This is a genomic window from Cryobacterium sp. Hh7, assembly GCF_004403155.1.
Taxonomy (GTDB): Bacteria; Actinomycetota; Actinomycetes; order Actinomycetales; family Microbacteriaceae; genus Cryobacterium; species Cryobacterium levicorallinum.
In genome coordinates, this window is record NZ_SOHG01000024.1 from 1 (window position 1) to 56934 (window position 56934).

49 protein-coding genes and 1 rRNA gene (1 of these 50 only partly in view) are annotated in these 56934 nt (G+C 66.4%); 26 read left to right on the forward strand and 24 right to left on the reverse strand.

Annotated features, from left to right (window positions below; translation table 11 throughout):
- Positions 1-131 precede the first annotated feature (131 nt).
- Positions 132-248, forward strand: a 5S ribosomal RNA gene (gene rrf / locus E3T43_RS08710).
- A 182-nt stretch (positions 249-430) separates the two neighbouring features.
- On the opposite strand, the gene E3T43_RS08715 is transcribed toward rrf, so the two are convergent.
- Complete coding sequence (locus tag E3T43_RS08715; protein ID WP_134472158.1) at positions 431-622, reverse strand: hypothetical protein; 192 nt, start codon at positions 620-622, stop codon at positions 431-433.
- Positions 623-796: 174 nt separating this feature from the next.
- Complete coding sequence (locus E3T43_RS08720; protein WP_134472160.1) at positions 797-1657, reverse strand: RDD family protein; 861 nt, start codon at positions 1655-1657, stop codon at positions 797-799.
- A gap of 17 nt (positions 1658-1674) precedes the next feature.
- On the opposite strand from E3T43_RS08720, the gene E3T43_RS08725 reads away from it, so the two are divergent.
- The gene (locus E3T43_RS08725; protein ID WP_134472162.1) at positions 1675-2670 is read left to right on the forward strand and encodes a stage II sporulation protein M; all 996 of its coding nucleotides are present in this window, start codon (positions 1675-1677) and stop codon (positions 2668-2670) included.
- 1 nt (position 2671) lies between these two features.
- On the opposite strand, the gene E3T43_RS08730 is transcribed toward E3T43_RS08725, so the two are convergent.
- Genes E3T43_RS08730 through E3T43_RS08750 form a run of 5 tightly spaced genes read right to left on the reverse strand, consistent with a single transcriptional unit; the run spans position 2672 to position 7986 of the window.
- Positions 2672-3979: a DUF58 domain-containing protein gene (locus tag E3T43_RS08730; protein WP_134472164.1), complete on the reverse strand. Its 1308-nt coding sequence runs from the start codon at positions 3977-3979 to the stop codon at positions 2672-2674.
- Positions 3980-3981: 2 nt separating this feature from the next.
- The gene (locus E3T43_RS08735; protein ID WP_134441792.1) at positions 3982-4977 is read right to left on the reverse strand and encodes a MoxR family ATPase; all 996 of its coding nucleotides are present in this window, start codon (positions 4975-4977) and stop codon (positions 3982-3984) included.
- The gene (locus E3T43_RS08740; RefSeq protein WP_134472166.1) at positions 4974-6209 is read right to left on the reverse strand and encodes a DUF4350 domain-containing protein; all 1236 of its coding nucleotides are present in this window, start codon (positions 6207-6209) and stop codon (positions 4974-4976) included. The genes E3T43_RS08735 and E3T43_RS08740 overlap by 4 nt, the downstream gene beginning before the upstream one ends.
- Positions 6206-6865 (reverse strand): DUF4129 domain-containing protein, encoded by a 660-nt coding sequence (locus E3T43_RS08745; RefSeq protein ID WP_134472168.1) that lies wholly within the window; start codon positions 6863-6865, stop codon positions 6206-6208. The genes E3T43_RS08740 and E3T43_RS08745 overlap by 4 nt, the downstream gene beginning before the upstream one ends.
- Positions 6862-7986 (reverse strand): hypothetical protein, encoded by a 1125-nt coding sequence (locus tag E3T43_RS08750; protein WP_166791283.1) that lies wholly within the window; start codon positions 7984-7986, stop codon positions 6862-6864. Before E3T43_RS08750 ends, E3T43_RS08745 begins: the two co-directional genes overlap by 4 nt.
- 151 nt (positions 7987-8137) lie before the next feature.
- Between E3T43_RS08750 and mtrA the strand changes: the two genes are divergently transcribed.
- The 6 genes from mtrA (at position 8138) to secA (ending at position 16811) form a co-directional block, all read left to right on the forward strand.
- A complete protein-coding gene (gene mtrA, locus E3T43_RS08755; protein WP_134441789.1) occupies positions 8138-8818 on the forward strand; it encodes an MtrAB system response regulator MtrA in 681 nt (226 codons plus the stop codon).
- A gap of 45 nt (positions 8819-8863) precedes the next feature.
- Complete coding sequence (gene mtrB, locus E3T43_RS08760) at positions 8864-10501, forward strand: MtrAB system histidine kinase MtrB (protein WP_134472172.1); 1638 nt, start codon at positions 8864-8866, stop codon at positions 10499-10501.
- Positions 10494-12206, forward strand: a complete 1713-nt coding sequence (locus E3T43_RS08765; protein ID WP_134472174.1) for an LpqB family beta-propeller domain-containing protein — start codon at positions 10494-10496, stop codon at positions 12204-12206. The genes mtrB and E3T43_RS08765 overlap by 8 nt, the downstream gene beginning before the upstream one ends.
- Positions 12207-12313: 107 nt before the next feature.
- Positions 12314-13036, forward strand: a complete 723-nt coding sequence (locus tag E3T43_RS08770) for a ComF family protein (protein ID WP_134472176.1) — start codon at positions 12314-12316, stop codon at positions 13034-13036.
- Positions 13037-13158: 122 nt separating this feature from the next.
- Positions 13159-13863, forward strand: coding sequence for a ribosome hibernation-promoting factor, HPF/YfiA family (hpf, locus tag E3T43_RS08775; RefSeq protein WP_134472178.1), 705 nt, complete (start codon positions 13159-13161; stop codon positions 13861-13863).
- A gap of 140 nt (positions 13864-14003) precedes the next feature.
- On the forward strand, positions 14004-16811 hold the full coding sequence (secA, locus tag E3T43_RS08780; RefSeq protein ID WP_134472180.1) for a preprotein translocase subunit SecA: 2808 nt from the start codon (positions 14004-14006) through the stop codon (positions 16809-16811).
- 31 nt (positions 16812-16842) lie between these two features.
- Here secA and E3T43_RS08785 read toward each other — a convergent pair whose 3' ends face one another.
- Positions 16843-17283, reverse strand: a complete 441-nt coding sequence (locus tag E3T43_RS08785) for an Rv3235 family protein (protein ID WP_092451349.1) — start codon at positions 17281-17283, stop codon at positions 16843-16845.
- A gap of 130 nt (positions 17284-17413) precedes the next feature.
- On the opposite strand from E3T43_RS08785, the gene E3T43_RS08790 reads away from it, so the two are divergent.
- The 3 genes from E3T43_RS08790 to E3T43_RS08800 all read left to right on the forward strand — a co-directional run bounded on the left by E3T43_RS08790 (position 17414) and on the right by E3T43_RS08800 (position 19988).
- Complete coding sequence (locus tag E3T43_RS08790; protein ID WP_092451347.1) at positions 17414-18013, forward strand: hypothetical protein; 600 nt, start codon at positions 17414-17416, stop codon at positions 18011-18013.
- Positions 18014-18096: 83 nt separating this feature from the next.
- Entirely contained in the window at positions 18097-18726 is a 630-nt protein-coding gene (locus tag E3T43_RS08795) for a hypothetical protein (RefSeq protein WP_134472182.1), read from the forward strand.
- Entirely contained in the window at positions 18726-19988 is a 1263-nt protein-coding gene (locus E3T43_RS08800; protein WP_134441772.1) for a regulator, read from the forward strand. The genes E3T43_RS08795 and E3T43_RS08800 overlap by 1 nt, the downstream gene beginning before the upstream one ends.
- Positions 19989-20022: 34 nt before the next feature.
- Here E3T43_RS08800 and E3T43_RS08805 read toward each other — a convergent pair whose 3' ends face one another.
- Together E3T43_RS08805 and E3T43_RS08810 are read right to left on the reverse strand one after the other, a co-directional pair.
- A complete protein-coding gene (locus E3T43_RS08805; RefSeq protein WP_241978889.1) occupies positions 20023-21768 on the reverse strand; it encodes a DUF5671 domain-containing protein in 1746 nt (581 codons plus the stop codon).
- The gene (locus tag E3T43_RS08810) at positions 21768-22232 is read right to left on the reverse strand and encodes a hypothetical protein (protein ID WP_134472184.1); all 465 of its coding nucleotides are present in this window, start codon (positions 22230-22232) and stop codon (positions 21768-21770) included. The genes E3T43_RS08805 and E3T43_RS08810 overlap by 1 nt, the downstream gene beginning before the upstream one ends.
- Positions 22233-22311: 79 nt before the next feature.
- Here E3T43_RS08810 and E3T43_RS08815 point away from each other — a divergent pair, with 79 nt between their 5' ends.
- The gene (locus E3T43_RS08815) at positions 22312-23805 is read left to right on the forward strand and encodes a sensor histidine kinase (protein WP_134467244.1); all 1494 of its coding nucleotides are present in this window, start codon (positions 22312-22314) and stop codon (positions 23803-23805) included.
- Between the two features lie 202 nt (positions 23806-24007).
- Here E3T43_RS08815 and E3T43_RS08820 read toward each other — a convergent pair whose 3' ends face one another.
- Positions 24008-24256, reverse strand: coding sequence for a WhiB family transcriptional regulator (locus tag E3T43_RS08820; protein WP_035837005.1), 249 nt, complete (start codon positions 24254-24256; stop codon positions 24008-24010).
- 192 nt (positions 24257-24448) lie between these two features.
- Between E3T43_RS08820 and E3T43_RS08825 the strand changes: the two genes are divergently transcribed.
- The gene (locus E3T43_RS08825) at positions 24449-24898 is read left to right on the forward strand and encodes a hypothetical protein (RefSeq protein ID WP_241978890.1); all 450 of its coding nucleotides are present in this window, start codon (positions 24449-24451) and stop codon (positions 24896-24898) included.
- A 39-nt stretch (positions 24899-24937) separates the two neighbouring features.
- On the opposite strand, the gene bcp is transcribed toward E3T43_RS08825, so the two are convergent.
- Genes bcp through aroA form a run of 3 tightly spaced genes read right to left on the reverse strand, consistent with a single transcriptional unit; the run spans position 24938 to position 27913 of the window.
- Complete coding sequence (gene bcp, locus E3T43_RS08830) at positions 24938-25417, reverse strand: thioredoxin-dependent thiol peroxidase (protein WP_134441767.1); 480 nt, start codon at positions 25415-25417, stop codon at positions 24938-24940.
- Positions 25418-25441: 24 nt separating this feature from the next.
- The gene (gene rsgA, locus E3T43_RS08835; protein WP_134472185.1) at positions 25442-26551 is read right to left on the reverse strand and encodes a ribosome small subunit-dependent GTPase A; all 1110 of its coding nucleotides are present in this window, start codon (positions 26549-26551) and stop codon (positions 25442-25444) included.
- Positions 26552-27913: a 3-phosphoshikimate 1-carboxyvinyltransferase gene (aroA, locus tag E3T43_RS08840; RefSeq protein ID WP_134472186.1), complete on the reverse strand. Its 1362-nt coding sequence runs from the start codon at positions 27911-27913 to the stop codon at positions 26552-26554.
- Positions 27914-28018: 105 nt separating this feature from the next.
- Here aroA and E3T43_RS08845 point away from each other — a divergent pair, with 105 nt between their 5' ends.
- Positions 28019-28687: a sigma-70 family RNA polymerase sigma factor gene (locus E3T43_RS08845; RefSeq protein ID WP_092451332.1), complete on the forward strand. Its 669-nt coding sequence runs from the start codon at positions 28019-28021 to the stop codon at positions 28685-28687.
- The gene (locus tag E3T43_RS08850; protein ID WP_092451330.1) at positions 28684-28926 is read left to right on the forward strand and encodes a zf-HC2 domain-containing protein; all 243 of its coding nucleotides are present in this window, start codon (positions 28684-28686) and stop codon (positions 28924-28926) included. Before E3T43_RS08845 ends, E3T43_RS08850 begins: the two co-directional genes overlap by 4 nt.
- Positions 28927-29257: 331 nt before the next feature.
- On the opposite strand, the gene E3T43_RS08855 is transcribed toward E3T43_RS08850, so the two are convergent.
- A complete protein-coding gene (locus tag E3T43_RS08855; protein WP_134472209.1) occupies positions 29258-33022 on the reverse strand; it encodes a multifunctional oxoglutarate decarboxylase/oxoglutarate dehydrogenase thiamine pyrophosphate-binding subunit/dihydrolipoyllysine-residue succinyltransferase subunit in 3765 nt (1254 codons plus the stop codon).
- 182 nt (positions 33023-33204) lie between these two features.
- Here E3T43_RS08855 and E3T43_RS08860 point away from each other — a divergent pair, with 182 nt between their 5' ends.
- The 7 genes from E3T43_RS08860 to E3T43_RS08890 all read left to right on the forward strand — a co-directional run bounded on the left by E3T43_RS08860 (position 33205) and on the right by E3T43_RS08890 (position 41535).
- Positions 33205-34644: a GuaB1 family IMP dehydrogenase-related protein gene (locus tag E3T43_RS08860; protein WP_092451328.1), complete on the forward strand. Its 1440-nt coding sequence runs from the start codon at positions 33205-33207 to the stop codon at positions 34642-34644.
- A 177-nt stretch (positions 34645-34821) separates the two neighbouring features.
- Positions 34822-36159: a hemolysin family protein gene (locus E3T43_RS08865; RefSeq protein ID WP_134472210.1), complete on the forward strand. Its 1338-nt coding sequence runs from the start codon at positions 34822-34824 to the stop codon at positions 36157-36159.
- On the forward strand, positions 36156-37226 hold the full coding sequence (locus E3T43_RS08870) for a hemolysin family protein (RefSeq protein WP_134441758.1): 1071 nt from the start codon (positions 36156-36158) through the stop codon (positions 37224-37226). The genes E3T43_RS08865 and E3T43_RS08870 overlap by 4 nt, the downstream gene beginning before the upstream one ends.
- Before the next feature lie 174 nt (positions 37227-37400).
- Positions 37401-38243 carry an ADP/ATP-dependent (S)-NAD(P)H-hydrate dehydratase gene (locus tag E3T43_RS08875; RefSeq protein ID WP_134472187.1) on the forward strand — a complete coding sequence of 281 codons (843 nt, stop codon included), beginning with the start codon at positions 37401-37403 and terminating at the stop codon, positions 38241-38243.
- Positions 38244-38586: 343 nt separating this feature from the next.
- On the forward strand, positions 38587-39906 hold the full coding sequence (locus E3T43_RS08880; RefSeq protein ID WP_241978891.1) for a glycosyltransferase 87 family protein: 1320 nt from the start codon (positions 38587-38589) through the stop codon (positions 39904-39906).
- 10 nt (positions 39907-39916) lie between these two features.
- Positions 39917-40219: a thiamine-binding protein gene (locus E3T43_RS08885; RefSeq protein ID WP_104132783.1), complete on the forward strand. Its 303-nt coding sequence runs from the start codon at positions 39917-39919 to the stop codon at positions 40217-40219.
- Between the two features lie 38 nt (positions 40220-40257).
- Positions 40258-41535, forward strand: a complete 1278-nt coding sequence (locus E3T43_RS08890) for an MFS transporter (protein WP_134472188.1) — start codon at positions 40258-40260, stop codon at positions 41533-41535.
- 303 nt (positions 41536-41838) lie between these two features.
- On the opposite strand, the gene E3T43_RS08895 is transcribed toward E3T43_RS08890, so the two are convergent.
- The 6 genes from E3T43_RS08895 to E3T43_RS08920 form a co-directional block, all read right to left on the reverse strand.
- On the reverse strand, positions 41839-42495 hold the full coding sequence (locus tag E3T43_RS08895) for a response regulator transcription factor (protein WP_134472189.1): 657 nt from the start codon (positions 42493-42495) through the stop codon (positions 41839-41841).
- Between the two features lie 45 nt (positions 42496-42540).
- Positions 42541-43881, reverse strand: a complete 1341-nt coding sequence (locus tag E3T43_RS08900) for a hypothetical protein (RefSeq protein WP_134472190.1) — start codon at positions 43879-43881, stop codon at positions 42541-42543.
- A complete protein-coding gene (locus E3T43_RS08905) occupies positions 43878-45047 on the reverse strand; it encodes a sensor histidine kinase (protein ID WP_134472191.1) in 1170 nt (389 codons plus the stop codon). The genes E3T43_RS08900 and E3T43_RS08905 overlap by 4 nt, the downstream gene beginning before the upstream one ends.
- Before the next feature lie 70 nt (positions 45048-45117).
- The gene (locus tag E3T43_RS08910) at positions 45118-46320 is read right to left on the reverse strand and encodes a homoserine O-acetyltransferase (RefSeq protein WP_134472192.1); all 1203 of its coding nucleotides are present in this window, start codon (positions 46318-46320) and stop codon (positions 45118-45120) included.
- A gap of 73 nt (positions 46321-46393) precedes the next feature.
- Positions 46394-47725 carry a bifunctional o-acetylhomoserine/o-acetylserine sulfhydrylase gene (locus E3T43_RS08915; protein WP_134472193.1) on the reverse strand — a complete coding sequence of 444 codons (1332 nt, stop codon included), beginning with the start codon at positions 47723-47725 and terminating at the stop codon, positions 46394-46396.
- 113 nt (positions 47726-47838) lie between these two features.
- Entirely contained in the window at positions 47839-48939 is a 1101-nt protein-coding gene (locus E3T43_RS08920; protein ID WP_241978892.1) for an acyltransferase family protein, read from the reverse strand.
- 29 nt (positions 48940-48968) lie between these two features.
- On the opposite strand from E3T43_RS08920, the gene E3T43_RS08925 reads away from it, so the two are divergent.
- Positions 48969-49748: an SDR family NAD(P)-dependent oxidoreductase gene (locus tag E3T43_RS08925; protein WP_174843045.1), complete on the forward strand. Its 780-nt coding sequence runs from the start codon at positions 48969-48971 to the stop codon at positions 49746-49748.
- A 341-nt stretch (positions 49749-50089) separates the two neighbouring features.
- Here E3T43_RS08925 and E3T43_RS08930 read toward each other — a convergent pair whose 3' ends face one another.
- The 3 genes from E3T43_RS08930 to E3T43_RS08940 all read right to left on the reverse strand — a co-directional run bounded on the left by E3T43_RS08930 (position 50090) and on the right by E3T43_RS08940 (position 54075).
- Positions 50090-51712 carry a cation acetate symporter gene (locus tag E3T43_RS08930; protein WP_134472195.1) on the reverse strand — a complete coding sequence of 541 codons (1623 nt, stop codon included), beginning with the start codon at positions 51710-51712 and terminating at the stop codon, positions 50090-50092.
- Positions 51709-52056 carry a DUF485 domain-containing protein gene (locus E3T43_RS08935; protein ID WP_092451296.1) on the reverse strand — a complete coding sequence of 116 codons (348 nt, stop codon included), beginning with the start codon at positions 52054-52056 and terminating at the stop codon, positions 51709-51711. The genes E3T43_RS08930 and E3T43_RS08935 overlap by 4 nt, the downstream gene beginning before the upstream one ends.
- A 90-nt stretch (positions 52057-52146) precedes the next feature.
- Entirely contained in the window at positions 52147-54075 is a 1929-nt protein-coding gene (locus E3T43_RS08940; protein WP_134472196.1) for an AMP-binding protein, read from the reverse strand.
- Between the two features lie 106 nt (positions 54076-54181).
- Between E3T43_RS08940 and E3T43_RS08945 the strand changes: the two genes are divergently transcribed.
- The 3 genes in view from E3T43_RS08945 to prpB are tightly spaced (at most 31 nt apart) and all read left to right on the forward strand, a layout consistent with a single transcriptional unit that may run on beyond the window.
- A complete protein-coding gene (locus tag E3T43_RS08945) occupies positions 54182-54862 on the forward strand; it encodes a GntR family transcriptional regulator (protein WP_134472197.1) in 681 nt (226 codons plus the stop codon).
- Positions 54863-54893: 31 nt separating this feature from the next.
- Positions 54894-56429 (forward strand): MmgE/PrpD family protein, encoded by a 1536-nt coding sequence (locus E3T43_RS08950; protein WP_241978893.1) that lies wholly within the window; start codon positions 54894-54896, stop codon positions 56427-56429.
- Positions 56429-56934, forward strand: the 5' portion of a protein-coding gene (gene prpB / locus E3T43_RS08955; protein ID WP_134472199.1) for a methylisocitrate lyase. 412 nt of this gene lie beyond the right edge of the window; only the first 506 of its 918 coding nucleotides appear in the window; it begins with the start codon at positions 56429-56431; the stop codon falls past the right edge of the window. The genes E3T43_RS08950 and prpB overlap by 1 nt, the downstream gene beginning before the upstream one ends.

Genomic DNA, 56934 nt, shown 5'->3' on the forward strand with positions numbered 1-56934 from the left:
AGCACCAGTACTGTAGAGTATTGGAATACGTAACATAATTGAATAGTTCACTCAGAGTGTTTGGGTGGCGAAGCGATAATTGTTCGAAACGACTTGACGATCACACTTCGGTGTGGTTCATCACAAGATGTTTCGGCGGCTATAGCGAGAGGGAAACGCCCGGTCACATTCCGAACCCGGAAGCTAAGACTCTCAGCGCTGATGGTACTGCAGGGGGGACCCTGTGGGAGAGTAAGACACCGCCGGACTTAACTTAGAAAAAACAAAGAGGCCACCCGAAAGGGNCAAACAAAAAGGCCACCCGAAAGGGTGGCCTTTTTTTACGTTAACGAGCCACCCAAGGGTGGCCTTTTTGCGTTAACGTGCGTTGCCGGGACTAGTCGTCCACGCGGGTGGCCCGTTGCTTTTCGCTGATGCGGATCTCCTGCGCTTATCCAGCTGCGACGCGCCCAATCGGCGCGAGGATGGCGACCGTCTCGCCGATCCACTCGTCTGCGGCGGGCATGGCCATGACCAGTGCGAGGAGCTTCACGGCCCCCGCTCCGATGATCACGGCGCCGTTGATAGAGACATAAAGAATCGGTGGCATCGCCGTGCCGAATACCGGTTCGGTCAGGAACACCTGGAGCCCCCAGTAGTGCGTTTAACGCAGCGAGGTCTCCATACCCGACGCGCCGCCCACGTGTGTCACGTCGCAGCGAGCATGTTCCCGCTCGCACTCATCCGTTGGTCGAGCTTGTCGAAACCGCCATCGACCAACGCGAGGCGGCCTGCGAAAACCAGCCACTGTGGTTCTCTAGCGGTTGGGGAAGCCGTGGGGGAGGCCGGTCAAGACCGGGGCCAGGCGGGCGAGACGCTCACGTTCGAGGAGGAGCGCGGTGTACTCGCGTTCGCGGCGCACTGCGGCGACTCCAGCGAGAAGGTACTCGGCGGAAGATTCAGGCAATGGCGAGACGAACGGAGTGACCTCGGCGGCCAGGGATTGAGCCAGGTGCTCGCGCGTGAGCGGAGTGAGGTGTGGAGACTGGCGCAGGTATTGGGCGACGCGGCGGGACAGGCGGTCGGGCAGCCGGGCGACGTCGACGGTCTGGGACCAGACCAGGAGTTCTGAGGGGAGCGGTCGCACGACCTCGCGGTTGCGCGGCACGCGCTCGTGCTGGCTGTAGGTGCCGGCGAGCAGGTCGCCAAGGCGCTTGGAGCGGCCATTGAGGAGGGCCACGGTTGCGGCCAGTCCGCCGACGGTCATCACAATCTCAAGCACGCCGGTGAGGGAACGGATGAAGGCGTGCCGCAGTGAGATCGCTCCGCCGTCGTCGCGCACAATGCGGGCGCCAATGGCGAGTTTGCCGAGCGAACGGCCCTGTGTGAGAGTTTCGACCAGCACGGGCACGACCAGAATAGAGAAGACCAGCGCGGCGATCACGACCGCCTGGGTGAGCGCCGGGTCGGCGCTGTCCCCGAAGGTCACAAAGAAAGCCAGCAGAATGAGCAAATACAGGGCTGCGTAGGCGATCGTGTCGATGATCGAGCCGGCAGCGCGCAGAATGACGCTGGCCGGCCGCACGTCGAGCGCAACCGCCTCGCCGGTCACGAGCTCGTCATCGCGCGCCAAGTCGTCATGTTCGGCACGATCAGACGGACGCGCGGTCTCCTTCATGTCTACTATTGAACCAGATGGATCTCGACGCATACACGGCAGCGCATCGCGCAGACTGGGACCGCCTGACCGAGCTCGGGGCCAGTCGGCGTCTGACCGGTGCCCAGGCGGACGAGCTGATCGAGCGGTATCAGGCTGGAGCCACCCAACTCTCCGCCATCAAGTCCACCGCCGGGTCGACCCTCGAGGGGGATCGGCTATCGGTCGGTCTGTCGCGGGCGCGGCTGAGGTTCACCGGCGTGAGTGCCAATGTTTTGGCGCAGATTCCCCGGTTCTTCCTGGCTCAGCTTCCCGCGGCCCTGTACCGGCTGCGCTGGCTCACCCTCGCCGTTGCCGTCGTGACGTTCGCGGTTGCCGCGCTTTACGCCGTGTGGGCGTTCAACGATCCGCAGGTGCTGGCCAACCTGGGAACGGATGCCCAACTCGCGCAGATCGCGAATGAGGATTTCGTGGGGTATTACTCGGCGAACCCGGCGGCATCGTTCACCGGGATGGTCTGGACCAACAACGCCTGGATCGCTGCGCAATGCATCGCTTTCGGCATCGTCGGAGTGTACGTGCCGTTCATTATTCTGCAGAACGCGATGAACCTCGGGACCACGGCGGCCGTGATGTTCGCCTATGACAAGGGTGACGTGTTCTTTCTGTATATCGCTCCGCACGGTCTGCTTGAGCTCACCGCGATTTTTGTGGCGGCGGCCGGTGGGCTACTGATCTTCTGGGCCTGGATCGCTCCCGGCGCACGCACCCGCGGGCAAGCCCTCGCCGAAGACGGGCGGGCGCTGTTCACGGTGGCCATTGGTCTGGTTTTCGTGCTGCTGGTGTCCGGCATTATTGAGGGCTTCGTCACCTCGCAGCCGTGGCCGTGGCCGGTCAAGATCGGCATCGGAGCAGTCGCTCTGGGTGCCTTTCTGGCGTACATGATCGTCGTCGGTGGCCGTGCCTTCCGGGCCGGCGAGACCGGCGACCTCGGCGAATTCGAAGCCGGAAGCACCCGAATCTACAGCGCCTGAGTTAGAGCCGCCCGGCGGCCTTCAGCGCGATGTACCGGTCGGCCAGGGCCGGCGGAAGCTGCGCGGGGGAGTCGGTGACGACATCCGCTCCCAGCTGACGGATCGCGGCCGACACGCGGGCCACGTCGAGCAGGGCCCGCTCAGCTGCCGCAGCCCGGTAAATCTCGTCGCGGCCACCGCGCTCACCGGCCGCGAGAACGGTGACCGGGTCGAGAACGGATGCCACCACAACCGTGTGCCGTTTGGTCAGCTGGGGCAGCACCGAGAGCAGCCCGGTCGAGGCGCCGGCAGCGTCGATCGAGGTCAGCAGCACGATCAGGGCATGCTGGCTCGTGATTGAGCGCACCTGGGCGGGAACGGCCGCCCAGTCCATTTCGATCAGTTCCGGGTCGATCAGGGCCATGGAATCGACCATCTGCGCCAGCAGCGCGGCCCCGCTGGCGCCCTGCACCCGACCGCGCACCCGCCGGTCGAAGGCGAGAAAGTCCACCCGGTCGCCAGCGACCGAGGCGAGGGCGGCGAGCAGCAGCGCGGCCTCGAACGCGGTGTCCAGCCGTGGTTCGTCGCTCACCCGGGCCGCCGAGGTGCGGCCGGTGTCGAGCACAATGACCACGCGGCGATCCCGTTCCGGCCGCCAGGTGCGCACCATCACATCGTTCCGCCGGGCGGTGGCGCGCCAGTCGATCGAGCGCACGTCGTTACCGCGCACGTATTCACGCAGACTGTCGAATTCGGTGCCCGGCCCGCGCAGCATCACGCTGGTACGCCCGTCGAGCTCCTTCAGCCGGGTGATGCGGGACGGCAGGTGTTTGCGAGCGTGAAACGGCGGTAGGACCCGGATGCGCCCGGGCGCGTTCAGGGTCACCTGACGGTTCCAGAGACCCAGCGGGCCGCGGGAGCGCACCGTCACCTGCAGGGTTCGACGTTCGCCCCGGCGAAAGGGCGTGAGCACGAGCGAGACGAGGCGCCGTTCTCCCGGCGGAATTTCGATCGGGGTGCGGTTGGTGCTGGCACCCGCCGACGGTTGCCAGGCGTCGCGCACAACGCCGACCAGGCGTCGACGGCCGGAATTGCTGAGGTAGAGCCCGCTCGTGACCGATTCGCCGAGTCGTACGCGGGCGGGCAGCATCCGTTCGACGGTCAGTGCGCGCGGCGAGGCGGCGAGAGCGAGGTCGATGCCGCCGAGCACGAGCACCAGCAGCAGCCAGGCTGAAAGCAGCCCGAAAGCGACCGGCGCCGTGTTTCCGAGCAGCACGATGGGCACCACGCCGAGAGCGACGAGTGCAACGAACCGTCCGCTGATCGTCATCGTTAGATCGGAACCTGAACCTGCTGCAGCACGCCGCGCAGTATCGCATCGACCGAGACGCCCTCGAGTTCGGCCTCGGGTCGAAGCTGCACGCGGTGCCGCCAGACCGGCAACACCATCGCCTGCACGTGATCGGGCGTGATCGCGTCATACCCGCTCAGCCAGGCCCACGCCTTGGCCGCCGCGAGCAACGCGGTCGTTCCGCGCGGGCTCACGCCGAGTTTGACCGAGGGGCTCACGCGCGTGGCGCGGGCCAGGTCGACGAGGTAGGCGAGCACATCCGCGCTCGAACCGACCCGAGAAACCGCAGCCTGCGCCGCCGCGAGTTCCGCCGCACCCAGCACCGCCGTGACGCCGGCACCGGCCAGATCGCGCGGGTTGAATCCGGCCGCGTGGCGCCGCAGCACCTCGATCTCCTCGGTGCGCTGCGGCACGTCGAGCACGAGTTTGAGCAGAAACCGGTCGAGCTGGGCCTCGGGCAGCGTGTACGTGCCCTCGTACTCGATCGGGTTCATGGTCGCCGCCACGATGAACGGCTCCGGCAGCCCCAGCGACTCGCCGTCGACGCTGACCTGACGTTCCTCCATCGCTTCGAGCAGTGCCGACTGGGTCTTCGGCGGCGTGCGGTTGATTTCGTCGGCGAGCATGATGTTTGTGAACACCGGCCCCCGCCGAAACTCGAACTCGCCGGCCCGTGCGTCATAGATGAGCGACCCGGTCACATCGCCCGGCATCAGGTCGGGCGTGAACTGGATGCGCTTGGTATCGAGGCTCAGCGCCTGGCTGAGCGTGCGCACGAGCAGCGTCTTGGCCACCCCCGGCACGCCCTCGAGCAGCACATGGCCGCGGGCGAGCAGGGCGATGATCAGCCCGGTCACCGCGCCGTCCTGGCCGACGACGGCCTTGCCGACCTCGGCGCGCACCCGGTTGAGCGACGCGCGCAGGGCTGCTGCCTCATCGGCGACCGGAAGTTGGGTAGGCGTGGTGGGAATCGTCATGGTTCCATTCTTTCGGCTGGATCGGTTAAAGACTGTTGTGAAACGGATGCCGCCACTCCCGCAGCGACGGCCCGGCTGGCCGCGCGTTCCAGAGCCTGCAGCGCGTCCGACAATGCCAGAAGTTGGGCATCGCTGGTGGGAACAGCCTCGACCAGTACACTGCGTACCTCGGCCGGGGTGCGCCCGGTGATCCCGGCAACGGTGAGCATGATCTCCTCCAACGCGGCGAGATGCCCGAGCCCGACGGTGCTGGCGAGTCGCTGCACCGCCCCGATTCGGAGCGCATCGAGGGCGCGCAGCCGGGCATTGCCGCGGGCATAGAGCCGGGCGCGACCCTCCATGGTCTCGCTCGCCTTCACCGTGACCGGCAGGTTCTCGGCCACGAGCGGCCCAAATCGCCGTCCCCGCCAGAACGCGGCGGCCACGGCGGTCAGCCCGAGCAGCAGCAGCACCGGGGTCACCCAGCCGGGCGTCAGCGCGGCGAGCGAGGGCGGCCCGGTGCGGGGCAGGTCGGCGAGCGTCGGCAGGTACCAGATCAGGGAGTCACTCTGGCCGAGCAGGCCGAGGGCCAGCGCCGCGTTGCCGTAGCCGGCCACGTTCTCGTTGTTGAACACCCGCAGGTCGGCGACCAGTGTGGTTCGGTCGTTGGCGACCATCGAGAATGTGTTGTCGCCGCTCGGAAAACAGCCCATCAGCAGGGAATCGACCGGAAGGGACAGCGTGTCGCCGCCGGGAATCAGCTCTTCGGCGCGGTTAGCGGCCGGTAGGGCGCAGTCGGCGACGAGAGATCCCGCGCCGGACACCCCGCCGAAACCGACGGTCGGAGCGAGCGACTGCAGGGTGAGAAAGTCCGGCGCCACGACAACGGTGCGCGCGGCCAGCCGGGTCAGCTGGGCCAGCTGGGAATCGACCAGATAGCTGTTTTCGTCGTAGAGCAGAACGGTTGAATCCGTTTCGGCCAGGCTTCGCACCTCGGCCAGGGAATCGGCCAGTGTCACGGTGACGCCCTGCTGGCGCAGCACCTCGACCAGGGCCATCGAACCGGCCGGAGCGGGGTTGTCCCCGGCCAGCGCGCGGCCGGCGACGTTGGCGCCGCCCGACACGAGCACGGCGACGATCGCGACCACGATGATGCCGGCACCGGCGATGATCCAGAATGAGGAACGGCGCAGCTGGGCGCGCAGGGTCGGAGTGGCGACATCCGTTTCACCAACGATCACGGGCGCGCTCACAGCACTCCAGCCAGCGGCGCGGGCGATGCCGCGCCGAGCTCGGCGTCCAGCTCCGTGAGGGCGCGATACTCCGCCTCCGTGCCGGCCTGCTCGAGGTAGCGCACGCGGTCGAAAATGTCAGCGGCGCTCGAGAGGGCAGCGCCGGACTGGGGGAATGCCAGCCCGGCCCGCGCTGCGAAATCGTGCGCGGTCGTGCCGGGGGTGACCGTCAGCACGGTGCGCTCCGCGAGACCGCGGGCCACGGCGCGAAAAATCTCTTCACAGGCGAGGCTCCAGTCGCCCACGCTGGCAGCTCGAGAGGCCGCCGTGCGCATCTCGGCGCTGCTGCGCTGGTCGACGGCGCCGAACAATTCGCTGCTGATCCGCCGCCGGAGAGCCAGTTTCGGAGCCCCGAACACCAGCCAGCTGGCCACGATCGCCGCGATCACGACCACGGTCGCGAGCACCGGCAGCCAGTTGGCGCCGCCACCGGACGGCAACGTCAGCGACTGCAGCCAGTCCAGAAAAGTCTGCGCGACCCGATCGAACCAGGTCGGCCTGGCCGCGGTGTACTGTGCCTTGGCGAGTTCCTCGCGCAGCCAGCTGCGGGCATCCGGTGCGTCGGGATCAACCGGGACACCGACCGCGCCGATGAGCAGCACCACGGCCACGGTCATGGCGCCGGGTGCCCGGTGACCAGATAGGGGTCCGGCACGTCGAAGCCCTGCGCCGCCGACTCCACGTAGCGTGCGAGTTCCAAATCGAGGCCCTCTTTGCGCATGCGCAGGTCGAGGTAAATCAGCGCGACGGCCGCCGACTGCACGACCGCGGCCACGGCCGCAATGGGGATGGCAACGATCAAGGTGACCACGAGCGTCACGATCGACGATTCAAAGGCAAAGGCACCGTTGGGGTCGACCAGCACGGTTCCGAAGCCGAGTACGAGCGAGACGGGAAGGCTGACGACCTGGCTGATGACCTGCACGATCAGGGTGACCAGCAGCAGCACGCCGAGCGTGCGCCAGAAATAGCCGCGAGTGAGCGACCATGACCGAATAACGGATGCCCGCACGCCCAAATTTTCGAGCACGATCAGGCTCGGCACCACACTGGTCTTGGTATAGAAGTAGAAGCTCGCCGCAGCGAGCAGCAGCCCGCCAAAGACGCCGACCAGAACCCCGGCGACGATGCCCGCGACACCGCCGACGGCGACCAGCAGCACGACGATGCCGGCAACCACGGCGACGCCGAGCAGCAGCGCGCCGGTAATGAGGAGGGTCCACAGCGCCAGTGGCCAGAGGCGGGTCGCCGCTCGCCGCCACAGAGCGCTGAGTCGCTGTTTTTCGCCGAGGGTCGCGCGGGCCACCTCGACCACAATGATGGCCTGCAACAGTGCCGAGGCGATCACGGTCAGGGCCAGCGGAATAATGGCCGAGAGGACGCCGGTCAGCACTGAGCCGGCCGCGACGGCGTCCTGCTGGTCGAGTGGGGCGCTGTCGATCCGGTCGAACGCCCACAGCGTGACCAGGCCGACAACCAGCACGGTGACCAGCATGATGGCCGCCTGAATGATCAGGCCGCTGCCGAACGTCGCCTTGGGGTTTCGACGCAACACCTGAAAGGATGCCCCGAGCAGGGTGCCGAGACCGATCGGTCGCAGCGGGATCAACCCGGGCTTGGGCGGCGGCGCCCAGCCCTGCCCCGGACGGGGGCCCTGGTAGGCGGGTGTCGGCGTGGCAAACTCCCCGTATTGGGGCGGAACCGGGGAGTCGGGGGCTTGCCAGTGGTCGGTCACCATTCCATGCTGGCACAGGTCGCTCGAAGAAACGCCCGCGCGACCACTCTGTCAGCGGTCTCGGCTACTCTTATGCCAGACTTTGCCCTACTCATCGGGCAATCTGCCCCGCGCACCATCAGAACACACCTGACCTTGTTCTGGAAAGAGACCCATGACCGCACGCATTTTGGTTGTCGATGACGACACCGCCCTGTCCGAGATGATCGGTATCGTTTTGCAGGGCGAAGGCTTCACCCCGGGCTACTGCGCCGACGGATCACTCGCCCTCGACATTTTTCGCACCGAGAAGCCCGACCTGGTGCTGCTCGACCTCATGCTGCCCGGCCTCGACGGCATCGAAGTCTGCCGCCTGATCCGGGCCGAATCCGGCGTGCCCATCATCATGCTCACGGCCCGCTCCGACACCACTGATGTGGTCAAGGGGCTCGAATCCGGTGCCGACGACTACATGGTCAAGCCGTTCAATCCCAAGGAACTCGTCGCCCGCATCCGCACCCGCCTGCGTCCGCCGGCCGTCGACGGTGCGCTTAGCCTGCACATCGGCGACCTCGTCGTGAACGCGGTCGGCCATGAAGTCACCCGCGGCGATGCTTCGATCAACCTCACCCCGCTCGAATTCGACCTGCTGCTGGCCCTCGCCTCCAAACCGCAACAGGTGTTCACCCGGGAGATGCTGCTGGAGCAGGTCTGGGGTTACCACTACAAGGCTGACACCCGGCTGGTGAACGTGCACGTGCAACGACTGCGCGCCAAGGTCGAGCACGATCCGGACAATCCGAAAATTGTCATGACGGTGCGCGGCGTCGGCTACCGTGCCGGTGTCGTCAGCTAGCCCCACCATGAACGTCAGGCAACAGCAGAACCGGTGGGGCTCCCCATGCCGCAACTGACCTATTGGAGCAGACCGCGCAACTGGCCGCGTCTGCTGCGTTCGTCGTGGCGATCCTCCCTGCAGTTTCGTACGGTGACCATTTCGGTCGCCTTCTCCGGGCTGGCCATCCTCGTCGTCGGCGTTTATATGTCGGTCAGCATCGGCAATGACCTGTTTCAGTCCCGCCTCAGCCAGGTGCTGCTCGATTCCAACCGGGCGACGAGCGCCGCGCAGAGCCTGTTTGATGCCTCGGATGCCACGGACCGGGTTCAGGTCCAGAACCTGCTCAGTTCCGCTCGAACCTCCATCTCCACGACGTCATCGAGCCGGCTGGTCGCCGTGCTTCGCGTGCCCGGCCAGGAATCGTCGACCGTTGCGCCGCAGGACTCCTCGACGTTCGGGCAGTCCACCGGGGTGATCGGCGCCGACCTGCGCACCCAGGTCCAGGGCAACAACGGTGAGCAATTCTGGCAATCGGTCACTCTGACTGGCGAGACCGCGACCGTCCCCGGCATCGTCGTGGGGTCGCAGATCACCGTTCCGGTCGCGGGCCGCTACGAGCTCTACATCGCGTACAGCCTGCAAGACGCCGAAGCGACGCTGCTCTTCGTGCAGCAGACGCTCGGCGTCGCCGGTGTCGCCCTCGTGCTGCTGATCGGGGCCGTGACCTGGATTGTCGTTCGTTTCGTCGTCACACCGCTGCGGGTCGCCGCCGAAACCAGCCAGAAACTGGCCTCCGGCGACCTCATGGTGCGCATCCCGGAGAAGGGCGAAGACGTCATCGCCACGCTCGCGCGATCATTCAACGGAATGGCCGACAGCCTGCAAAGTCAGATTCGTGAACTCGCCGACCTGTCCGAGGTGCAACAACGTTTTGTCTCGGATGTCTCGCACGAACTGCGCACGCCGCTGACGACCATCCGCTTGGCCGGTGATGTGCTCTACGACCAGCGGGCGAGTTTTCCGCCGGCGACCGGGCGCACGGCCGAGCTGCTGCACACCCAGGTGGAGCGGTTTGAGCTGCTGCTGAGCGACCTGCTCGAAATCAGCCGCTACGACGCCGGCTCTGTTGAGCTGGAGAGCGAACCGACGAACCTGGTTTATCTCGCCGAGGACGCCATCGACAGCCTGCGATCCCTGGCCGAGTCCAAGGGCAGCGACCTACGGCTGGTGGCGCCGGGCGGGTACCTCAACGCCGACGTCGATCCGCGACGCATCCGTCGGGTGCTGCACAACCTCATCGGCAACGCTATCGAGCACGGTGAGGGCAAACCGGTCGTGGTGTCGGTCGACAGCGACGCGAAGGCGGTCGCGCTCGCCGTGCGCGATTACGGCCTGGGCATGAGCCAGGCCGAAGTCGCGCACGTCTTCGACCGGTTCTGGCGCGCTGACCCGTCCCGTCAGCGCACGATCGGCGGCACCGGCCTGGGGCTGGCGATCTCCCGGGAAGACGCGAGCGTGCACAACGGATGGCTGCAGGTCTGGTCCCGTCCCGGCGAGGGTTCCTGCTTTCGGCTGACCCTGCCCCGCACCGCCCAGGGCCTGCTCGAATCCTCGCCCCTTCCGCTGCCACCCGCCGACGCCACGGACCAGCTCGGCGAGTCCGGGCACGTGCCCGTTCTGGGCGGAGGCCCGCATGCATAACCACCATTCACCGTGGCGCGGCTGGGTCGGCCGCGTTGTACCGGCCGGGCTCGTCGCTATCGCGCTGGCCGTCGGCCTGGGCGGCTGCACCGGCATTCCCCGCGACGGAGTGGTGCACGCCGGAACGGACCTCGTCCCCGACGCCAATCCGGCTCCGGTTTTTCTCCCGGCGCTGCCGCAGAAGGACGCATCAACGGATTCCATTCTGCGCGGGTTCATCGATGCTTCCTCGAGCCCGGAGAACAACTACGATATCGCTCGCCAATTTCTCGTTCCGCAGTTCGGTTCCGTCTGGGACCCCACTGTCGGAGTCACGGTCGACAATGGCTCCGGGCGCACACTGACGGTCGTCGACGAGGGCACAACGCTCGTGGCCATCACGCCGATCGCCGAGGTGGACGTGTCCGGCGAATACCGCGAGGTCGACGCCACCCCGGTTCCGTTGCGCTACGAATTTGCGAAGGTCGGTGACCAGTGGCGCATTAGTGCGGCCCCCAACGGCACCGTCATTGACGAAAACACCTTCAACGATGTGTTCAGCGCTCAGCCGGTGTACTTCTACGACCCAGGGTTTCGCTATCTGGTGCCGGACCTGCGCTGGTTTCCGCGCGGAGCATCCGCCCCCACCAAACTGGTCAACGCCGTGCTCGGCGGGCCGAGCGCCTGGCTGGATGGCGCGGTCGCCACAGCGTTCCCGGCCGGGTCCAAACTCACCGCTGACGCCGTACAGGTTGTGGGGCGCCAGGCCATGGTCGATCTGAACAGCGAGGCGCTCAACGCCGATCGGCAAACCCTGCAGCGCATGAAGGCGCAGCTCGTGGCCAGCCTGCCAGCTGGCCTGTCCGTTGACATCACGATCGACCAGAACTCCCAGTCCATCGACGACCTGCAGTCGGGGGCTCCCACGGTGGACCCGCGCGTCGACGCCCGCGCGCTCGTCTTGCGCGGCGGTGAATTCGGCTTTCTCGCCGCGACCGGGCAAAGCATCACCCCGCTCGACGGGCTGTCGGCGACCATCGCCCAGCTGGCCCCCACCGCGGTGACGCTCTCGTCCGGCCAGGGAACAGCCGCGGTTCTCGCCGCCGACGGAGTCTACGTCGTGCGCGCCGGCGACGACCCCGAGCTGCTTGATTCTCGCTCGGGCCTGCTCGCGCCGTCCAGCGACAACGACGGCTTCGTCTGGTCGGTGCCGTCGAACGACCCGAGCGCGCTGGTCGTCTACAGCCCAACGGGGGAAGCGACAGTGTTGCCAACACCCTGGCCGGAGGCGACGTCGATTACCGCCCTGAAAATCTCCCGCGACGGCTCCCGTCTGATCGCCCTGCTCGGCACCGGATCCGAAACCCGATTCGTGGTCGCGTCGATCATTCGTGATGGGTCGGTTCCCACCGGCATCGGACCGCCGGTACTGCTGGCCGGAGGCGGAGGGGTCGGCCTCGATGCGACCTGGATCGACGAATTGACCGTCGCCTCGCTCAGTGCCCTGCCGAGCGGAGAGTCCCGCATCGTCACGCAACAGCTCGGTGGCGTCAGCTCCACCCTGGAGTCGCCCGCGAGCAGCCGGTTCATCGTCGGCAGCAACTCGGTGCGCGACCTGCGTGCGCTCACCGACATCGGTAGCCTCGAGGTGCAACGCGGAGCGGGCTGGCAGGCCCGCATCGACGACGTGACGCTGCTCGCCACCCAGCAGGGTCTCGGCCGCTGAGCGCGCGCTGAAGCCGGCCGACTCCTCCACCGGCGGCGCCGGGCGCGGCCGTCCGCCACCCGCCCGCTCGCTCCCATCCGCACCGCAGCATCGGGCACACTGGCGCCATGAGCCACCGGCTGCGTGACCACCTGACCGCTGCGGCACTGGACGCCTGGGCGGCGCTGCTGCCCACCTCCTGCAGCGGCTGTGGAGCCGCTGACCGTGCCCTGTGCGCGGCCTGCCGGCTGGCGCTGCTCCCGGCCGTGCACCCGGTCACCCGCGACGACGTGCGCATCTGGTCGGCGCTCACCTACGAGGGTGTGGCTCGCCACGTGATCGCTGCCTACAAAGACAACGGGCGAACGGATGCCGCCGCGGCGCTGGCCGCACCGCTGCGAGCAGCCATCGTGGCCGCGCTCGCCGCCGCACCGAGCCTGCCCGCGCCGAGCCTGCCCGCGCCGAGCCTGCCCGCACTCAGCCGGGTCGCGCCGGGCCCGGCCGGAATCGAGCTCGTGACCATCCCCTCCTCACGCCGGGCCTGGCGGGCCCGCGGCTACCACCCGGTCGATGCACTGCTGCATCGCGCTGGCCTCCACCCGGCCCCGTTGCTCGCCCAACGCGGCGTGGTCAGCGACCAGGTCGGTCTGGGCCGTACTGAGCGCGCCGCGAACAAAGACCACAGCCTCATGGCCCGACATCCACTCAACGGAGTCGCTGTAATCCTGGTCGACGACATCGTGACCACCGGCGCCACGCTCCTCGAGGCGCGCCGTGCCGTGTTCGCTGCGGGCGGCACCGTCGTTGGCCTGGCCACACTGGCGGAAACACGGCGTCTGCTGCCGCGATAACGACCCGTCGCACAAACTGGTTAACAAATACTGTGACTTATCCCATCGCCCCGGCTACGGTGGAGTCAAAGGCGCGCAATGATCGCCCGGTTTGAGGGCGGTCCGCCAAACTGGAGGTCGTCATGGAAACTAACATCGTCGGACGCAACCTTGGGATCACTGATCGCTTCCGGGATTACGCGACGGAGAAGGCCGAGAAAATCGCACTCCTCGCGGATAAGGCCCTCGCACTCGAAATCAAGGTCAGCCGTCACCACGAGAAGAACGGTGCAGCCGTCGGCAACGACCGGGTTGAACTCACCCTGATCGGTAAGGGTCCGCTCGTTCGGGCCGAAGCGGACGGATCCGACAAGTACGCTGCTTTCGACGTGGCGCTCGGCCGTTTACTCGAGCGTGTTCGCCGCGCCAAGGACCGCAAGAAGGTGCACCGCGGTGGAGCCCACCGCCCCACCTCGCTGCACGAGGCATCCGCGGTCGGGTTCAGCGTCATCGACATCACGCCGGCCAACCCCGAAACGCTCGAGCGGGTGCGCACCGGCGCGATTCCCATCGTGCAAGCGGATGCCCCCGCCGTCGCGGACGAGGACGAGTACTGCCCCGTCGTCATCCGTCGCAAGGTCTTCGCCGCTGCGCCCATGTCGGTCGACGATGCGCTCTACTTCATGGAGCTGGTCGGGCACGACTTCTACCTGTTCCAGGATATCGAAACCAAGCGTCCGAGCGTGGTCTACCGCCGCAAGGGCTGGGACTATGGAGTCATCGAACTCGATAGTGCCGTCAGGGAGTTGCACGAGGCTGTGCCCGTTGCCAGCGGGCGTGCCAACTGACCAACTAGCATTGCCTTAGTTGCCGACCAGGTCGGCGCTCTGGCATCTGCCAGACGAGAGGCGCAGGCAGGCGCTGCGGGAGCGGTTCAATCGAGCTTCCGCAGCGCGTGTCTGCACCGTTTGACTAGTGGAGTACATTCGTGGCGTCAATTCTTGAAAAGGTTCTTCGTGTTGGTGAAGGCCGCGTTCTGCGCCGCCTGGAAAACTACGCGAAAGCCATCAACGCGCTGGAAGAGGACTTCCACGAGCTCACCGACGAGGAGCTCAAAAATGAGACCGTCACCCTGCGGGAACGGTACTCCAACGGCGAATCGCTCGATGACCTGCTCCCTGAGGCGTTCGCCGCAGTGCGCGAGGCGAGCACCCGCACGCTCGGGTTGCGTCACTTCGACGTACAGCTGATGGGCGGGGCAGCACTGCACCTCGGAAACATCGCCGAGATGAAGACCGGTGAGGGCAAGACCCTGGTCGCCACCACCGCCGCCTATCTCAATGCGATCAGCAGCCGCGGTGTGCACGTCATCACGGTCAACGACTACCTCGCGAGCTACCAGAGCGAGCTCATGGGCCGCGTCTTCCGCGCCCTCGGTATGACGACCGGATGCATCATCTCCGGCCAGACTCCGGCTGCGCGTCGGGAAATGTATGCCGCCGACATCACCTACGGCACCAACAATGAATTCGGTTTCGACTACCTGCGCGACAATATGGCCTGGCAGTCCAGCGACATGGTGCAGCGCGGTCACTACTTCGCCATCGTCGACGAGGTCGACTCGATTCTCATCGACGAGGCACGCACCCCCCTGATCATCTCCGGACCCGCTTCCGGTGAAGCCAACCGCTGGTTCAACGAGTTCGCCAGCCTGGCCAAGCGCCTGGTCCCCGACGAAGATTTCGAGGTCGACGAGAAGAAGCGCACCATCGGTGTGCTCGAACCCGGCATTGAAAAGGTGGAGGATTACCTCGGCATCGACAACCTGTACGAATCGGCCAACACCCCGCTGATCTCGTTCCTGAACAACGCGATCAAGGCGAACGCCCTGTTCAAGAAGGACAAGGACTACGTCGTGATGAACGGCGAGGTACTCATCGTGGATGAGCACACCGGCCGAATCCTGATGGGCCGTCGCTACAACGAGGGCATCCACCAGGCCATCGAAGCCAAGGAGGGTGTCGCGGTCAAGGCCGAGAACCAGACCCTGGCCACGGTCACCCTGCAGAACTACTTCCGCCTCTACTCCAAGATCTCCGGCATGACCGGAACAGCCGAGACCGAGGCCGCCGAGTTCATGAGCACCTACAAGCTCGGCGTGGTGGCCATCCCCACCAACAAGCCGATGAAGCGCCTCGACCAGTCCGATCTGATCTACAAGAACGAAGAGTCCAAGTTTCGTCAGGTCGTCGAGGACATCGTCGAACGCCATGCGGCCGGGCAGCCAGTTCTGGTCGGCACCACGAGCGTTGAAAAGAGCGAATACCTGTCGCGTCTGCTCGCTAAGAAGGGCGTGCGGCACGAGGTGCTCAACGCCAAGAACCACGCCCGCGAGGCCGCGATCGTCGCGCAGGCCGGTCGCCTCGGTTCGGTGACCGTGGCCACCAACATGGCCGGTCGTGGTACCGACGTGATGCTCGGCGGCAACGCCGAGTTCATCGCCGTCGCCGAGATGAACGCGAAGGGTCTCAGCCCGATTGAGACCCCCGACGAGTATGAACTCGCCTGGGATGACGTCTTCACCGCGGTAAAGGCCGACGTGGCGGAAGAGGCCGACAAGGTCATCGCCGCCGGTGGCCTGTACGTGCTCGGCACCGAACGGCACGAGTCCCGTCGCATCGACAACCAGCTGCGCGGACGCAGCGGTCGCCAGGGCGACCCGGGCGAAAGCCGCTTCTACCTCTCCCTCACCGACGACCTCATGCGCCTGTTCAACGCCGGCGCCGCCGAAGCACTGATGGGGCGCCAGGGGGTGCCCGACGATATGGCGATCGAGTCTAAGGTCGTCAGCCGGGCCATTCGCAGCGCCCAGTCGCAGGTCGAGGGTCGCAACGCCGAGATTCGCAAGAACGTGCTCAAGTATGACGACGTACTCAACCGCCAGCGCGAGGCGATCTACGGCGACCGCCGGCACATCCTTGAGGGCGACGACCTGCACGAGCGCACCCAGACCTTCCTCACCAACGTCATCGACGAGGTGCTCGACGTGCACGCCGGCGAAGGCAACGGCGACGACTGGGACTTCGATGCCATGTGGACCGAGCTCAAGACGCTCTACCCGGTGGGACTGACCATCGACGAGGTCGTATCAGAGGCCGGCGACAAGGGCAAGATCAACCGCGACTTCATGCGCCGCGAGATTCTCTCCGACGCCAAGCTGGCCTACACCCGCCGGGAAGAGTCCCTCGGTTCTCCGGCCATGCGCGAGCTCGAACGCCGCGTGGTGCTGTCGGTCATCGATCGACGCTGGCGCGACCACCTGTACGAGATGGATTACCTGAAGGACGGCATCGGTCTGCGCGCGATGGCTCAGCGCGACCCTCTGGTCGAGTACCAGCGTGAAGGCTTCGCCATGTTCCAGCAGATGATGGGACAGATTCGCGAAGAAACGGTCGGGTTCCTGTTCAACCTCGACGTCGAGGTGACGGCTGGAGCCGGAGCCGTCGCCGGACCGGTCGTCGCAGCCAAGGGGCTGTCCCCGGCCGATTCCCCCGAGGAGAAGCTCAGCTACACCGCCCCGAGCGACTCGGGTGGAGTCGAGGTGCGCAACCAGCGCGGTCAGATTCAGCAGGCCGCTACCGATCGAGCCAGACGCACGGCCACCGTCGCAGCGAGCGACGACGAGCCGACCGAGCCGGCCGGACCGCCCCAGCGTGGAGCTTTCGGTCAGAAAACCGAGGGTGCTGCCCCCGTGAACCGGGCGGAGCGTCGCTCGCAGGGTAAGAAAACAACGTAGCGTTTCGGGCGCCCTCGGTTTTGGCCGTGCTTTACAGCACGACCAGGACCGAGGCCCGCCACCGCCGGTCCATCCCCTCCAAACAGATCGCGACCGCATAGCTCCGGTGCCGCTCGAACACGACGACGACGGCGTCCAGGCCTCCAGCGTCGCGCTTCACCTGGGTGACGTGGCCGATGGCGAGCCGGGGGCGGTCAGCAACCTGGCCGGTGACGGCGCGCGCGCGCGCCGCGATCGACGCTCGAACGCGCAGATGGGCATAGACGTCGTCGGTTACCCAGCTCGCAAGGTGTTCAATCTGTCGGACTCCGGCGATGACCTCGAAGGCGCAGATCGCCAGGGCCCGAAGCAGCGGTTCCGGATCGGGGAGCTCCGCCAGGGTGCTGGGCTGAGGACCGAAGAACTCGTCGTCTTCGATTCGCTCCCGCCGAAGGGCCTGCGCATTCGATTCGCTGCTACCGGGTGACGGCATGATGCCTCCTGAGGTCGAGCACGAGCTGCAATGGCGGAAACCTAAGCAGCATTGTTCCGGCACTGTCGAGGGCTTAAAGAGCCTGTGGACAACGTGAGCGAGAACGCCCAGGTTCGGCTACTTTCGGTGTGTGCGCTGGGATGATTTGTTTGACGACCTGGAAGGGCAGCTCGACTACGAGCTGCAGGCCGAGGTCGCTGACCTGTGCCTGCACGAGGAACGGGAGCGTCTGGAGAAGCTCTCCCTGCGCACCCGGCTGAGCAACGTGGTGCGGTCCGCGAGCCTCGGCAGCGCCCTGCGGCTGCGCGTGGTGCTCGTGTCGGGCCAAACGCTCGCCCTGCGTCCTACCGCGCTGGGCCGGGACTGGCTTGCGGCCGACCTGCTCGATTCCGAGAGCGCTCGCGGCCAGTGCGTGGTCCCGCTCGCGGCCATCGCCGCAGTCTTGCTCGACGAGGAACAGATCAGGGCGTCGTTGGCCGTGGAATCGGCAGCGACCGGTCGGGGAATCGAACGGGTTGGACTGCCGTTCGTCCTGCGCAACCTGTGCCGTCGCCGGCGCGCCGTGGAGTTGGACACCCGGGCCGGTGTGGTGGCCGGAACCATCGACCGGGTGGCGCGCGACCACATTGATCTGGCGGTGCATCCGCTCGGAACGTTGCGCCGTGGCCCCGAAATCGCTCACTACCGCATCGTGCCGATCTGGCAGATCCATGTCATCCGGCTGAAATGACGCTGCCCTGTGGAGAACTTTTTCACCGGGTGGCACAGTGGGCCACGATAAGAGCGAATCCTTCCAAACAAGCGAGGTAGCGGATGATGTCACCCGGTTCCACACGTACGCGCCGCCGCTTCTGGGTGGACCCCCGATTCGTCATCGGCCTCGTGCTCGTGGCCGCGTCGATTGCCGGCGTGAGTGCGATCGTCGTCGGCAGTGACCGCACCACGGCGGTCTACACCGCACGCCACACGCTCACCGTCGGCGATCGCCTCACGAAGACCGACCTCGTTGAAACCCGGGTGCGGCTGGGCGGAGCCGCCGACCTCTATCTGTCGCCCACGGTCGTGCCGGGCTTGCTGGTCACCCAGACCATCCTGGCCGGGGAACTCGTGGCGCGCTCCGCGGTCGGAGCATCAGCCGGAGAGCTGACGACGAGTGTCGTCGTAGACGTTCCCGGCCGGTTGGCAGCCAGGGTCCTGTCCGGTTCGGTGGTGGACATCTGGTCGGCGCGGGCGACCGGGCCGGGCGAATACGCGCCGCCGACGATTCTCGTGGCGCAGGCTGTCGTGGTGCGGATCGTGATCCCGACCGGCATTATCGCCGCAGACAATGGTCAATCCGTGGAATTGCTCGTACCCAAGGCGAACGTCGCCGACGTGCTCGAAGCGATCATGAACGGTGATGCCCTCGCGATCGTGCCGGTCAATACCCCCGTGGTTCCCTGATGGCCCGGATCGCGCTCGTGCTGGACCGAACGACCGAGCAGCGCATGCTGGCCGACATCATCGAGTGCGGGCACAGTGTGGTGACGCGCGTGGATACCGCTCGGGATTTTCTGGAATCGCTGTCGCACGGGCAGCCGCACGTCGTCGTGGTCAGTGGTCGGCGGGAGTCTCTGACCGGCCAGCTGATCGCCGCCTGCGATGAGCGGGGCATCCGGGTCGTCGCCATCGCCGCATCGGAACAGGAACGTCGGCACGCCGGCTCGCTCGGCCTGTACGAAACCGTGGCCCTGCCCTGTGACTGGGCGGAGATCGAAGACCTGCTCGTCTCGGGCGTTGTGGTGCCGCTGCGCGTCGGGGATCGGCACTTCACCGGCGGCGCGCTGAGTGCCGGCTCCGTCATTGCGGTGTGGGGCCCGTCCGGGGCGCCCGGGCGCACCACGCTCGCCATTAACATTGCAGCCGAAATTGCCGCGGCCGGCCACACCGTGGTGCTGGCCGACGTCGACACCTACGGCGCGTCGATCGCGCCGCGGCTCGGCATGCTCGACGAGGCTCCCGGCTTTGCCGCCGCCTGCCGCCTGGCCGGCAGCGACAGCCTGAACCGGTCAGAACTCGAGCGCATCGCCCAGCGCTACAACTCCCCGAAGGGCGCCTTCTGGGTGTTGACCGGTCTCGGCCGGCCGTCTCGCTGGCCGGAACTGTCGACCGAGCGGGTCACCCGCACGATCGATGCGCTGCGACACTGGGTGGATTACGTGGTGCTGGACACCGGATTCAATCTGGAGAGCGACGAGGAATTGAGCAGCGATCTGTTGGCACCGCGCCGCAACGCGGCCACGGTGACCGCGCTGCGGATGGCCGACCACGTCGTCGCCTGCGGACTGGCCGACCCGATCGGCATGGCGCGGTTTTTGCGGTCCTGGGTGGACCTCGCCGAGGTCACGACCGGCCGTGCCGTGAGTGTTGTGATCAATCAGGTGCGGGCGAGCGCCCTGGGGCTCAATCCGCGTGGGCAGGTCCTGAGAACCCTCAAGCTGCTCGGCAACATCGACTCAGCCGTTCTGGTGCCGCACGACCAGGTCGCGCTCGATACCGCCGTACTGACCGGCCATACCCTGCGGGACGGGGCGCCGAAATCCCCGGCGCGCGTCAGCATCCGTCGATTTGTGCTCGATGAGCTGATCGTCGTTGCGGTCGGCCAAACCGAGCGGGTGCCGCGGCGAGTGCGCTGGCCTGGCCGCAAGGCCGCCCCGGCGATCTGATCTGACCCGTACTGATCGATCAGGCCTGCGCTGGTCAGTTCTGCAGCGGGATGACGTCGACGCTGCCGCCGACGCCCACGACGACGAGCACGCGTGCTCCGGTGACCCCGGCCAAGGCCAGGCCGAGGCGCTCGGCCGATGGCAGGACGTCGTCGCGAGGTGCAGCGTCGATCGGTGCAGCGTCGATCGGTGCAGCGCCGTCGGGGGAGGCCGCACGCTGCCAGACCGTGACGGCGGCGCCGGTCAGCTCGGCGATGAGGTCGCGGGTCGCGGTCGGGTCGCCGGCCGTGACCAGAATGACCCGGTGGATGGCACGGCCGGGCAGCCCAGCCTCAGCCAGCGCAGCGCGGTCCCTCCGCCAGACCGAGAAGTGGTAGCCGGCGGCGAGGCCGGTGGCGACGAGCAGCCCCAACGGTGCTCGCACCCGGTCGAGCAGGCTCTGTCGGCTCAGGTCGTCGAGGACGAATTCGAAGATGCGGTAGCCGATCACGAGCAGGGTGATAATGGCCACGATCGCGCTGATCCCGAAGATGAGAATGAGGTAGACCCGGCGGCCCGTCACCTGGGCGGACACCGGATCGACCGGGCGCAGCGGCTTCCAGGCGGCCCACCAGACCGGGCCACCCACGATTGCGGCGCTAAGCCCGCCGAGCAACAGGGAGCGCGTGTCCGACCCGACCACGACCGGCGCCAGGCCGGACAGCAGGGCATTGACGATGATTCCCAGCCCGGTAGCCGCAGCCACCAGACCGAAACCGGAAACGACGAGGGTGGCGGCCAGCCGGGTCGGCAGCGCTCGCTGCCGCAGCAGACCGTGGTGGTAGGCCCAGACCAGAGCGCCGACCAGAGCGGTCGCCAAGGCGGTGCCGAGCGGATCGAGAATATCGTCCAGCGGATGCTCCCGGGCAAAGGCCAGCCGCAGCAGCACGAACAGCACCGTGCCCGTTCCCACCAGCGACGCGGCAGCGGCGGCCGCGATCCCCAGGACGACGAGGGTGAGATCGGCCAGCACACCGCGCACGAGCCGGGCGCGCTCCCGCATCCACTGCCACCACCAGATCAGGGTGCCGCCGAGAAACCAGACGCCTGCCTGCAGGGCCAGCCGCCACCAGGGATCGCCGATGACGATCGAGGACTGGAGCGCGTCGACGGCCGCATTGACCAGGGATGCGAGCGCGGTCACCGCCCCCACCGCTCCGATCAGCAAGCCGAAAATCGCGCTCAGAATGGGCGCGACGCTCGTCAACTGCAGGGGACTCTTGGACGGGTGTCGGGACATCCACCGGTGCCAGGCCCATACCAGCGTCCAGATCAGCGCGACCGCGAGGGTGCGCGGCTGCCAGTCGCCCCGCACCAGTGCCGCCAGGGTCCCGAGCAGGGCAGAAGCCGCGGTCACGAGCGCGACCGTCTGCAGGCCGGCCAGGTAGAGCCCCCAGGAGATCGACGCCCGCTCCGCGCTCGCCATCCGCCGCCACAACACCCACCAGAGCAGCGCGGCGAACGGACCGGCGATCAGGGTGAAGGCGAGGGACCGCGCGAGTCCGGTCACATCGATACCGGCCAGGTTGGTGCCGGTATCGAAGGCGCGCCCCAGGAGGCCGCTCAGGCCGATTGCGGCGATGACCACGAGCGCGAACAACAGGATGTACACGACCACTCGGCGTGCTGTCGGCGTTGATGTGCTAGCGGGCTGTCCAGGAGATCGGCGCACAGCGATGACGATGCCGGTCATGCCCACGCCCAGCACGGCGACGAGGACGAGGAGAACCACGATGGACATTACTTCGTTACCGTCGGGTTCGGGCAGATGGAGAGCTCCCAGGGAGCTGTCTCGATCAGCCAGGCACCGTCCGCCCTGACCAGGTCGAAATTGCTCTCGAACTCATACTCGGAGGCGCCGAACGGGCCGTCGTCGTAGGACGTGACCAGGGACACGACGACATCGGCTGATTTGGGGCGAACCGTCGTTGACACTAGTACGACGCGAAGGCTGTTGGTTGGACCGTGTTCGACGGGCCCACAGCCCACCAAGGCCTCTGCGGTGAGCAGCTTTTCGGCCGCATCTTCGTCACCGGCGATGACGGCCGCAGAATAGGCCTGCACCACGCCTTCCGGGGTGCGTGGGTCGAACGGTGCCGGTGCGCCGCGGGTGAAGACCACCACGAGGGCGACGAGCACCAGGGCGGCGATAGTGCCGAGGATGACGATCAAGGTGCGATCTTTAGTGCCCGCCGTTGTGTGCATGTTCTCATCATGGACCCAATGGTGTGGCATCACCACAGCGGGTGCCGGGGGGAGCGCGCGGGGATCTAGGCTAGTGATCGTGTCGACTCTCAGTGATCTCGTTCTTGCCCAGGGCCGCAGCAGCGCGGAAGACGTGGACTGGCTGCACATGCTCGTTGCCGACGGCCAGCTGCTGGCCGACCTCGCTTTCGCCGATATTGTCGTATGGGTTCCGGCGCAGTCTGGCAGCTTCGTCGCCGTCGCGCATGCCCGGCCGTCGAGTGCCGCCACGCTGTTCTATCGCGACTTCGTCGGGCAGCAGATCAAGGTCGAGTGGCGCAATCAGGTTACCGAGGCGTTCGAGACCGCCAGGATCGTCGACGCCACCGCTCCCGACTGGTATGAGGAGACGCCGACCCGGGTGCGGGCTATCCCGGTGCTGCGCCGGCTGAGCACGACCGGTGCTGCGGTAACGGATGCCCCGGTGGCGGTGCTGACCTGCCACAGCAACCTGAGCGAGGCACGCACGCCGGGACGCCAGGAGCTGACCTTCAACGACTGCGCCAACGATCTGTTCGCCATGATCGCGTCCGGGGACTTTCCCGACCTCGGCGCTCCGACCGGTCCGCGCCGCGGCGCGCCACGCGCCTCCGACGGGCTGCTCCGGCTCGATGTCGACGGACTGACCACCTTTGCCAGCCCCAACGCGCTCTCGGCGTTTAACCGCATGGGTTTCATCGAGGAACTCGAGGGGGAATCGCTCGCCGAGGTGACGACCGGCCTGCTCACCGGCACCGCCGTCGTGGACGAGTCGCTGCCCCTGGTGGTCACCGGGCGGGCACCGTGGCGCACCGACATTGAAGCGCGCGGCGTGACGGTGTCGCTCCGGGCGATTCCCATTCGCAACCGCGGCGAACGCGTCGGCGCGATCGTGTTGTCGCGAGACGTTACCGAACTGCGGCACCAGGAACGTGAGCTGATCACCAAGGATGCCACCATCCGGGAGATTCACCACCGGGTCAAGAACAACCTGCAGACCGTCGCCTCGCTGCTGCGGATCCAGGCACGGCGTACCCAGTCCGACCGGGCGCGCGAGGCGCTGACCCAGGCGATGCGGCGGGTCGCTGCGATCGCCGTCGTGCACGACACCCTGTCCGAGGGACTCAGCCAGATCGTCGACTTCGACGCCGTTTTCGAGCGGGTGCTGCTGCTCACGGTGGAGGTCGCATCCGCTCACAATACGACCGTGCATCCCAAGTCGTCGGGTAGCTTCGGCACCCTGCCCAGCGCCTATGCGACGCCGCTCGCGCTGGTTTTGACCGAACTGGTCACCAATGCGGTGGAGCACGGCCTCGCCGGGCGCGAGGGTGAGGTGTCGATCGAGGCGCAGCGCAGCGAGGAGACGCTGACCGTCATGGTGCGAGACACCGGTGCCGGATTACCGGAAGGTAAAGTCGGTTCGGGGCTCGGCACCCAGATCGTGCGCACGCTCATTCAGGGCGAGCTCGGCGGCACCATCGACTGGCACACCATGATGGGCAGCGGCACCGAGGTCACGATCGAGATCCCCCTCCGCTTCATGCAGGAGTCCTAGCCCTTTCGGGACGGGGCCCGGGCCCCGTCCCTGGGCCCAGGTTAGAAACTGGGCCCAGGGACATAAGGTGGGCCCGGCGAGCGGATGCCGATTCCGCGCGGTCGCGCGGCCCGGCTGCGCGCAGAGCACAAAAAAACGAGCCCGCGGCCTCCGGGAATACCGGACGGCCGTAGGCTCGCGTTCTGTAGCGGTGCCGGCTTTGCTAGGAAGCGCGGCGGGCGCGTGCGGCGCGACGCTTGAGCGCACGCCGCTCGTCCTCGCTCAGGCCGCCCCAGACCCCAGAGTCCTGACCGGTCTCGAGTGCGTACTGGAGGCAGACCTCCGTGACGTTGCAGCGAGCGCACACCGATTTTGCCTTCTCGATCTGGTCCACAGCGGGTCCAGTGTTACCGACCGGAAAGAAAAGTTCCGGGTCAGCGGTGAGGCAGGCAGCTTTATCGCGCCAGTCCATAGGGATGCTCCTTTTATTACATGGGTGCACGGCCGATTGGCCAGAGTTGCAGGGTGATGGCCGGTTGCAGGAAAGTGGGATCTGCGCGATAACCGCGTTGAAACAGCTCACGTCCCTGTGAGCGTCAACCGGGCCTCAAATATCGTCCCATAATAGAGGTATCAAATCAATAGTTTTGTATGGCTTTTCGCTGTGAACAGCGACTCTGGTGCGCGGCGCCCAGCTCGGATCGACCTCCGGGCGCTTCGTCGCGCCCCCCTGCTGGGTGTGCTTGTAGGGCTCGTAGCTCTGGAGGCGCTCGCACTGTGGGCGCTCACGGCCTGGTGGGTGCTCGAACTGCTCATCGATACACCGACCTCGATGGGTGGCGCGCTCGCCCTGCTGGCACTGACGGCCGTCGCGGCCGTGTGGGTGAGCGCAATCACGGTCGGTGCCCTGCGCGGGCGCCCGTGGATTCGCGGAGCCGCGGTCACCTGGCAGCTCGTACAGATCATGATCGCCGTCGGTTGCTTCCAGGGCATCTACGCCCGCCCCGACGTCGGCTGGGCGCTGCTCGCCCCCTCGATCGTGGTGCTCGTGCTGGTCTTCACTCCGAAGGTCGTCGCCGCGACCAGTCACGAACCGAAGCCGGACGCCGACTGACCACGGCCGCCTGACCACGGCCGCCTGACCGCTAGACGGTCAGGCGTCGATGCCGAGCTTCTTGCGCAGGCTGGCGACGTGGCCGGTGGCCTTGACGTTGTACAGGGCGTGGGTGATGACGCCGGCTTCGTCCAACACGAACGTCGACCGCAGCACGCCGGTCACGATCTTGCCGTAGAGGTTCTTCTCGCCCCAGGCACCGTAGGCGCGGTGCACGTCGAGTGCGCTGTCGCTCAGCAGCGGAAAGTTAACCGCATCATGCTCCTGGAACGTCTTGAGCTTGGCCGGGGCATCCTTCGACAGGCCGAGCACCTGGTAGCCCGCGGACTTGAGCGACCCGAGGTTGTCGCGAAAGTCACAGGCCTGGGTCGTGCAGCCGGGAGTCATCGCCGCCGGGTAGAAATACACGACCACCTTGCTGCCCGCGAAACCGCTAAGCGAAACGGATGCCCCGTCCTGGTCGGTCAGGGTGAACTGGGGGGCCGTATCGCCGACTGCAAGGCGCGCTGAATCCGTCATGGTTCCATCGTATCGAGAGCAGACTCAGCGGGCGGGCGCAAACGTGGCGAGCAGCCGTTGCAGCGAGTCGAGGCGCACCCGGCCGGTGTCGCCGAGCTCGCCGGCCTCAACCGCGTCGATGATCGCGCAGTCCGGTGAATCGGGCAGGTGAGTGCAGCCGCGCGGGCAGCGCTCCGCGATCGTCGCGAGGTCGGTGAAGGCCTTGAGAATATTGTCGGTGTTGATGTGACCGAGGCCGAAGGAGCGCACGCCGGGGGTGTCGATAACCCAGCCGCGGCCGGTATCCGTTTCGAGGCGCAGTGACACCGTCGACGACGAGGTGTGCCGGCCGCGCCCGGTGACGGTGTTGACGACGCCGATGGCGCGGTTGGTGCCGGGGACCAGCGCGTTCACCAGGGTGGACTTGCCGACGCCGGAGTGCCCGACGAAGACCGTGTCGTGCCCGACCAACGCGGCCGAGATCTCGGCGATCGGCATGCCGCCCTCACCACTCTGGAAGACCGGAAGGTCGAGGCCGGCGAAGTTGGCCAGGAACGCGGCGGGGTCGGCGAGGTCGGTCTTGGTGATGCACAGAATGGGTTTCACGCCGGCGTCGTAGGCCGCGACCAAATAGCGATCCACCAAGCGGATGCGCGGCTCCGGGTTGGCCGCAGCGACCACGATCAGCATCTGGTCGGCGTTGGCCACGATCACGCGCTCGACGGCGTCGGTATCGTCGGCGCTCCTCCGCAGCAGGGTGTCGCGCGGCACGATGCGCACGATGCGGGCCAGGCTGCCCTCGGCTCCGGTGGTGTCGCCGACGATGTCGACGCGGTCGCCGTTGACGACGGCCTTTTTGCGCAGTTCGCTGGCCCGAGCGGTTGTGATTCGACGCTCGGTGGGCAGATTCTCGTCGAGCATGACGGTGTAGCGACCGCGATCTACCGAGAGGATGCGCCCGGTCAGCGCATCCTGATGGCTCGGCCTGGTCTTGGAGCGGGGCTTACTGCCCTTGCGGCCGGGGCGCACGCGCACGCTCGACTCGTCGAATTCCGGTTCGTCGTCGTCGGCTGAGGCCCACCAGGTGTCGCCGGGATCGCCGGCCAGGTCCTGGGCAAGACCCTCGGAACCGTCAGCGGGGGGCGCCACGGGCATCTACAGCGCCGCTTCGGAGATCATCGCGTGCCACAACTCGGGAAACTGGGGGAGCGTCTTCGCGGTCGTACCGATGTTCTCGACCTCGACGCCGGGTACGGCGAGGCCGATCAGCGCACCGGCCGTGGCCATGCGGTGGTCGTCGTAGCTGAGCCACTGGCCGCCGTGCAGGGGCGCCGGTTCGATCCGGAGGCCGTCGGGCAGCTCGGTGACCTTGCCGCCCAGCCGATTGATCTCGGTCGCCAGTGCGGCGAGACGGTCGGTCTCGTGGTGGCGAATGTGCCCGATGCCGGTGATCGTGCTCGGCGTCGAGGCCAGGGCGGCCAGAGCGACGAGGGTGCAGGCGAGTTCCCCGCCAGCGGAGAGATCCAGGTCGACGCCGACGATGTGCTCGCCCCCGGTGACGGTGAGCCGGTCACCGGCGCGCGTGACGACGGCGCCGAACAACGGCAGCAGCTGGGCGAGGTCGGCCCCGACCTGCGTCGTCGTCTCCGGCCAGCCGGTGATGGTGACATTGCCGCCGGCCACGAGCGCGGCGCACAGAAAGGGTGCCGCGTTTGATAAATCGGGTTCGATGTCGACCGTGCGACCGGCGAGCTGACCGGGTGCGACGATCCACTCGCCGACGTTTGGCGTAGACACGTCGACGCCGCGCGCGCGCAGCACCTCGATGGTCATCTCGATGTGCGGCAGGCTCGGCAGCCGTTCGCCGGAGTGGGTGAGGTGCAGCCCGTGCTCGAAGCGTGCGCCGGCCAGCAGCAGCCCCGACACGAACTGGCTTGAGCTGCCGGCGTCGATGGTGACGGCTCCGCCGGTGACCGCTCCGCGGCCGTGCACGGTGAAGGGCAGGGCGTGCTTGCCCTCGTCGTTGATATCGCCGCCGAGGTCGCGCAGAGCGCCGATGATGGGACCCATCGGGCGGCGTCGCGCACCGGCATCGCCGTCGAACGTGGTCGGGCCAAGCGCGAGGGCTGCGAGCGGGGGCAGAAAACGCATGACCGTGCCGGCCAGGCCGCAATCGATCGTGGTGGAGCCAAGCAATTCCTCGGGCGGGGTCACCAGCAGGTCCGTTCCGAACGCCCCGTCGCCCGCAACGGCCTCGATCGTGGCGCCGAGCTGCCGCAGGGCATCGACCATGAGATCGCTGTCGCGCGAGTGCAGCGGCGCGCGCAGCAGAGACGGTTCACTGGCGAGAGCGGATGCGACGAGCTCCCGGTTGGTCAGGGATTTCGAGCCCGGCAGAGCCAGCACCGCCTGCAATGGCGCGCCAATGCTCGGCGCCGGCCACCAGACATCCACTTCGGTCGGTGAATTGTCGCCGTACGGATCGAACTCCGGCTTGGAATATCTCGAGATCAACATCGGTTATCAGAATAGTCGGTGATAACAATCTGAGGGAGGCCCGTGACGGTGTCAATGCTGTTAGAACGACCCCTGGCTGTGGGGAACGGCCTAGAATTGCCCGTGATGACTTCAGACACGCCCGTCAATTCGGAATCTATTCCGGTTGACGACACAGAACTGGTTGCACCGACCAAGGCCGAGCTGCGCGAGCAGACCCGCGGACTGTTCGAAGAACAGGCCCTGCCGTTCCTCGACCAGTTGTACGCGGCCGCGATGCGCATGACCCGCAACCCGTCCGATGCCCAGGACCTCGTGCAGGAGACCTTTGTCAAGGCCTTCGCCGCTTTCGCGCAGTACGAGCAGGGCACCAACCTCAAGGCCTGGCTGTACCGCATCCTCACCAACACCTTCATCAACCAGTACCGCAAGAAGCAGCGTGAGCCCTATCAGGGCACCATTGATGAGCTCGAAGACTGGCAGCTGGGCGGCGCCGAATCGACGACCGCCATGTCGGGACGGTCGGCCGAGGCCGAGGCCATCGACCATCTGCCGGACAGCGCCGTCAAAGAAGCCCTGCAGTCCATTCCCGAAGACTTCCGACTCGCCGTGTACTTCGCCGACGTCGAAGGCTTCTCCTACCAGGAGATCGCCGAAATCATGAAAACACCCATTGGCACCGTGATGAGCCGCCTGCACCGTGGCCGGCGACTCCTGCGTGAGCTCCTGGCCGGTTACGCGGCCGAGCGCGGACTAGGCCAGGGACAGAAAACATCCGGGAGCGCAAGCAAATGACCGATTGTGGTTGCGAGAAGGCCAAGGCCGAACTCGAAGAATACCTGCACAATGAACTCCGCAAAGACGATGCGGCCGACATTCAGGAGCACCTGGCGACCTGCACCGACTGCAGCGCCGAACACCTGATCGGACGCACCATGACCGAGGTGATGCAGCGCGCCTGCAAGGAAACTGCGCCCGAAGTTCTGCGCGACCAGGTCCTGCTCAAGCTGCGCGCCCTCCAGGCCTCGCACTAGCTGAGCGCGCACGCTCAATCGCCTGTCGCTGTTCGCTGGCAGGCAAACGGATGCCGCGGCGCTCGCACGCGGGCCGGCCACGCCGCACCCTCGTGGCACTCGTCATGGATCGTGGCACTCGTCATGGATCGTGGCACTCTAGCGCGGGGTGCCACGTGCAGTACCAGGGCCGCGAGCGGCGGCGTGACCGCGCGCATCCGCTGACGGCACGTGTTCGTCGCGCCGGCCCCGGTTGCAACCGGCCAGGCACGGGCCGCCAGGCCGCGCCCGCCGCCGCGCAGGAACACCAATGGAGGGTGACCCCGGGGTCACCCTCCATTTTCACGTGCGGTTACAGCGTGAGCGCCTCGCGCTGCAGCTTGGCCTGCTCGACCGCGTGGCGCTTGGCCGAACCTGCCGCCGGCGAGGCCGACGCGGGACGGGAGAACAGCCGCATGGCGCGCGGCCCGAGCTTGTTGGTCTCCAGGTAGAAGAACGGCCAGGCTCCCTGGTTCTCCGGTTCGTCCTGCACCCAGGCCAGTTCGGCGTTCGGATACTGGGCGGCGACGTTCTTTAGCTCAACGGCGGGCAGCGGGTAGAACTGCTCGACGCGCACGAGGGCGATCTCGGGGTTCGGGTTCTTCTCGAGTTCGTTCAGCAGGTCGTAGTAGATCTTTCCGGCCATGAACAGAACGCGCTTGACGGCGTTCTTGTCGTTCACGCGTGCATCGTCGATGACCGCTTCGAACTTGCCGCTGGTCAATTCAGACACGGCGCTCGTCGCTCCGCGCAGGCGCAGCATCGACTTGGGCGTGAACACGATCAGCGGACGGCGCGGACGCATGTAGGCCTGGCGACGCAGCAGGTGAAAGTACGACGCGGGCGTCGACGGGCGCGCCACGGTCATGTTTTCCTCGGCACACAGCTGCAGGAATCGCTCGATGCGGGCTGAGGAGTGGTCAGGGCCCTGACCCTCGTAGCCGTGCGGCAGCAGCAGCACAACGGATGACCGCTGGCCCCACTTCTGCTCGGCGGAGGACACAAACTGGTCGATGATGGTCTGCGCACCGTTGGCGAAGTCACCGAACTGGGCTTCCCAGAGCACGAGCGCGTCGGCGCGTTCCACCGAATAGCCGTACTCGAAGCCCATGGCGGCGTATTCGCTCAGCAGCGAGTCGTAGATCCAGAATCGGGCCTGGTTGTCCTTGAGGTTGGCCAGTGGCAGCCATTCCTGGCCGTTCACCCGGTCGTGCAGCACCGCGTGACGCTGCACGAACGTGCCGCGGCGGGCATCCTGTCCGGCAAAACGCACCGGGGTGCCCTCGACCAGCAGCGAGCCGAGCGCGAGCAGTTCGCCGAAGCTCCAGTCGATATTGCCGTTGCGGCTCATGTCGAGGCGCTTCTGCAACAGCTGCTGCAGCTTGTTGTGCACGGTGAAACCGGCCGGCTTGTTGTTGAATGCATCACCGATGAGCTGGATGACGCTCTCCGGGACACCGGTGGTCTCTGGCTCACCTGCGGCGTCTTCACGGGCCTGAGCTTCGGCCTCGGCCTTGGCCGTGGCGGCCATTTCCGGCGTGATGACCGGGATCGACGCGGTCTGGGCAGCGTGGGTCTCGAGGAAGGCGCGCTCGAGGCGATCCTGGAAATCGCGGTGGGCGGCTTCGTATTCTTCCTCGGTGATGTCACCACGGCCGACGAGCGCCTCGGTGTACAGCTTGCGCACGCTGCGCTTGGCCTCGACCAGGTTGTACATCAGCGGCTGCGTCATCGAGGGGTCGTCGCCCTCGTTGTGGCCCCGACGGCGGTAGCAGATGAGGTCGACGACGACATCCTTCTTGAATTCCTGGCGGTAGGCGAAGGCTAGTTCGCCGGCGCGTACCACGGCCTCCGGGTCATCCCCGTTGACGTGGAAGATCGGCGCCTGGATGGTCTTGGCGACGTCGGTGGCGTAAACGCTGGTGCGGGCATCCTGCGGCAGGGTGGTGAACCCGAGCTGGTTGTTGACCACGATGTGTACGGTTCCGCCGGTGCGGTAGCCGCGCAGCTGGGACATCTGCAGGGTTTCGAGTACGACGCCCTGGCCGGCCATCGCGGCGTCGCCGTGGATGAGGATCGGGAGGGTGGAGAAGGTGCCGATCGGCTTGCGGTCCTGCTTGGCGCGCACGATGCCCTCGAGCACGCCGTCGCCGGCCTCGAGGTGCGAGGGGTTCGCGGCCAGCGACACCGGAATCTCGGCGCCGTCTTCACCGCGGAACATGCCCGTGGTGCCGAGGTGGTACTTCACGTCGCCGGAGCCGTGTACGGTGCGTGGGTCCTGCGTGCCCTCGAACTCGCGGAAGATCTCGCCGTAGGTCTTGCCGGCGATGTTGGTGAGAACGTTCAGACGGCCACGGTGGGCCATCCCGATCGCGACCTCGTCGAGACCCTGCTCGGCGGCACCCTGCAAAATGGTGTCCAGTAGCGGAATGGTGCACTCGCCGCCCTCGAGGCTGAAGCGCTTCTGACCGACGTACTTGGTCTGCAGAAACGTCTCGAAGGCTTCGGCCTCGTTGAGCTTGGCCAGAATACGCATCTGCTCGTGGTGCGTGGGCTTGACGTACGACTTCTCGATTTTCTCCTGCACCCACTTGCGCTGGGCCGGGTCCTGAATGTGCATGTACTCGATACCCGTGGTGCGGCAGTACGAGTCACGCAGCACACCGAGAATGTCGCGCAGCAGCATCTGGCGCTTCGCTCCGAAACCGCCGGTCACGAAGGACCGGTCGAGGTCCCAGAAGGTGAGCCCGTGGGTGGCGATGTCGAGGTCGGGGTGGCTGCGCTGTGAGTACTCGAGCGGGTCGATGTCGGCCATCAGGTGGCCGCGCACGCGGAACGAGTTGATCAGTTCCTGCACCCGCGCGGTCTTGTCGACGGCGCTCGCGAGGTCGACGCTGATGTCCGGGGCCCAGTGGATCGGGTCGTACGGGATGCGCAGGGCGGAGAAGATCTCTTCGTAGAAGTTGTGCTGGCCGATCAAAAGCTCGTGCACGATCTTGAGGAACTCGCCCGAACCTGCACCCTGGATGACGCGGTGGTCGTAGGTGCTGGTGAGGGTGATGGTCTTTGAGATGGCCAGGCCGGTGAGCGTCTTGACGCTCGAGCCCTGGAATTCGGCCGGGTAGTCGAGGGCGCCGGCGCCGATGATACAGCCCTGGCCCTTCATCAGGCGGGGCACCGAGTGCACGGTGCCGATGCCGCCCGGATTGGTCAGCGACAGGGTCGCTCCGGCGAAGTCGTCGGCCGTGAGCTTGTTTTGGCGGGCGCGAGTGACGAGGTCTTCGTAGGCGGCGAGGTATTCGCCGAAGGTCATCGTGTCGGCACGCTTGATCGCCGGAACCAGCAGGGCGCGGGTGCCGTCGGGCTTGGGCATGTCGATGGCCAGGCCCATGCCGACGTGGGCGGGAGCGACCACGGAGGGCTTGCCGTCGACCTCGTCGTAGTAGACGTTCTGGCTCGGGAACATCTTGAGCGCGCGAATCAGCGCCCAGCCGATCAGGTGGGTGAAACTGACCTTGCCGCCGCGTGCCCGCTTCATGTGGTTGTTCATGACGATGCGGTTGTCGATGAGCAGCTTGGCCGGGATGGTGCGCACGCTTGTCGCGGTCGGCACGGTCAGGCTCGTGACCATGTTGGTCGCGAGTGACTTCGCCATACCGCGCAGCGGAACGACCTTGTCCTGCTTGACCGGCGCTGACTCATCGGTGACGACGGTCTGCGGGCTGGTGACGGGAGCGTCGGCGGGAACCGGGGCCGGCTTCGGCGCGCTCGAGGTGGTGCGGGCCGTCGGCTGGTTCTCAGTCACCTGAGCTGGCGCTGCCGGTACGGCCGGGGCTGCGGCGGCTGCGCCCGGCGCCGGTGAAACGGATGCTGCTGGCGCTGCTGCGGGGGCAGCATCCGCTGGAATGGGAGTGTTCGCGGTCTGGTTGTAGCTCTCCAACACCGGCCACCACGACTCATCAACCAAGTTCTTGTCGATCAGGAATCGCTCATACAATTCGTCAACGAGCCACTCGTTTGCTCCGAATTCGCCTGACGTTGTCTCGTCAGAAGCTCCACCGGTTACCTGGCTTGACACCGTGGGATCGCCCACTCTCTGCTTTGAATTTGGATGCCCTCGGCAAGGTCCGTTGCCGGGTCATTCTGCGCTTTCATTGAGCCTGTCGCTGACGATCGTGACCGCCAGGTCAGTCTTACTGTCCAGCCTAATCCCATCCCGCGCGACCACTAACACCCTGTCGAACGGCTAGCGTTCTTGGTATGCAGTTCTATGGAACGACGCCCAGCCATGATTTGACTTACTCCGACGTGTTTTTGGTGCCCGGACAATCGGCTGTCACTAGCCGGTTGGATGTCTCCCTGGCACCGAACGACGGTACGGACGCGACGATTCCGATCGTGTCGGCGAATATGAACTCGGTCACCGGGCCACGCCTGGCTGCCTCGCTGGCCCGCCGCGGGGGGCTCGGAGTGCTGCCGCAGGACATGCCGTTGCAGGACCTCGATGCCGCTATCCGCTGGGTCAAAGCCCAATCGGTTCGTTTCGACACGCCGTTCACCTTTGCCCCGGACGATACCGTCGAGATGGCGTTGCGGCAGGTTCCGGCCTCGCCCGGCCAGGGAATCGTCATCCACTCCACCAGCGGAGACTACCTGGGCTGCATCGTCGCCAGCCGGCTGGCGACCGCGCTGCCCGATGCGCGCCTCGGCGATCTGCTCCACGGTGAACTCGCCGCGCTCGACGCCGACGACGTCGAGGGGCCGCGCCGCGCCTTCGACCTGATGACGGAGGCTGACATCGATTTCGCGCCGGTGCTGCACCACGGCACCGTCGTCGGAACGCTCAGCCGCAAGAGCGCCCTGCGCTCCACCCTCTACCAGCCGACACTGGACGCCCGCGGTCGGCTCAAGGTCGCTGCCGCGATCGGCATCAACGGCGACGTCGCCGCCAAGGCCCGCGCCCTCGCCGCCGCCGGCGTCGACATTCTGGTGATCGACACCGCGCACGGCCACCAAGACGGCATGCTGCGTGCCCTCGGCATCGTCGCCGACCTGAACCTCGGGCTGCCGATCGTGGCCGGCAACGTCGTCACCAAGGACGCCGTGCGCGACCTGGTCGGTGCCGGCGCCACGATCGTCAAGGTGGGAGTCGGTCCGGGCGCCATGTGCACCACCCGCATGATGACCGCCGTCGGTCGGCCCCAGTTCTCGGCCGTGCTCGAAACGGCCACCGCGGCCCGTGAGCTCGGCGCGCACGTCTGGGCTGACGGGGGAGTGCGCTACCCGCGGGACGTGGCCCTCGCGCTGGCCGCTGGGGCGGCATCCGTCATGATTGGTTCCTGGTTTGCCGGCACGACCGAGGCGCCAGGAACGCTGAATACGGATGCCCGCGGCGCGCTGTACAAAGAAAGCTGGGGAATGGCCTCGACCAAGGCCGTTCAGGCACGCTTCGAGCGCCTCGACGCCTACGACCTCGCGCGTAAGACCCTGTTCGCCGAGGGAATCTCGAGCTCGAAGATCTACCTCGACCCGCTGCGGCCGTCGATCGAGGACCTGCTCGACATGATCACCTCTGGCGTGCGCTCGTCGTTCACCTACGCCGGCGCCACCACCGTCGCCGACTTTCACGAGAAAGCGCTCGTGGGTATTCAGTCGGCGGCCGGGTACGAAGAGGGCAAGGCTCTGCCGGTCTCCTGGTAGATGTGGCCGGGCGCTGCCGGACGGTTCTCGTGCTGCGCTGGTGGGTGTGGCCGGGCGCGCAGGCAGGTGCGCCCGGTATACTCGGAGGAATAATGGATGACCCTCCCACCGCTGAACCCTCGCCTGACAAACCCTCGCCCGTGACTGCCGGCGGTGAAATCCTTGTCTGAGCTGATCATGCTCGGGTTCGGCCTCATCCTCACGGTGGGAACGGGCATCTTCGTCGCCAGTGAGTTTGCCCTGGTGAATCTCGATCGCGCCGACCTTGAAGCGCGCCGCGATCGCGGGGAAACCCGTCTCACCATGACCATCGCGGCGCTGAAAATCACCTCGACCCACCTGTCGAGTGCGCAACTGGGCATCACCCTGACCACGCTGCTGACCGGGTACACGATCGAACCGGCCCTCTCGTCCCTGCTGCGCAGCCCGCTCACCGCGGCCGGGCTGCCGGTTGACCTGGTTCCCGTCTTCGGCACCACGATCGCCATCGTCTCGGCGACCCTCGTGTCGATGGTCATCGGCGAACTGGTCCCGAAGAATTTTGCGCTTGCGTTGCCGATTCCGACCGCTCGGCTGGTCATTCCGTTTCAGACCGCGTTCACCGCCGTGTTCAAACCGGCCGTGCTCGTGCTCAACAACAGCGCCAACGGCCTGTTGCGCGCGTTCGGCATCGAACCCAAGGAGGAGCTCTCGGGTGCCCGCACCGCTGAAGAGCTCTCCTCGCTCGTACGCCGCTCGGCCAGCGCCGGGCTACTCGAGAAGGACACCGCGACCCTGCTGCGCCGCACGCTGATGTTCTCCGGACACACCGCCTCCGATGTCATGACTCCGCGCCCGCGGGTCGCGAGTATCCACCGCACCGATTCGGCGCAGGACATCATCGACCTCGCGCGTTCCACCGGTTTTTCCCGGTTCCCGGTCGTCGACGAGAGCGTCGACGACGTCGCGGGTGTCGTGCACGTCAAACAGGCGGTGGCCGTGCCGCGCAATCGGCGAGCGGATGTGCCGGTGTCGGCCCTGCAGACCGACCCGGTTCGCGTGCCCGAAACGATGAAACTCGACGACCTGCTCGGCGAGTTGCGCGGTCGTGGCTACCAGATGGCGATCGTCGTCGACGAATATGGCGGAACCGCCGGCGTCGTCACCCTGGAGGACCTGGTCGAGGAACTGGTCGGCGAGGTCGCCGACGAGCACGACCGAGCCAGGGCCGGCGTCGTGCGCTCGCCCGACTCGCTGACCTTTCCCGGAATGCTGCGACCGGATGAACTGCTCGATCGTACCGGTGTCGTCGTGCCGGAACAGGGCCCCTACGAGACCGTGGCCGGCTTTGTGATGAGCGAGCTGGGGCGGTTGCCGGTCACCGGCGACCGCGTACCGGTGCCGGGCGGATTCCTCACCGTTGAGCGCCTGGAAGGGCGTCGCATCGACCGACTGCGTTTCACCCCGGAGTTGGCGCCGGAGCCGACGGTTCCGCCCGGGCCCAAGACTGATCGAAAGAAGGTGAGCGACAAATGAGCGACTGGGCCGGACTTGCCTGGTTGGTCGTGCTGCTCGCCGCCAACGCCTTCTTCGTCGGAGCGGAATTCGCCGTCATCTCGGCACGTCGTTCCCAGATTGAGCCGCTCGCCGAGGCCGGAAAACGCAGCGCCAAGACCGCGCTCTGGGCGATGGAACACGCAACGCTCATGCTCGCGACCTCGCAGCTGGGCATCACGGTCTGTTCGCTGCTCATTTTGAACGTCTCCGAACCGGCGATCCACCACCTGCTCGAGGTGCCACTGGCCCTGACCGGCCTGCCCGAGGCTCTGATCGGCACGATCGCCTTCATCGTCGCACTGCTGCTGGTCTCGTACCTGCACGTGGTGTTCGGCGAGATGGTACCGAAAAACCTGTCTTTCTCCGTCCCCGACCAGGCCGTGTTGCTGCTTGCCCCGCCGCTCGTGTTCGTCGCCCGCGTCTTTCGTCCGGTGATCGTCACGCTCAACGCCTGCGCGAATGGTGTGCTGCGGCTGTTTGGCGTGCAGCCGAAGAATGAGGCGACCAGCGCGTACACGCTCGACGAGGTAGCCACGATCGTCACGCAATCCACCAAAGAGGGTGTGCTGAGCGACGGGACCGGCGCGCTGACCGCGGCATTCGAGTTCACCAACCTCAAGGTGCGCGACGTGGCTGTTGGCCTGTCCAAGCTGGTCAGCCTGCCCGAGTCGGCCACCCCGGCCGACGTGGAGAAGGCCGTCACTCGCCACGGGTTCTCCCGGTACGTGCTGGCCGATGCCGAGGGCTATCTCACCGGATACGTGCACCTGAAGGACGTTCTCGACCTCGATATCGCATCGGTCGGGGAAGCAACGCTGGCCGCGCCGGACAGCTACTCGGGGCGGATCCCGGCCAAGCGCATCCGTGCCTTGATCTCAATCTTTGAAGACACCGACCTCGAAGATGCCCTCGCGACCATGCGCCGTTCTGGCGCGCACCTCGCGCGGTCGTTCACCGCCGAGGGCGAAACCACCGGGGTGCTCTTTCTCGAGGACATTATCGAGGAGCTCGTCGGCGAAGTGCAGGACGCCACCCGCCGCGAATAGCTCCGTTGAGATGGTCGCGCGTCGCCTTCAGCGGATTACCGCCCCCGAAACGGGTGGCCGCTACGCCCGTTCGTTAGTTACCGTAGCGCGCACCCATTCCAGGCGCGGGCGCGAACGTCGGCGCGGCATCCGCTGGTGTGATCGTGCTGAACCGAAACGACCTATCGTGGAGGCATGGTGAAACCGCGCGGCTGGCTCGAATGGGAGGCCGAACAGGCCCGCGACTGGATCGCGCGGCCCCAGGCCGGAGACGACAAATACTCCCGTGGTGTGCTCGGAGTGCGCACCGGTTCCAAGGACTACCCGGGCGCAGCGGTGCTCGGCGTCGACGCGGCCGTGCGCACCGGCGTCGGCATGGTGCGCTACCTCGGGCCACGCCGCGCTCAGGACCTGGTCCTGCAGCGCCGCCCCGAGATCGTGACCCTGCCCGGGCGGGTACAGGCCTGGCTGCTCGGCTCCGGCATCAACGCCGCCACGAGAACGGATGCCGTCAGCGCTGCCCTCGACAAAGCGCTCGCCGAGGGCCTGCCCACCGTCATCGACGCCGGCGCCCTCGACCTGGTCTCGCACGCAATCGGACCGACAGTCATCACACCGCATGCCGGCGAACTGGCCGCGATGCTCGAGGGCGAGGCCAAGCCGGGCTCAGCCTCGCAGATCGCAGCGAATCCGGGGGAATGGGCCATTCGCGCCGCCCGGCTGTTTGACGTCACGGTGCTGCTCAAGGGAGCAGTCACCCACATTGCCTCACCGGCCGGCGCCCGTTTGACCGTGTCGACCGGGCCTGCCTGGCTCGCGACGGCCGGGTCCGGCGACGTGCTCGGCGGCATCCTCGGGGCTCTGCTCGCGACCCACTCCGACCAGCTCGAAGCGGATACCGCGTCCCTCGCCCCGCTCGCCGCCACTGCAGCGCTCATCCACGCCGAAGCGGCGAACCTCGCCTCCGCCGGCGGTCCGATCGCGGCCCTGGACGTGGCCGACGCCGTACCGCGGGCCGTCGCAAACCTTCTCGCGTGACGGGCAAGGGCCAAAGATGGCATCTCGCGCAGACAGCGGCGCGGGATGCTGGCGGAGGGGCTAACCACTCGCGAGGTGCCACGTTTGGCCCCATGAGGCTGCTCGACCAGGCGCGAGGTGCCACGTTTGGCCCCATGAAATGAGTTCAAGGGGCGAAAGTTGGCACCTCGTGACGTTCAAGGGGCCAAAGTTGGCTCCTCGTGTGGTGCGCGAGTCGCGGGAGGCGCGCCCGCCGCGCTAGGGCTGCGCTCGCCCGACGCTGTAGACCGGAATGTGGGCGAGAGACTCCCCGGTACGTTGCTCGTGCTGCGCGCCGCACTCTCCCCCTGTGGGAAGGTAAAGCGTGCGAATTCACGAGACTCTGGCGGCTGACCGGCGCGAGCTGCGGCATCCGCTCGCCGCGCTATGGTCGGCCTTCGTGCTCGTGCACCTGCTGCTGATCACTCTGGCCTTGTTCGGGCCGGGGTATCCGCTCGGCGATGTTGAGGTGGTGTATCGCGGATGGGCCGAGGACGCCGCGGCCGGCAATATCGTCGGCGTCACTGAAAATTTCGTCTACCCGCTGCTCGCGCTCGTACCCGTCGTCGGCGCGCTCGCCCTCGGCGGACCGGCCTATCTCGGCACCTGGTTTGGGCTAATCACCGTGCTGAACGCCGGGGCATTCTTCGTACTCCTGCGCACGCACCGACCCGCGGCGTGGTGGTGGCTGGCGTTCCTGGCGTTGCTTGGCCCGATTGCGCTGCTGCGCATCGATGCGGTCACGGTGCCGCTGTGCATCATCGCCCTGCTGGGCCTGCGGCGCCGTCCGCTCTGGGGCACGGTGCTACTGACCATTGCGGCCTGGATCAAGATCTGGCCGGTGGCCGCCCTCGCTGCCCTGTTTGTGGCGTCCACACTGCGCTGGCGGATGCTCGGGGTCGCCGCAGCCGTCACCGCGGCGGTCGTCGCCGCGGCCGGGGCACTCAGCCTGGCTCGAGGCAGTGGCATCCACGTGCTGAGTTTCGTGGGCGAGCAGGCGGGCCGGGGGATCCAGATTGAATCACCCATCGCTGTGCCGTGGCTGTGGCAGGCCGTGCTCAACGTGCCCGGCAGCTTCATCTACTACGACCAGCAGATCCTCACCTTTCAAGTCGCCGGCGCTGGCACCGCCGCCGCAAGCGCCGTGATGACTCCGCTGCTCGCGCTCGCCGCCGCGGCCGTGCTGCTGCTCGGAGTGCGGGCCCAGCGGCGGGGAGCCGGCTGGTTGGCGGTCTTTCCGCCGCTGACCCTCGCCCTGACCGTGACCCTCATCGCCGTCAATAAGGTGGGGTCGCCGCAGTTCATCAGTTGGCTGGCCGCACCGATCATTCTCGGGCTCGTGCTGAACGGGCGTGCCTGGCGCACGCCGGCGCTGCTCGCGCTCGCGCTCGCCGCCCTCACCCAGCTGGTCTACCCGTACCTCTACGACTGGCTGCTGGTGGCCCATCCCCTCATGATTCTGGTGCTGACCGTGCGTAACCTGCTCGAATTCGTGCTGCTCGGCTGGGCGCTCTTCACGCTGTACCGACTGGGCAGGTCAGGCAAGCCCGCTTCAGGCCAAGCCGCTCCCGACCGTTTCACCTCCACACCACTCTCCAAGAAACCACTCATCCCCAAACCACTCACCACCAAACCAATCATCTAGGGAGCCCCTCATGCTCGTAGCATTCTCTGTCGCACCGTCCGTCGCCGCCGACTCGCAGGGATCCGTGCACGATGCGGTTGCCGCCGCGGTGCGCATCGTCCGCGAATCCGGACTGCCGAATCACACCGACTCCATGTTCACCACCATCGAGGGCGACTGGGATGAAGTCTTCGCCGTGATCAAGGCGGCGACCGAGGCGGTGGGCGCCTTCGGGCCGCGTGTTTCCCTCGTGCTGAAGGCGGACATCCGCCCCGGCCACACCGGCGAACTGACCGGCAAGCTCGAGCGCCTGGAGACCGCCCTCTCCGAGTGAATCGTCCGCTCCAGCCGGCCTGGGCTTAGGCTTGTTGCATGCCCCTCACTCCTGACGGGTCGACGCAGCTGTCGTCGACCCGTATTCGTCTTGCCCTGCTCGCCCTCGCCCTGGGCGGATTCGGCATCGGCGCGACCGAATTCGTTGCCATGGGTCTGCTGCCGAACCTGGCCGCCGACCTGCTGCCCGGCCTCTATGCTGCGGCGCCGGATGCCGCCAACGCGCAGGTCGGCTGGCTGATCTCGGCTTATGCCCTCGGTGTTGTCGTTGGAGCGCCCACGATCGCGGCCGCTGCGGCCCGCTGGCCGCGCAAACAACTACTCCTGGCCCTGCTGACCGCGTTCACGCTCGGCACCATCGCCTCGGCCCTGCTGCCGACCTTTGAGACCGTTCTCGTTGCCCGCTTTGTGGCCGGGCTGCCGCACGGCGCCTACTTCGGCATCGCCTCGCTCGTCGCCGCCCGCCTGATGGGCCCCGGCAAACGGGCTCGCGGTATCGCAATCGTGCTCTCCGGGCTGACCATCTCCAACGTCATCGGGGTGCCCACGATCACCTGGATCGGTCAGGTGAGCGGATGGCGAATCGCCTACCTCGTCGTCGCCGCGATCTTCGCGCTCACCTTCGTGGCCGTCGCCGTGTTCGTGCCGTTTCAGGCCGGCAACCCCAAGGCCACCATGCGCGCCGAGCTGCGAGCGTTCAGCCAGTTGCAGGTCTGGATCACGCTCTCGATCGGTGCGATCGGCTTCGGCGGCCTGTTCGCGGTCTACACCTATGTCGCCCCGCTGGTGATCGACATCACCGGGCTCACGGCCGCAGCGGTTCCGCTCATTCTCGTCGTCATCGGCCTCGGCATGACAGTCGGCAACTTCGCCGGGGGAGCGCTGGCCGACTGGAGCGTGCGCCGTACCATGTACATTTCCTTCGCCGTGCTGATCGCGGCCCTCGTCACGCTCGGTCTCTCTGCGCAGTCGCTAATCGGGTTGGTGATCGGCATGTTCTTCATCGGTGCGGCGGCATCCGCTCTCTCGCCGACTATTCAGGCCCGACTGATGGACGTCGCGCACGAGAGTCAGTCGCTCGCGGCGGCGCTCAACCATTCCTCGCTCAACGTCGGTAACGCCCTCGGCGCGGCCCTCGGCGGCGTGGCCATCGCCGCTGGGCTCGGATACCTGGCCCCGGTCTGGATCGGCGTTGCCCTGAGCGCGCTCGGCGTGCTGCTGACCCTGCTCACCTTCAGCATTGACCGTCGGCGCCGCCTGCGGGGCCAGCACGTGCCCTACGGCACGCAGCTGATCCCGGTCGTCCGCAAGAGTTGACGTCGGCGCGTGCCGTGCGGCGCTGTGCTGATCGAGACTCAGCTGATCCCGGTCGTCCGCACGGGTTGACGTTGGCGCGTGCCGTGCGGCGCTGTGCTGATCGAGACTCAGCTGATCCCGGGCGTTCGCACGGGTTGACGTTGGCGCGTGCCTGCGGCGCTGTGCTGATCGAGACGCAGCTGATCCCGGTCGTCCGCAAGGGTTGACGTTGGCGTGCGCCTGCCGGCATCCACTCAATTGAAGCCGCGTTAACGAACGAACCGGCCCGCATTTCGAAAAATGGAGCCGGTCGGTAAATGAACGTCAGTCCGTCTGCAGCAGGATGCCGTCGTGGATGGCGCGCTTCCGCAGCGCGACCTTGGTACCCACGTCGTACCCGGCCAGGCGGTACTTCTCGCGAATGCGCTTCAGGTAGCTCTTGGCGGTCTCCTCGGAGATGCCGAGCTGATAGGCGACGGCCTTCACCGGCTCACCGGCGCCGTAGAGCGCCATGACGCGGCGTTCCTGGGCGCTGAGGCGGGGACCTTCAACGTTCTCGGTCGAGTTGAGCGCGTAGTCGAGCTCAGCGGAGATGTAGGACTTGCCGTTGTAGGCAGCACGAATGGCATCGACGATCATGCTCGCTTCCTCGCTCTTTACGAGGTAGCCGAGGGCGCCGGCGGCGAGGGCTTCGCGCACGAGAGCCGGCTCGGAGTAGGTGCTCATGAGCACCGTGTTCACCCCGGTCGTCTTGAGCGTGGAGATCTTCAGGGACACCGGAATATTGTCCTTGAGATCGAGGTCGAGCAGCACGACGTCCACCGGAAACTCGGGGTGGGTCAGCAACTCGGGCCAGGTCGTCACCGCCGCGACCATCTCGATGTCGTCAGCGGCGCTTCGAATCCACTCGGTGAGCGCCCCCAGGAGCATCTTGTGGTCGTCAACAAGGGCCAAGCGGATGGGACGGGGTGTCGTCGTCATGTGTTGCCTCCTAATGAGTGCACCTTAGCGTCTATATCCCCGATACTAAGCATCAGCTGGATTGTCCACACTGCACTCGATGTCTACCCGCAAGCTTCCGGCCCGATTGGAGTCCACGTGCGGACCAACCGCACGAATCGCCTGCCAGGTTTCGGGATCGACACGCCGCCGCGATACCCCAGTTGTGGTCAATTCAATCGGAAACCGCACCCGGTGGTGCAGCCCCACCCTCTGTGTGGGGACAATCGGTCCGAGCCGCAGTGAAACGGATGCTCCCGATCGCTGGGTATCCCCCAACAGCAGCCAAATCGTCAGGAGCAGCCCGTCACGTTGGGTCGGCGATAACAGCCCGGCCAGCCCGGCCGGGTCGCTCAGGGCAACGACGGGGCCCAGAAACTCGCTCTCCGTGATCGCGTGGTGCAGCCAGGTTTCGGTGCGGCCCTCGATCAGGTGCACGCGCAATTGGGTGGCGAGCGACGCAGCCGTCGTGGCCGTCGACGCGGCCAACGGAAGCGCTGTGCGTCCCTGGGCCACATCGTCGAGCAGGGTCTCCGCATCGAGGTCGAGCCGGGCCAGCTGCTCCGAAGCGAGCATGCCGACCGCAAACCGCGGCTGGGACACGGTGCTCTGCACGAGCACGAGGTCGAGCTCGCGCTGAACCATGCGCCGAAACGCTTGCACAATGCTTGCGCCGACCACCGGCGGTACCACCGCGAGGGCGACCCCGAGAATGTCAGGTCCCAGCGCCAGTACGTCGCTGCGGGCTTCGAACAGGGTGGCCGCGCCCATAATGACACCGAGGGCGAGCGCTGCCAGGGTGATATCGCGGGATTCCCGCAGGGTCACAATCGTCAGCAAAAAGGCGCCAACGGCTGGGGCCGCGGTGGGAAAAGTCGCCGTTCCCGGAAATCCCCAGGATCCGGCCAGATCGAGGGCGACCACGATCGCGCAGAGGCCGAGGGCGAGTAGAAACAGCCACGTGGGCATGCGTGAAGAGAACTCGTGGACCGCCAGGTTCACCCCGACCGCGGTCGCGGCGAGTACCAGCCAGGCCACGATACTCAGGGTGGGGGTGGGCGTGGGGGTCTGTCCCCACTCGACCACCAGCCGCGCAACCAGGAAAACGGCGATGACGCCTCCGCTGATGCTCATCCCGATTCCGAGGTGGCGGGCACCCAAACCGTTTTGATCCGATCGGAAAACGGTGAAATGACCGTCACCACGCAGACTCGACCGCGGAAACCGCAGCGGCGACAGCGCTGCCCTGGTCGTCTGGCCAGCGGATGTTGTCGGCCAACTGCGCTCGTCCGGTGCGCCCAGCAGGCGCGCGCCCACACGGCGGGTGCGAACGATATCAATGGGGGCGGTGTCGCTCAGCGGAGTCATTTGGGGACCTCAAGAACAACCGTCGTTCCGGCACCCGGCGAGGAAAACAGGCGAGCGTTGCCCCCCACGTCACGCAGCCGGGCGATGACCGATTCGGCGACGCCGAGCCGTTCGGAGCCGACCTGGCCGAGGTCGAACCCGACCCCGGTGTCGGTGACCATTGCGCGAACAGTGGCGTCGTCATCCGTTATTGTTACGTCGGCATGGTCGACACCGGCGTGACGGCGCACGTTTTCGAGGCACTCAGAGAGAGCAAGTAGAAAGGAATCGAGCACGTTGCTGGGCAACTGCACCTGCCCGCTGCCGTGCCAGTTGACGGTCAGGCCGGCACGCTCGAAGCGCTGACGCACTGCGTCGAGCGTGCCGCCGAGGGTCAGCACCGAGGCTGGTTCGAGGGCATACCCACCGGAACGACTCGGCATCGGCAGACCGCCGAGCCGCAATTGACGCAGTAGCCGGGCGTCGTCACCGGCCTGTTTTTGCAGGGCTGCCGGGCTCACTCCGACGCCGGAATGGGCCAGCAGGGTCAGCGTCGCGAGCACCGTATCGTGCAGTAACCGGGCGTCCTGTCGGCGTTGCGCCTCGAGTTCGCTCGCGTGCCGTTCGGCGCGGTGGGCACGCCCGATCGCGGCGATTCGGTGCATCACGCGGGGGACGCTTTGCGCGATCCACCAGGAGGCGAGCGTGAAGGAGAGCCATATAGTCACCGTCAGGGTGAGCAGAATGACCCGGTCGGGGGCGTCCACCGTCACGACGGCAATGGTCGCGACGGTCAGCACGAAGAAGGAGCCGAGCAGCAGCAGTCGGCGCGCGCTCGTGATCAGTACCGCCGCGACCGCGCATATCGGCGCGGTCGCCACCATGCCGATCACGCTTTCCTCGACCAGGTTGGGAGGAACTCCGGGGTGGCTTGCGAAGCCCACGATCAGGATCGTTCCTTCCCCGCACAGCACGATCAGCACCGCCCAGCGCAGGGCACCGGTGCTGCCGAGCAGGTACTGCGCGGCCGCGAGCAGCAGGATGAGCGCCACCGCCGCAATGCGCGCGCCTCCGGCAACGCCACCGGGTACGAACAAGCACGCCAGTGTCGTGGCCGAGCCGGTCAGCCCGGCCGCCTGCACCGCTCTGCGAAGGAGCCGGTCTCGCTCCTTGAGGATGCGTTGCATGGGTGCCTGTCTGGTGGGAGATAAACATGTCTATCTGCACCATACCGGGCGGGACGCCGGAGAGTTCTCCCTAGTCCAACACCCGCCGTATTTGGGCGCCGATCGCTTCGTTCTCGATGAGGAAGCCATCGTGACCATACCCGGATTCCAGCACCACAGCGGTGGGGCCATCGATATTGTTCGGCAGGTGGGCGGCGATGGTGCGCTGGCCGTCGACCGGGAACAGTCGGTCACTGTCGATACCGACGACAACGGACCGGGCGGTGACCCGGCCGAGAGCGGCCGCCACGCCGCCGCGGCCGCGGCCGACATCGTGGGAATTCATGGCTTCGACCAACACGATGTAGCTGTTGGCGTCGAAGCGCCTGGTGAATTTATTCCCGTGAAAGTCAAGATACGATTCCACGGCGAAGCGACCGTTGGCGCCGAGCGGACTGATATCGCTCTGCCAGCCCCGCGCGAAGCGTGCGTTGAGTTCGGCTGGGCTGCGGTAGTTCAACAGAGCCATGCGGCGGGCGAGGGCCAGCCCGCGCGTCGGTCCGTCACCATCTGCTTCATCGTAATAATCGCCGGCCCGAAAGGCCGGGTCGGTGCGAATCGCCTCGATCTGAACCGAGTTGACGGCGATCTGATCGGCCGTGGTGATTGGCGGCGCGGCCAAAATGATCAGGCGCTCGACCCGCTCGGGGGTGATGATCGCCCATTCCAAGGCGTGCATGCCGCCCATTGACCCGCCGATTACGGCCGCCCAGCGGCCGATACCGAGCCGGTCGCTGAAAACGCGCTGCGCGCTGACCTGGTCGCGAATCGTGAGATAGGGAAAACGGATGCCCCACTCCAGACCGTCCGGAGCCAGCGACGCCGGCCCGGTGCTGCCCTGGCAGCCGCCGAGCATGTTCGGCGCCACGACGAACCACCGGTCGGTGTCGATGGCGAGGCCCGGTCCGACGATGCCGTCCCACCAGCCACCGGTCTCCTGGCCGGGACCGGGGGCGCCGGCCAGGTGGCTGTCACCGGTGAGCGCGTGCAGCACGAGCACGGCATTGTCGCCGGCCGGATTGAGGCTGCCCCAGGTCTCGTAGGCGAGCCGCACCATGGGGAGGCTGCCGCCGGCCTCAAAGCTCAGCGGGCCTAGATTGGCGAATTGCCGGTTTCCCACCGGGTCACCGTCACGCCAGGCACCGGTCGCCGGAGGCTTGCCGAGGACCGAGCGCGCCTGGGCTTCGGTGATGAAGTTCGACGGGACTGTGTCTGCTGATGATTGCCATTCCATACCCGTCCATTCTGTCGGTCGAATGGACGGCCCGGGCGCATGTTACGTTGTGCGCCCGGGCCCAGCGACCCGGTCAGGCGTCGGCGCGGTCGCGCTTGACGACGGCGCGGGCCGCGGCGAGGCCAGCCTCGAGGTCGGCTTTCAGGTCGACCACGTTTTCGATTCCGACCGAGAGCCGCACCAGGCCCGGGGTGACGCCGGCGGTGAGCTGCTGCTCCGGGGTGAGCTGGGCGTGCGTGGTCGAGGCCGGGTGAATGACCAGGGAACGCACGTCGCCGATGTTGGCGAGGTGGCTGAACAGGCTCAGATTGTCGACGAGGGCGCGGCCGGCGGCGACTCCGCCCTTGAGCTCGAAGGAGAGCACCGCTCCGACGCCGAGCGGGGCGTACTTGTTGGCGTTGGCGTACCAGGGGCTCGAGGGCAGGCCGGCGTAGTTCACCGAGGCGATGTCGTCGTGGTTGTCGAGCCACTCGGCGATGTCTTGGGCATTCTGCACGTGGCGTTCGATGCGCAGGCTGAGCGTCTCGATGCCTTGGATGAGCTGCCAGGCGCTCGCCGGGGCGATGGCACTTCCGAGGTCACGCAGCAGCTGCACGCGAGCCTTGATGACGTAGGCGATTCCGTCACCGACCGCGGTGGTATAGCTCGCGCCGTGGTACGAGGGGTCGGGTTCGGTCAGTCCGGGGAACTTCTCCACGTTCTTCGACCACTCGAACTTGCCACCGTCGACGAGAACCCCGCCGATGACGGCGCCGTGGCCGCCGAGGAATTTCGTGGCCGAGTGCACGATGATGTCGGCGCCGTGCTCGAACGGGCGAATCAGGTACGGCGTCGCGATCGTGTTATCTACGATCAGCGGAATTCCCGCAGCGTGGGCGATATCCGCGACCAGCGTGATGTCGAGTACGTTGATGCGCGGGTTGCCGATGGTTTCGGCGAAGAACAGCTTGGTGTTCGGGCGCACCGCACGGGCCCACTCGGCCGCGTCATCCTGGTCTTCGACGAAGGTCGTTTCGATGCCGAGCTTGGCCAGGGTGTACTTGAACAGGTTGTAGGTGCCGCCATAGATCGAGCTCGACGAGACAATGTGGTCGCCGGCCTGGGCGATGTTCAACACCGCAAAAGTGGACGCCGACTGTCCGCTGGACAGCAGCAGCGCCGCGGTGCCCCCCTCGAGTGCGGCCACGCGCTCCTCGACGACGGCCTGGGTGGGGTTCTGGATGCGGGTGTAGATGTTGCCGAATTCGGCCAGCGCAAACAGGTTCTGGGCGTGCTCGGCGTTGTTGAAGACATACGAGGTGGTCTGGTAGATCGGCGTCGCCCGAGCGTTGGTGGTCGGGTCCGGGTGTGCTCCGGTGTGAACCTGCTTGGTCTCAAACTTCCACGATGAAGAATTGTCGGTCACGATAGCCTCCGGATCACTCGGCGCGGACTTTCCGGCGCTCTGGCCACGAGCATATGGAGCCGGTGTAAACCCTGCAACGGATGCCGCAACACGGCGTCATCTTCTGCCGGAGGCTACTTTCGGTCGCGATGCGGCAGCACAATCGTGCCCGTCGGTGTCGCAGCGCCCGGGCGAAACAGCCACCGGGCTTTCGGCTCGACCAAGGGCCGCATTACCCTCCGCACGATCGGCAGCGAGAGCACGATCGAGATGGCCACGCTCAGCACGATCATCGCCGGAAGCACCCAGCCCGGTTGGGGCCCGTCGAGTACACCGGTTTCGCGCAGCGGGTAGAGCAGAAAGGTGTGCAGCAGATAGATATACATCGTGGCCGCTCCGAGCTCACTGAACCAGGTCGTGCGCCGGGGGATCAGCATCAGGAACGCCACGATCAGCGCGAAGGCGAGCAGCATGACGGCCAAACGGATGCCGCCGGCCCACCATGAGGAGTAATCAAACGTCGCGTACGACTCGTCGTAGAGCAGAAAACGGCGCACCTGCAGCTTGCGCAGGGTGTCGATATTGAGGGCGATCAGCAGGTACAGCCCGCCAAACAGCCCGAGCGCCCCGGCCCGCCAGCGCCAGACCAGCCCCGCGCGCAGTTCGAGCCAGTTGTCGGTGAGCAGCCACTGCCGCAGTTTCCAGCCGAATACGAAGAACGGGAGCAGCCCGAGGGTGCGGGCGAGGGTGAAGGTGCCATCGATCGACGAGATGTAGCCGGCGCCGATGGAGATCACAATGCTGATGGTGAGGGGATAGCGCAGCAAGACCAGGTAGGGCAATGCGATCCGCCAGATCAGCAGGGCGAGCAGGAACCAGAGGGTCCAGCTGGCACTGGAGTAATCCAGCAGAAATTTGCCGCCGAGGATCCAGCGCAGCCCGGTCCAGATGGTTTCGAAGATGAGGTACGGAAAAACGATGTCGGTGAGCAGCCGCTGCATCTGCCGCGCGTCGGGCGGCCCCGACTTGGCAAAATAGCCGCTCACGGCAACGAAAACCGGCACGTGGAAGGCGTAGATGAACAGGTACAGCGTATAGGCGGCATCCGCTTCGCCGATGAGTTTGAGAATGGCGTGGCCGATCACCACGAGGGTGACCGCGATCCAGCGCGCGTTGTCCCAGAGGGGTAAGCGACGCTTCTGCGGTCGAGTGGTGGCGGTGCCAAGTGCGCTCATTGAATCCATTCTCCCGCCACAATGGAGAAATGAGTACTCGAAGAGTGGTTGTGACCGGAGCAAGTTCAGGAATCGGAGCGGCGACCGTTCGCCAGTTCCGGCTGCGCGGCTGGGATGTGGTCGGGGTCGCGCGGCGGGCCGACCGCCTCGCTACGCTGCGAGCGGACACGGGAGCGGATGTCTTCACCGCTGACCTGACGCTGCAAGCGGATGTCGACGCCCTGCGCGACTACCTCGCCGCCACCGGCCCGGTGCACGCCCTGGTCAACAATGCCGGCGGCGCCAAGGGCCTCGACACGGTGGAGGCTGGGAGCATCGAGGACTGGGCCTGGATGTTCGAGATCAACGTGCTCGCCGTCAAGCGGGTCACCACGGCGATTCTGCCGCTGCTGCGCTCCGGCATCGACTCCGGGGCCGGGTCGGCCGACATCGTCACCATCACCTCGATCGCCGGGCACGTGGCCTATCTCGGCGGCGGCGGCTACAACGCGGCCAAGTTCGCTGCTCACGCCATGACCGAGGTGCTGCGCCTCGAGCTCTCCGGTGAGCCGATTCGGGTAATCGAGATTGCGCCGGGCATGGTCAAAACGGATGAGTTCGGTCTGGTTCGTTTCAACGGTGACGCCGACAAGGCGTTCGCGGCCTACGACAACGTGCCAGATCCGCTATCGGCGGAGGACATCGCGGAGACCATCGTGTCGAGCGTTGAGCGCCCGGCACACGTGAACCTCGACCTGATCGTGATCAAGCCGGTCGCCCAGGCGGCCCCGACCCGCATCGCCCGTGGTCCGTTGAAGGTGCGCGAGTAGTAACCTCGCCGCATTACTCCGCGCGGCCCGCGGCTTTGCGCGCGGCCCGCGGCGTCGGCGGGTCATCCGCTCCTCGCTCAAACATTGAGGGTTTCCGGGGACCCCCGCGAAAAGCGTGCGGCGGCCCCGGAAACCCTCAAAACTCGCAACCCCGCGGAAAACCCGCCGCCGCCGCTCCCATAAAGACCGGCGTGAGCTTGTCGGCGGATCGCCTCTATCCGCTGATCGAGCTCGCCGAGATCGCCATCGGCCAACGCGAGCTTGTCTGCGACAGGCGGGGCACAGCAAACGGGCCGGACAGGATGTGAATCCTGGCCGGCCCGTTTGTGTACTGCAGAGGGTTAGTGCTCGACGGCCTTTTCGGCGCCGTGCCCGGTGAGCGAACGCACCGACATTTCGGCGGCGAGCTTCGGGCTCTCCTTCACGGTGCTGGTGACCGAGCCGAGCCAGCCCAGGAAGAACCCGAGCGGGATCGAGATGATGCCCGGGTTGCTCAGTGGGAAGATCGCGAAGTCCACGCCGGCACCGAACATGGAGGTGTCAGTGCCCGAGAACACCGGCGAGAAGATGATCAGGAGCACGGCTGACGACAGCCCGCCGTACATGCTCCAGACCGCGCCCCGGGTGGTGAAGCCGCGCCAGAACAGGGAATAGAGAATGGTCGGCAGGTTGGCGCTCGCCGCGACGGCGAACGCGAGTGCCACGAGGAAGGCGATGTTCTGCCCCTGCACGCCGATACCACCGGCAATAGCGAGGATTCCGATCACGATCACGGTGCGACGGGCGACCTTGACCTCGTCGTCGGGGTTTCCCTTGCCCTTCTTGATGACGGATCCGTAGATGTCGTGCGCAAAGCTCGTTGCCGCCGTGATGGTGATTCCGGCCACAACGGCCAGGATCGTCGCGAAGGCGATGGCCGAGATGAAGCCGAGCAGCAGCGGACCACCGAGAGCGAGCGCGAGCAGCGGAGCTGCCGAGTTCACTCCACCGGGAGCGGCGAGAACGGTGTCAGCACCAACGAGCGATGCGGCACCGAAGCCGAGCACGAGGGTGAAGATGTAGAACGCGCCGATGAGCCAGATGGCCCAGACCACAGAGCGACGAGCTTCCTTGGCGGTCGGAACCGTGTAGAAGCGCATGAGCACGTGCGGCAGGCCGGCAGTTCCGAGAACCAGGGCGAGGGCGAGCGAGATGAAGTCGAGCGGGTTGGCGCCGTACTTCAGGCCCGGAGCCAGGATCGCATCGGCCGGAACAGAGGTCGAGACGGCAACAGCGCTGTCGAGCAGGGCCGACAGGTTGAACCCGTTCAGGGCCAGTACCCAGATGCTCATGGCGAGTGCACCGATGATGAGCAGGAACGCCTTGACGATCTGCACCCACGTGGTGCCCTTCATGCCGCCGACCAGTACGTAGACGATCATCAGCGCGCCGACGACGGTGACCACGATGGACTGGCCGAGCTTGTCGTTGATGCCGAGGAGTAGCGAGACGAGTCCGCCGGCTCCGGCCATCTGGGCGAGCAGGTAGAAGAAGCACACGGCCAGGGTGGTCGTTGCTGCGGCCACGCGCACGGGACCCTGCTTCAACCGGAAGGAGAGCACGTCGGCCATCGTGAACTTGCCGGTGTTGCGCATGAGCTCCGCAACGAGCAGCAGGGCCACGAGCCAGGCGACGAGGAATCCGATCGAGTACATGAACCCGTCATAGCCGCTGATCGCGATCGCGCCGACGATGCCGAGGAACGACGCCGCTGACAGGTAGTCGCCGGCGATGGCGAAACCGTTCTGCGGTCCGGTGAACGAGCGGCCACCGGTGTAGTAGTCCGCGGCGGACTTGTTGTTGCGTCCGGAGCGGATGACGATGATCAGGGTCACCGCCACAAAGGCCAGAAAGATGGAGATGTTCAGGATCGGGTTGTTTTCAACCGGTTTGACCGTCGTGGCCAGGAGGTGCAGTGCGTTCATCGCTGTTCCATCCGCTCGAGCTCAAGGCGAAGTTCTTCGGTGCGGGGGTCGATCTTGCGGTTCGCGAAGGTCACGTAGGTCATGGTGATGGCGAAGGTCGTGACGAACTGGCCGAGGCCGAGCAGCAGTCCGATATTGATGCGGCCGAAGACCGGCGTCGCCATGAACTCGTGCAGGTATGCGGCGGCAAGCACGTAGGCGATATACCAGACGAAAAAGAAGATTGCCATCGGTACGACGAACCTGTTGCGGGTGCGCTTCAACTCGAGAAAACGGGGGGTCTTTTCAAAAGCCTCGTAGTCGATGATGGACTTCGGTGGGGCGTCTTTCACTGCTTCACTCATGGGGCCTCCTTGCCTCGGGAACGAAAAATACGGGTTTTGCGGAAAAGTGTGGGTGCGCGGTGGGGGCGGAGCGTGGTCTCGACCGGTGGTCTACAAAACGGATGCTGTCAGTGCTCGTTTGAGATCGTCGAGAACGGTGGGGTCTTCGATAGTGGGGGGAACGGAATATTCTTCACCGTCGACGATTTGTCGAATGGTTTTGCGAAGAATCTTGCCCGACCGCGTTTTGGGCAGTCGGTCGAGTATGGTGACGTCGCGGAACGCGGCAACCGGGCCGACATGCTCCCGGACGAGCGCGACGAGTTCGGCGGCCAGAACGTCGTGGTCGACACTAGTCCCGACTTTGAGGGTCACGAAACCAGCGGCGCGCTGGCCCTTGAGGGCGTCGTGCACGCCGAGTACCGCGCACTCGGCGACGGCCGGGTGCAGGGTGAGTACCTCTTCGAGCGACCCGGTGGAGAGCCGGTGGCCGGCAACGTTGATCACGTCGTCGGTGCGGCCCATGACGAACAGGTAGCCGTCGGCGTCGAAATGGCCGGAGTCGCCGGTGGCGTAGTAGCCGGGGAAGGCGGTCAGGTAAGAACTCGCAAACCGTTCCTCGCTGCCCCAGACCCCGAGCAGGGTTCCGGGCGGCAGGGGGAGTCGAATGGCGATATTGCCGTCCTTGCCGACTTTCTCGATCGGCTTGCCCTTGGAATCCAGAATGGCAATGTCGTATCCGGGCACCGGGACGGTGGCCGAACCCGGCTTGGTCGGCAATTCTTCAATGCCGAGCAGATTGGCGCAGATCGCCCACCCGGTCTCGGTCTGCCACCAGTGGTCGACGACCGGGCAGTGCAGCCCATTATTGGCCCAGTGGAAGGTCTCGGGGTCGAGTCGTTCGCCGGCCAGGAACAGGCTGGTCAGGCTCGAAACGTCGTGGTTCTTCAGTTCGAGCAGGTCGGGGTCGACCCGGCGGATGGCCCGTATGGCGGTCGGCGCGGTGAACAGAACCTTCACCTTGTAGTCGTCGACGACGCGCCAGAAGGCGCCGGCATCCGGGGTGCCGATCGGCTTGCCCTCATAGAGGACCGTGGTCGCGCCCGCCAGGAGCGGCGCGTAGACGATGTAGGAGTGTCCGACCACCCAGCCGACGTCGGATGCGGCCCAGTAGACGTCGCCCGGTCCCACATCGTAAATGTTGCGCATCGACCAGTTCAGGGCGACGGCATGGCCGCCGTTGTCGCGGATGATGCCCTTGGGCTTACCGGTCGTACCGGACGTGTACAGGATGTACAGCGGGTCTTCGGAGCGCAGGGCGACCGGGTCGGCCGGCGCTGCTGTGGCCTCTTCGACTGCCCAGTCGAGCCAGGCGACATCCGCTTCTGAACGGTTCTGGTAGTCAGCAGCTGAGCCGGGGATGCTGTCCCGGCCCTGCACGATCACGGTGTGCACCGAACCCTGGCTCAGGGCGATGGCCTTGTCGACCAGTGGCAGGTATTCCACCGCGCGGCCAGGCTCCAGGCCGCCGGATGCCGTGACGATGACACTGGGGCGGGCGTCATCAATGCGCACGGCCAGTTCGGTTGCGGCGAAACCACCGAACACGACCGAGTGCACCGCGCCGATGCGGGCGCAGGCGAGCATGGCGACAACGGCTTCGGGAATCATCGGCAGGTAGATGACGACGCGGTCGCCGGTGCCAACGCCGTTGGCTCGGAGCACGCCGGCGAACCTGGCGACGCGGCCGAGCAGGTCGAGGTAGCTGAGCTTGACCCGGGTGCCGGTCATGGCGGAGTCATAGATCAGCGCGGTGTGGGCGCCGCGGCCGGCCAGCACGTGGCGGTCGAGTGCGTTGTAGCTGGTATTGAGAGTGCCGCCGGGAAACCAGCTGCCGGTCGCCGGGCCGTCGGGAGCGAGCGCCAGACGGGGCTGCGTGATCCAGTCGATGCCTTCAGCCGCCTCAAGCCAGAAGGCTTCCGTCGACGAAATGCTGCGTCGCCACGCATCCCGGTAGCTCGCACCTGATTCGCCGTTCATGTCTATCTTCTCCATCGAAGTACCTCTGTATACAAAGAGTGGTTGAAGTATTGCATATAACCCAGCATTGTGGAATAGGATCTCAGTTGTGTATACAGAAACCGCAATGTTGGGGTTAGACGTGCCGCTCCGCGCCAGTGAGCGAGCGTACCGTCAGCTGCGCGGGGAGATCCTGAACGGACTCCTTGCACCAGGGGCTGCCCTGCTCGAAGTCGAACAGGCCGAGCGTATTGGCATATCGCGCACCCCGCTGCGGGAAGCGGTGGCCCGATTGATTGCCGATGGACTCGTCGTCGGTCGCCGAGGCCGTGGCTTTGAAGTCACCGACATCTCGGTCGACAGTATTTCCGAACTTTACGAACTGCGCCAGGCGCTCGAGGTGCAGGCCATCCGTCTGGCGGCGATTCGCCGTGATCCCACCCCGTTCGCCCTGCTCCGTGAGGGCTTCGTCAATGCTCCGCAACTGCTGGAACAGGGCGACGTCGGAGTGCACCGATACTACGGGCTGATCGATGAACTCGAAGATGCCATCGATGTCGCGGTCGGCAACCCTTTTCTCGTCGGCGCCCTGCGCGCCGTACGCACCCACCTGGCCCGAATTCGTCGGTTGGCCCGGAGAAATCCGCTGCGGCTTCATGCCGCGGCGGCCGAGCATCTGCTGATTCTCGACGCCATCATCGCCGGCGATCCGTCGCTGGCGGCCCATGCCACCCATATTCATCTTCATCAAAGCCTCCAGAGCGTCCTCGCGGCGATCGATGAGGGCTCGACCACTGTCGCCAATTAGCGGCCCTGGTCACCTAACGAAGGGATCCACCGTGCAGCTTCACCACGTTCGAGTTCACAAGAGCGACGAGAATCTGGCCCGCGAGGACCAGCTGGCCTGGAAAATCGCCGAGGTCGCCGCCGACCCGGCCCTCGTCTCCGAAGAGGTGACCGAGATGGTCATCAACCGGGTGATCGACAACGCCTCCGTCGCGGCGGCCAGCCTGACTCGTCGCCCGGTGATCGCCGCCCGCTCGCAGGCGCTCGCACATCCGCGTTCCAATGGCGGCGACGGAGCGACCGTGTTCGGCCTCGCCCCCGCCCGCCGGGTTTCCCCGGAGTGGGCGGCCTGGGCCAACGGTGTGGCCGTGCGTGAACTCGACTATCACGACACGTTCCTCGCCGCCGAGTACTCGCACCCCGGCGACAATATCCCGCCGATCACGGCGGTCGCCCAGCACCTCGCGGCCTCCCGCGGCCTGACCGGCAGCGACCTGATTCGCGGCATCGCCACCGGCTACGAGATTCAGATCGACCTGGTGAAATCGATCAGCCTGCACGCGCACAAGATCGACCACGTTGCCCACCTCGGCCCGTCGGTCGCCGCCGGTATCGGCACCCTGCTCGGCCTCGACAAGGAAACCATCTTTCAGGCCGTCGGTCAGGCGTTGCACACCACGACCGCGACGCGTCAATCCCGCAAGGGCGAAATCTCCAGCTGGAAGGCGCACGCCCCGGCTTTCGCTGGCAAGATGGCTGTCGAAGCCGTCGACCGTGCGCTGCGCGGCGAGACCAGCCCGACTCCCATCTATGAGGGCGAAGACGGCGTCATCGCCTGGCTGCTCGACGGCCCGGACGGTTCCTATGACGTGTCGCTGCCGAAAGCCGGCAGCATCAAGCGGGCCATTCTGGACAGCTATACCAAGGAGCACTCGGCCGAATACCAGGCGCAGGCCTGGATCGACCTCGCTCGCAAGCTGCACAACGAACACCCCGAACTGCTCGTCGCCGGGGCTATCACGAGCGTTGTCATCCACACCAGCCACCACACGCACTACGTGATCGGCTCCGGCGCCAACGACCCGCAGAAGTACGACCCCACCGCGAGCCGCGAGACGCTCGACCACTCCATTCCCTATATCTTCACGGTCGCTCTGCAGGACGGCAGCTGGAACCACGTCGATTCCTACAGCCCGGAACGAGCCGGCCGCCCAGACACCATCGCCCTGTGGCAGACCGTCACAACCACCGAGGATAAGGAGTGGACGCGTCGCTACCACTCCCTCGACCCGGCCGAGAAGGCCTTCGGCGGTCGCGTCGAGATCGAACTGGCCAATGGAACCCGCATCGTGGACGAGATTGCCGTTGCCGATGCGCATCCGCTCGGCGCTCGCCCCTTCGCCCGCGCGGAGTACATCAACAAGTTCCGCATCCTGGCCGCGCCGGTGATGGAGGTGTCCGAAATTGAGCGCTTCCTCGCGCTGGCCCAGCGCCTGCCCGAGCTTGGTGCTGCCGACCTCGGGGGCCTGACCATCGTGGCCAAGCCCGGACTGCTCTCCTCGATCGCCACGCCGAACGGAATCTTCTAATGCTGTACGCCGGAACGACCGCCGCCGACAAGCGGATTGCCCTGCGCCAGGGCCTAAAAAGCGGCAAGATTTTGCGCTTTCCGGGCGCGTTCAACCCGCTTTCGGCCAAACTCATTCAGCAGAAGGGGTTCGAGGGCGTCTACATTTCGGGTGCCGTGCTCTCGGCCGACCTCGGCCTGCCCGACATCGGCCTGACCACCCTCACCGAGGTGGCCGGCCGGTCGCAGCAGATCGCCCGGATGACCGACCTGCCGGCCATCGTCGATGCCGACACCGGCTTCGGCGAGCCGATGAACGTGGCGCGCACCATCCAGACTCTCGAGGATGCCGGCCTGGCCGGAATGCACATCGAGGACCAGATCAACCCGAAACGCTGCGGTCACCTGGACGGCAAGCAGGTCGTGGATGCCGACACCGCGATCAAGCGCATCCGCGCGGCCGTCGATGCGCGCCGGGATGCGAACTTTCTCGTGATGGCGCGCACGGACATCCGTGCCGTCGACGG

What these genes read in the sequence shown, in the direction of transcription:
- E3T43_RS08720 (WP_134472160.1), bottom strand. Translation starts at nt 1,657, where the DNA reads ATGAAGGAGACCGCGCGTCCGTCTGATCGTGCCGAACATGACGACTTG.
- E3T43_RS08725 (WP_134472162.1), top strand. Translation starts at nt 1,675, where the DNA reads ATGGATCTCGACGCATACACGGCAGCGCATCGCGCAGACTGGGACCGC.
- E3T43_RS08730 (WP_134472164.1), bottom strand. Translation starts at nt 3,979, where the DNA reads ATGACGATCAGCGGACGGTTCGTTGCACTCGTCGCTCTCGGCGTGGTG.
- E3T43_RS08735 (WP_134441792.1), bottom strand. Translation starts at nt 4,977, where the DNA reads ATGACGATTCCCACCACGCCTACCCAACTTCCGGTCGCCGATGAGGCA.
- E3T43_RS08745 (WP_134472168.1), bottom strand. Translation starts at nt 6,865, where the DNA reads ATGACCGTGGCCGTGGTGCTGCTCATCGGCGCGGTCGGTGTCCCGGTT.
- E3T43_RS08750 (WP_166791283.1), bottom strand. Translation starts at nt 7,986, where the DNA reads ATGGTGACCGACCACTGGCAAGCCCCCGACTCCCCGGTTCCGCCCCAA.
- mtrA (WP_134441789.1), top strand. Translation starts at nt 8,138, where the DNA reads ATGACCGCACGCATTTTGGTTGTCGATGACGACACCGCCCTGTCCGAG.
- mtrB (WP_134472172.1), top strand. Translation starts at nt 8,864, where the DNA reads ATGCCGCAACTGACCTATTGGAGCAGACCGCGCAACTGGCCGCGTCTG.
- E3T43_RS08765 (WP_134472174.1), top strand. Translation starts at nt 10,494, where the DNA reads ATGCATAACCACCATTCACCGTGGCGCGGCTGGGTCGGCCGCGTTGTA.
- E3T43_RS08770 (WP_134472176.1), top strand. Translation starts at nt 12,314, where the DNA reads ATGAGCCACCGGCTGCGTGACCACCTGACCGCTGCGGCACTGGACGCC.
- hpf (WP_134472178.1), top strand. Translation starts at nt 13,159, where the DNA reads ATGGAAACTAACATCGTCGGACGCAACCTTGGGATCACTGATCGCTTC.
- E3T43_RS08785 (WP_092451349.1), bottom strand. Translation starts at nt 17,283, where the DNA reads ATGCCGTCACCCGGTAGCAGCGAATCGAATGCGCAGGCCCTTCGGCGG.
- E3T43_RS08795 (WP_134472182.1), top strand. Translation starts at nt 18,097, where the DNA reads ATGATGTCACCCGGTTCCACACGTACGCGCCGCCGCTTCTGGGTGGAC.
- E3T43_RS08800 (WP_134441772.1), top strand. Translation starts at nt 18,726, where the DNA reads ATGGCCCGGATCGCGCTCGTGCTGGACCGAACGACCGAGCAGCGCATG.
- E3T43_RS08805 (WP_241978889.1), bottom strand. Translation starts at nt 21,768, where the DNA reads ATGTCCATCGTGGTTCTCCTCGTCCTCGTCGCCGTGCTGGGCGTGGGC.
- E3T43_RS08810 (WP_134472184.1), bottom strand. Translation starts at nt 22,232, where the DNA reads ATGCACACAACGGCGGGCACTAAAGATCGCACCTTGATCGTCATCCTC.
- E3T43_RS08820 (WP_035837005.1), bottom strand. Translation starts at nt 24,256, where the DNA reads ATGGACTGGCGCGATAAAGCTGCCTGCCTCACCGCTGACCCGGAACTT.
- bcp (WP_134441767.1), bottom strand. Translation starts at nt 25,417, where the DNA reads ATGACGGATTCAGCGCGCCTTGCAGTCGGCGATACGGCCCCCCAGTTC.
- rsgA (WP_134472185.1), bottom strand. Translation starts at nt 26,551, where the DNA reads ATGCCCGTGGCGCCCCCCGCTGACGGTTCCGAGGGTCTTGCCCAGGAC.
- aroA (WP_134472186.1), bottom strand. Translation starts at nt 27,913, where the DNA reads ATGTTGATCTCGAGATATTCCAAGCCGGAGTTCGATCCGTACGGCGAC.
- E3T43_RS08845 (WP_092451332.1), top strand. Translation starts at nt 28,019, where the DNA reads ATGACTTCAGACACGCCCGTCAATTCGGAATCTATTCCGGTTGACGAC.
- E3T43_RS08850 (WP_092451330.1), top strand. Translation starts at nt 28,684, where the DNA reads ATGACCGATTGTGGTTGCGAGAAGGCCAAGGCCGAACTCGAAGAATAC.
- E3T43_RS08860 (WP_092451328.1), top strand. Translation starts at nt 33,205, where the DNA reads ATGCAGTTCTATGGAACGACGCCCAGCCATGATTTGACTTACTCCGAC.
- E3T43_RS08865 (WP_134472210.1), top strand. Translation starts at nt 34,822, where the DNA reads ATGCTCGGGTTCGGCCTCATCCTCACGGTGGGAACGGGCATCTTCGTC.
- E3T43_RS08870 (WP_134441758.1), top strand. Translation starts at nt 36,156, where the DNA reads ATGAGCGACTGGGCCGGACTTGCCTGGTTGGTCGTGCTGCTCGCCGCC.
- E3T43_RS08875 (WP_134472187.1), top strand. Translation starts at nt 37,401, where the DNA reads ATGGTGAAACCGCGCGGCTGGCTCGAATGGGAGGCCGAACAGGCCCGC.
- E3T43_RS08885 (WP_104132783.1), top strand. Translation starts at nt 39,917, where the DNA reads ATGCTCGTAGCATTCTCTGTCGCACCGTCCGTCGCCGCCGACTCGCAG.
- E3T43_RS08890 (WP_134472188.1), top strand. Translation starts at nt 40,258, where the DNA reads ATGCCCCTCACTCCTGACGGGTCGACGCAGCTGTCGTCGACCCGTATT.
- E3T43_RS08895 (WP_134472189.1), bottom strand. Translation starts at nt 42,495, where the DNA reads ATGACGACGACACCCCGTCCCATCCGCTTGGCCCTTGTTGACGACCAC.
- E3T43_RS08900 (WP_134472190.1), bottom strand. Translation starts at nt 43,881, where the DNA reads ATGACTCCGCTGAGCGACACCGCCCCCATTGATATCGTTCGCACCCGC.
- E3T43_RS08905 (WP_134472191.1), bottom strand. Translation starts at nt 45,047, where the DNA reads ATGCAACGCATCCTCAAGGAGCGAGACCGGCTCCTTCGCAGAGCGGTG.
- E3T43_RS08910 (WP_134472192.1), bottom strand. Translation starts at nt 46,320, where the DNA reads ATGGAATGGCAATCATCAGCAGACACAGTCCCGTCGAACTTCATCACC.
- E3T43_RS08920 (WP_241978892.1), bottom strand. Translation starts at nt 48,939, where the DNA reads ATGAGCGCACTTGGCACCGCCACCACTCGACCGCAGAAGCGTCGCTTA.
- E3T43_RS08925 (WP_174843045.1), top strand. Translation starts at nt 48,969, where the DNA reads ATGAGTACTCGAAGAGTGGTTGTGACCGGAGCAAGTTCAGGAATCGGA.
- E3T43_RS08930 (WP_134472195.1), bottom strand. Translation starts at nt 51,712, where the DNA reads ATGAACGCACTGCACCTCCTGGCCACGACGGTCAAACCGGTTGAAAAC.
- E3T43_RS08935 (WP_092451296.1), bottom strand. Translation starts at nt 52,056, where the DNA reads ATGAGTGAAGCAGTGAAAGACGCCCCACCGAAGTCCATCATCGACTAC.
- E3T43_RS08940 (WP_134472196.1), bottom strand. Translation starts at nt 54,075, where the DNA reads ATGAACGGCGAATCAGGTGCGAGCTACCGGGATGCGTGGCGACGCAGC.
- E3T43_RS08945 (WP_134472197.1), top strand. Translation starts at nt 54,182, where the DNA reads ATGTTGGGGTTAGACGTGCCGCTCCGCGCCAGTGAGCGAGCGTACCGT.